The sequence below is a fragment of the Rhodococcus sp. FG69 genome, assembly GCF_057808915.1.
In genome coordinates, this window is the sequence record NZ_JBMDIX010000014.1 from 57,672 (window position 1) to 115,342 (window position 57,671).

General features: G+C 64.0%; 59 protein-coding genes (2 of these 59 cut by a window edge). 13 read left to right on the forward strand and 46 right to left on the reverse strand.

Annotated features, from left to right (window positions below; all coding sequences use genetic code 11):
* Window positions 1-1,033, forward strand: partial view of an LLM class F420-dependent oxidoreductase gene (locus ACODSO_RS13140; RefSeq protein ID WP_489037305.1) — the 3' portion only. It extends 8 nt beyond the left edge of the window; only the last 1,033 of its 1,041 coding nucleotides appear in the window; its start codon lies beyond the left edge, outside the window; the stop codon is at window positions 1,031-1,033.
* Window positions 1,034-1,037: 4 nt separating this feature from the next.
* On the opposite strand, the gene glmM is transcribed toward ACODSO_RS13140, so the two are convergent.
* From glmM to eccCa, 8 genes are all read right to left on the reverse strand, one after another.
* A complete protein-coding gene (glmM, locus tag ACODSO_RS13145) occupies window positions 1,038-2,375 on the reverse strand; it encodes a phosphoglucosamine mutase (protein WP_489037306.1) in 1,338 nt (445 codons plus the stop codon).
* A gap of 113 nt (window positions 2,376-2,488) precedes the next feature.
* Entirely contained in the window at window positions 2,489-3,025 is a 537-nt protein-coding gene (rpsI, locus tag ACODSO_RS13150; protein ID WP_082898136.1) for a 30S ribosomal protein S9, read from the reverse strand.
* Entirely contained in the window at window positions 3,022-3,465 is a 444-nt protein-coding gene (gene rplM / locus ACODSO_RS13155) for a 50S ribosomal protein L13 (RefSeq protein WP_068380939.1), read from the reverse strand. Before rplM ends, rpsI begins: the two co-directional genes overlap by 4 nt.
* A gap of 176 nt (window positions 3,466-3,641) precedes the next feature.
* A complete protein-coding gene (locus tag ACODSO_RS13160; RefSeq protein ID WP_489037307.1) occupies window positions 3,642-3,983 on the reverse strand; it encodes a TraR/DksA family transcriptional regulator in 342 nt (113 codons plus the stop codon).
* A 96-nt stretch (window positions 3,984-4,079) separates the two neighbouring features.
* Window positions 4,080-4,373 carry a WXG100 family type VII secretion target gene (locus ACODSO_RS13165; protein WP_068380933.1) on the reverse strand — a complete coding sequence of 98 codons (294 nt, stop codon included), beginning with the start codon at window positions 4,371-4,373 and terminating at the stop codon, window positions 4,080-4,082.
* Window positions 4,374-4,441: 68 nt separating this feature from the next.
* The gene (locus ACODSO_RS13170; protein WP_231912741.1) at window positions 4,442-4,750 is read right to left on the reverse strand and encodes a WXG100 family type VII secretion target; all 309 of its coding nucleotides are present in this window, start codon (window positions 4,748-4,750) and stop codon (window positions 4,442-4,444) included.
* 168 nt (window positions 4,751-4,918) lie between these two features.
* Window positions 4,919-6,559 (reverse strand): type VII secretion-associated protein, encoded by a 1,641-nt coding sequence (locus ACODSO_RS13175; protein ID WP_489037308.1) that lies wholly within the window; start codon window positions 6,557-6,559, stop codon window positions 4,919-4,921.
* Complete coding sequence (eccCa, locus tag ACODSO_RS13180; protein WP_489037309.1) at window positions 6,556-10,563, reverse strand: type VII secretion protein EccCa; 4,008 nt, start codon at window positions 10,561-10,563, stop codon at window positions 6,556-6,558. The genes ACODSO_RS13175 and eccCa overlap by 4 nt, the downstream gene beginning before the upstream one ends.
* A 250-nt stretch (window positions 10,564-10,813) precedes the next feature.
* Between eccCa and ACODSO_RS13185 the strand changes: the two genes are divergently transcribed.
* The 3 genes from ACODSO_RS13185 (at window position 10,814) to mycP (ending at window position 14,928) form a co-directional block, all read left to right on the forward strand.
* Window positions 10,814-11,824, forward strand: coding sequence for an LLM class flavin-dependent oxidoreductase (locus ACODSO_RS13185; RefSeq protein ID WP_489037310.1), 1,011 nt, complete (start codon window positions 10,814-10,816; stop codon window positions 11,822-11,824).
* Window positions 11,825-11,929: 105 nt separating this feature from the next.
* Window positions 11,930-13,471 carry a type VII secretion integral membrane protein EccD gene (gene eccD / locus ACODSO_RS13190; protein ID WP_489037311.1) on the forward strand — a complete coding sequence of 514 codons (1,542 nt, stop codon included), beginning with the start codon at window positions 11,930-11,932 and terminating at the stop codon, window positions 13,469-13,471.
* Complete coding sequence (gene mycP / locus ACODSO_RS13195; protein WP_489037327.1) at window positions 13,429-14,928, forward strand: type VII secretion-associated serine protease mycosin; 1,500 nt, start codon at window positions 13,429-13,431, stop codon at window positions 14,926-14,928. The genes eccD and mycP overlap by 43 nt, the downstream gene beginning before the upstream one ends.
* Here the strand turns inward: mycP and eccB are convergent.
* On the reverse strand, window positions 14,877-16,328 hold the full coding sequence (gene eccB / locus ACODSO_RS13200; protein ID WP_489037328.1) for a type VII secretion protein EccB: 1,452 nt from the start codon (window positions 16,326-16,328) through the stop codon (window positions 14,877-14,879). The genes mycP and eccB overlap by 52 nt on opposite strands.
* A gap of 152 nt (window positions 16,329-16,480) precedes the next feature.
* Here eccB and eccE point away from each other — a divergent pair, with 152 nt between their 5' ends.
* On the forward strand, window positions 16,481-18,148 hold the full coding sequence (gene eccE, locus ACODSO_RS13205; protein WP_489037312.1) for a type VII secretion protein EccE: 1,668 nt from the start codon (window positions 16,481-16,483) through the stop codon (window positions 18,146-18,148).
* Here the strand turns inward: eccE and ACODSO_RS13210 are convergent.
* The 34 genes from ACODSO_RS13210 to rpsJ all read right to left on the reverse strand — a co-directional run bounded on the left by ACODSO_RS13210 (window position 18,142) and on the right by rpsJ (window position 38,408).
* Window positions 18,142-18,702, reverse strand: a complete 561-nt coding sequence (locus tag ACODSO_RS13210) for an NADPH-dependent FMN reductase (RefSeq protein ID WP_489037329.1) — start codon at window positions 18,700-18,702, stop codon at window positions 18,142-18,144. The two genes, eccE and ACODSO_RS13210, sit on opposite strands and share 7 nt — an antisense overlap.
* A gap of 30 nt (window positions 18,703-18,732) precedes the next feature.
* On the reverse strand, window positions 18,733-19,620 hold the full coding sequence (truA, locus tag ACODSO_RS13215) for a tRNA pseudouridine(38-40) synthase TruA (protein WP_489037313.1): 888 nt from the start codon (window positions 19,618-19,620) through the stop codon (window positions 18,733-18,735).
* 5 nt (window positions 19,621-19,625) lie between these two features.
* Entirely contained in the window at window positions 19,626-20,192 is a 567-nt protein-coding gene (gene rplQ, locus ACODSO_RS13220; protein WP_068380896.1) for a 50S ribosomal protein L17, read from the reverse strand.
* 34 nt (window positions 20,193-20,226) lie between these two features.
* Window positions 20,227-21,291, reverse strand: a complete 1,065-nt coding sequence (locus ACODSO_RS13225) for a DNA-directed RNA polymerase subunit alpha (protein ID WP_068380893.1) — start codon at window positions 21,289-21,291, stop codon at window positions 20,227-20,229.
* A gap of 100 nt (window positions 21,292-21,391) precedes the next feature.
* Window positions 21,392-21,997 carry a 30S ribosomal protein S4 gene (rpsD, locus tag ACODSO_RS13230; RefSeq protein WP_068380891.1) on the reverse strand — a complete coding sequence of 202 codons (606 nt, stop codon included), beginning with the start codon at window positions 21,995-21,997 and terminating at the stop codon, window positions 21,392-21,394.
* A gap of 21 nt (window positions 21,998-22,018) precedes the next feature.
* Window positions 22,019-22,432 (reverse strand): 30S ribosomal protein S11, encoded by a 414-nt coding sequence (rpsK, locus tag ACODSO_RS13235; protein WP_008718225.1) that lies wholly within the window; start codon window positions 22,430-22,432, stop codon window positions 22,019-22,021.
* The gene (gene rpsM, locus ACODSO_RS13240) at window positions 22,432-22,806 is read right to left on the reverse strand and encodes a 30S ribosomal protein S13 (protein WP_068380888.1); all 375 of its coding nucleotides are present in this window, start codon (window positions 22,804-22,806) and stop codon (window positions 22,432-22,434) included. The genes rpsK and rpsM overlap by 1 nt, the downstream gene beginning before the upstream one ends.
* Before the next feature lie 203 nt (window positions 22,807-23,009).
* A complete protein-coding gene (gene rpmJ / locus ACODSO_RS13245; protein WP_025347279.1) occupies window positions 23,010-23,123 on the reverse strand; it encodes a 50S ribosomal protein L36 in 114 nt (37 codons plus the stop codon).
* A gap of 89 nt (window positions 23,124-23,212) precedes the next feature.
* On the reverse strand, window positions 23,213-23,434 hold the full coding sequence (gene infA, locus ACODSO_RS13250; RefSeq protein ID WP_005140011.1) for a translation initiation factor IF-1: 222 nt from the start codon (window positions 23,432-23,434) through the stop codon (window positions 23,213-23,215).
* 225 nt (window positions 23,435-23,659) lie between these two features.
* Window positions 23,660-24,457 (reverse strand): type I methionyl aminopeptidase, encoded by a 798-nt coding sequence (gene map, locus ACODSO_RS13255; protein WP_068380885.1) that lies wholly within the window; start codon window positions 24,455-24,457, stop codon window positions 23,660-23,662.
* Window positions 24,457-25,011, reverse strand: a complete 555-nt coding sequence (locus ACODSO_RS13260) for an adenylate kinase (protein ID WP_068380883.1) — start codon at window positions 25,009-25,011, stop codon at window positions 24,457-24,459. Before ACODSO_RS13260 ends, map begins: the two co-directional genes overlap by 1 nt.
* A complete protein-coding gene (gene secY / locus ACODSO_RS13265; RefSeq protein WP_068380880.1) occupies window positions 25,008-26,330 on the reverse strand; it encodes a preprotein translocase subunit SecY in 1,323 nt (440 codons plus the stop codon). Before secY ends, ACODSO_RS13260 begins: the two co-directional genes overlap by 4 nt.
* 333 nt (window positions 26,331-26,663) lie before the next feature.
* Window positions 26,664-27,107 carry a 50S ribosomal protein L15 gene (rplO, locus tag ACODSO_RS13270; protein WP_068380877.1) on the reverse strand — a complete coding sequence of 148 codons (444 nt, stop codon included), beginning with the start codon at window positions 27,105-27,107 and terminating at the stop codon, window positions 26,664-26,666.
* A gap of 2 nt (window positions 27,108-27,109) precedes the next feature.
* On the reverse strand, window positions 27,110-27,289 hold the full coding sequence (rpmD, locus tag ACODSO_RS13275; protein WP_068380873.1) for a 50S ribosomal protein L30: 180 nt from the start codon (window positions 27,287-27,289) through the stop codon (window positions 27,110-27,112).
* Entirely contained in the window at window positions 27,289-27,951 is a 663-nt protein-coding gene (gene rpsE, locus ACODSO_RS13280; RefSeq protein WP_068380871.1) for a 30S ribosomal protein S5, read from the reverse strand. Before rpsE ends, rpmD begins: the two co-directional genes overlap by 1 nt.
* 31 nt (window positions 27,952-27,982) lie before the next feature.
* Window positions 27,983-28,396, reverse strand: a complete 414-nt coding sequence (gene rplR, locus ACODSO_RS13285; RefSeq protein WP_068380861.1) for a 50S ribosomal protein L18 — start codon at window positions 28,394-28,396, stop codon at window positions 27,983-27,985.
* A 1-nt stretch (window position 28,397) separates the two neighbouring features.
* A complete protein-coding gene (rplF, locus tag ACODSO_RS13290; protein WP_338893197.1) occupies window positions 28,398-28,937 on the reverse strand; it encodes a 50S ribosomal protein L6 in 540 nt (179 codons plus the stop codon).
* Window positions 28,938-28,951: 14 nt separating this feature from the next.
* Window positions 28,952-29,350: a 30S ribosomal protein S8 gene (gene rpsH, locus ACODSO_RS13295; RefSeq protein WP_068380855.1), complete on the reverse strand. Its 399-nt coding sequence runs from the start codon at window positions 29,348-29,350 to the stop codon at window positions 28,952-28,954.
* Between the two features lie 391 nt (window positions 29,351-29,741).
* Complete coding sequence (locus tag ACODSO_RS13300; protein ID WP_489037314.1) at window positions 29,742-31,214, reverse strand: APC family permease; 1,473 nt, start codon at window positions 31,212-31,214, stop codon at window positions 29,742-29,744.
* A 210-nt stretch (window positions 31,215-31,424) separates the two neighbouring features.
* Window positions 31,425-31,610: a type Z 30S ribosomal protein S14 gene (locus tag ACODSO_RS13305; RefSeq protein WP_068380853.1), complete on the reverse strand. Its 186-nt coding sequence runs from the start codon at window positions 31,608-31,610 to the stop codon at window positions 31,425-31,427.
* A gap of 4 nt (window positions 31,611-31,614) precedes the next feature.
* Window positions 31,615-32,187, reverse strand: coding sequence for a 50S ribosomal protein L5 (rplE, locus tag ACODSO_RS13310; RefSeq protein WP_068380850.1), 573 nt, complete (start codon window positions 32,185-32,187; stop codon window positions 31,615-31,617).
* 1 nt (window position 32,188) lies between these two features.
* Window positions 32,189-32,506: a 50S ribosomal protein L24 gene (gene rplX, locus ACODSO_RS13315; protein WP_068380847.1), complete on the reverse strand. Its 318-nt coding sequence runs from the start codon at window positions 32,504-32,506 to the stop codon at window positions 32,189-32,191.
* Window positions 32,507-32,875, reverse strand: coding sequence for a 50S ribosomal protein L14 (rplN, locus tag ACODSO_RS13320; RefSeq protein ID WP_008718280.1), 369 nt, complete (start codon window positions 32,873-32,875; stop codon window positions 32,507-32,509). It abuts the gene before it with no gap.
* A gap of 239 nt (window positions 32,876-33,114) precedes the next feature.
* The gene (rpsQ, locus tag ACODSO_RS13325) at window positions 33,115-33,393 is read right to left on the reverse strand and encodes a 30S ribosomal protein S17 (RefSeq protein WP_068380845.1); all 279 of its coding nucleotides are present in this window, start codon (window positions 33,391-33,393) and stop codon (window positions 33,115-33,117) included.
* Window positions 33,390-33,635, reverse strand: a complete 246-nt coding sequence (gene rpmC, locus ACODSO_RS13330) for a 50S ribosomal protein L29 (RefSeq protein ID WP_019663551.1) — start codon at window positions 33,633-33,635, stop codon at window positions 33,390-33,392. Before rpmC ends, rpsQ begins: the two co-directional genes overlap by 4 nt.
* On the reverse strand, window positions 33,635-34,051 hold the full coding sequence (rplP, locus tag ACODSO_RS13335) for a 50S ribosomal protein L16 (protein ID WP_068380842.1): 417 nt from the start codon (window positions 34,049-34,051) through the stop codon (window positions 33,635-33,637). Before rplP ends, rpmC begins: the two co-directional genes overlap by 1 nt.
* 2 nt (window positions 34,052-34,053) lie before the next feature.
* On the reverse strand, window positions 34,054-34,857 hold the full coding sequence (rpsC, locus tag ACODSO_RS13340) for a 30S ribosomal protein S3 (RefSeq protein WP_068380839.1): 804 nt from the start codon (window positions 34,855-34,857) through the stop codon (window positions 34,054-34,056).
* A complete protein-coding gene (gene rplV, locus ACODSO_RS13345; RefSeq protein WP_068380836.1) occupies window positions 34,857-35,276 on the reverse strand; it encodes a 50S ribosomal protein L22 in 420 nt (139 codons plus the stop codon). The genes rpsC and rplV overlap by 1 nt, the downstream gene beginning before the upstream one ends.
* Window positions 35,273-35,554, reverse strand: coding sequence for a 30S ribosomal protein S19 (gene rpsS / locus ACODSO_RS13350; RefSeq protein WP_008718309.1), 282 nt, complete (start codon window positions 35,552-35,554; stop codon window positions 35,273-35,275). The genes rplV and rpsS overlap by 4 nt, the downstream gene beginning before the upstream one ends.
* A gap of 13 nt (window positions 35,555-35,567) precedes the next feature.
* Window positions 35,568-36,407, reverse strand: a complete 840-nt coding sequence (rplB, locus tag ACODSO_RS13355; protein ID WP_068380827.1) for a 50S ribosomal protein L2 — start codon at window positions 36,405-36,407, stop codon at window positions 35,568-35,570.
* 39 nt (window positions 36,408-36,446) lie between these two features.
* Complete coding sequence (rplW, locus tag ACODSO_RS13360) at window positions 36,447-36,752, reverse strand: 50S ribosomal protein L23 (protein WP_068380830.1); 306 nt, start codon at window positions 36,750-36,752, stop codon at window positions 36,447-36,449.
* Window positions 36,749-37,426 carry a 50S ribosomal protein L4 gene (gene rplD, locus ACODSO_RS13365; RefSeq protein WP_338893201.1) on the reverse strand — a complete coding sequence of 226 codons (678 nt, stop codon included), beginning with the start codon at window positions 37,424-37,426 and terminating at the stop codon, window positions 36,749-36,751. Before rplD ends, rplW begins: the two co-directional genes overlap by 4 nt.
* Window positions 37,423-38,088, reverse strand: coding sequence for a 50S ribosomal protein L3 (gene rplC, locus ACODSO_RS13370; protein WP_068380824.1), 666 nt, complete (start codon window positions 38,086-38,088; stop codon window positions 37,423-37,425). The genes rplD and rplC overlap by 4 nt, the downstream gene beginning before the upstream one ends.
* A 14-nt stretch (window positions 38,089-38,102) precedes the next feature.
* Window positions 38,103-38,408 (reverse strand): 30S ribosomal protein S10, encoded by a 306-nt coding sequence (rpsJ, locus tag ACODSO_RS13375; protein WP_003938093.1) that lies wholly within the window; start codon window positions 38,406-38,408, stop codon window positions 38,103-38,105.
* A gap of 474 nt (window positions 38,409-38,882) precedes the next feature.
* Between rpsJ and ACODSO_RS13380 the strand changes: the two genes are divergently transcribed.
* Window positions 38,883-39,374 (forward strand): hotdog fold domain-containing protein, encoded by a 492-nt coding sequence (locus ACODSO_RS13380; protein WP_489037315.1) that lies wholly within the window; start codon window positions 38,883-38,885, stop codon window positions 39,372-39,374.
* Here the strand turns inward: ACODSO_RS13380 and ACODSO_RS13385 are convergent.
* A complete protein-coding gene (locus tag ACODSO_RS13385) occupies window positions 39,346-40,266 on the reverse strand; it encodes an NADP-dependent oxidoreductase (protein WP_489037316.1) in 921 nt (306 codons plus the stop codon). The two genes, ACODSO_RS13380 and ACODSO_RS13385, sit on opposite strands and share 29 nt — an antisense overlap.
* A 112-nt stretch (window positions 40,267-40,378) precedes the next feature.
* Between ACODSO_RS13385 and ACODSO_RS13390 the strand changes: the two genes are divergently transcribed.
* The 7 genes from ACODSO_RS13390 to ACODSO_RS13420 all read left to right on the forward strand — a co-directional run bounded on the left by ACODSO_RS13390 (window position 40,379) and on the right by ACODSO_RS13420 (window position 46,661).
* Window positions 40,379-40,780: a winged helix-turn-helix transcriptional regulator gene (locus ACODSO_RS13390; RefSeq protein ID WP_068380802.1), complete on the forward strand. Its 402-nt coding sequence runs from the start codon at window positions 40,379-40,381 to the stop codon at window positions 40,778-40,780.
* On the forward strand, window positions 40,777-41,712 hold the full coding sequence (locus tag ACODSO_RS13395; RefSeq protein ID WP_489037317.1) for a prephenate dehydrogenase dimerization domain-containing protein: 936 nt from the start codon (window positions 40,777-40,779) through the stop codon (window positions 41,710-41,712). Before ACODSO_RS13390 ends, ACODSO_RS13395 begins: the two co-directional genes overlap by 4 nt.
* Before the next feature lie 5 nt (window positions 41,713-41,717).
* Complete coding sequence (locus ACODSO_RS13400) at window positions 41,718-42,662, forward strand: AurF N-oxygenase family protein (RefSeq protein WP_489037330.1); 945 nt, start codon at window positions 41,718-41,720, stop codon at window positions 42,660-42,662.
* Between the two features lie 126 nt (window positions 42,663-42,788).
* A complete protein-coding gene (locus ACODSO_RS13405; protein ID WP_489037318.1) occupies window positions 42,789-43,790 on the forward strand; it encodes an ATP-binding cassette domain-containing protein in 1,002 nt (333 codons plus the stop codon).
* Window positions 43,787-44,644, forward strand: a complete 858-nt coding sequence (locus ACODSO_RS13410) for an ABC transporter permease (protein ID WP_489037319.1) — start codon at window positions 43,787-43,789, stop codon at window positions 44,642-44,644. The genes ACODSO_RS13405 and ACODSO_RS13410 overlap by 4 nt, the downstream gene beginning before the upstream one ends.
* Window positions 44,641-45,492 (forward strand): ABC transporter permease, encoded by an 852-nt coding sequence (locus ACODSO_RS13415; RefSeq protein ID WP_489037320.1) that lies wholly within the window; start codon window positions 44,641-44,643, stop codon window positions 45,490-45,492. Before ACODSO_RS13410 ends, ACODSO_RS13415 begins: the two co-directional genes overlap by 4 nt.
* 200 nt (window positions 45,493-45,692) lie before the next feature.
* Window positions 45,693-46,661, forward strand: a complete 969-nt coding sequence (locus tag ACODSO_RS13420) for an esterase/lipase family protein (protein ID WP_489037321.1) — start codon at window positions 45,693-45,695, stop codon at window positions 46,659-46,661.
* A gap of 90 nt (window positions 46,662-46,751) precedes the next feature.
* On the opposite strand, the gene ACODSO_RS13425 is transcribed toward ACODSO_RS13420, so the two are convergent.
* Both ACODSO_RS13425 and ACODSO_RS13430 read right to left on the reverse strand, forming a co-directional pair.
* Window positions 46,752-47,747 carry an alpha/beta hydrolase gene (locus ACODSO_RS13425; protein ID WP_489037331.1) on the reverse strand — a complete coding sequence of 332 codons (996 nt, stop codon included), beginning with the start codon at window positions 47,745-47,747 and terminating at the stop codon, window positions 46,752-46,754.
* A 199-nt stretch (window positions 47,748-47,946) separates the two neighbouring features.
* Window positions 47,947-57,671, reverse strand: partial view of a non-ribosomal peptide synthetase gene (locus ACODSO_RS13430; protein WP_489037322.1) — the 3' portion only. The gene runs 4,069 nt beyond the window's last position; only the last 9,725 of its 13,794 coding nucleotides appear in the window; its start codon lies beyond the right edge, outside the window; its stop codon occupies window positions 47,947-47,949.

Genomic DNA, 57,671 nt, shown 5'->3' on the forward strand with positions numbered 1-57,671 from the left:
CGGAACCATGCTCAACTATTCAGGCGGATTCAACGAGACGGTTGCAGAAGTCGCGCAGCTCGAGCAGGCCGGCCTCGACATCATCTTCGTCCCCGAGGCGTATTCGTTCGACGCTGTCAGCCAGCTCGGCTTTCTCGCGGCCAAGACGTCGACGATCAAGATTGCGTCGGGAATCTTCCAGATCTACACCCGCACCCCGTCGCTGACGGCCATGACCGCGGCCGGCCTGGACTACGTGTCCGACGGCCGATTCGTTCTGGGCCTCGGAGCATCGGGACCGCAGGTGGTCGAGGGGTTCCATGGCGTCAAGTACGACGCTCCGATTGCACGCACTCGTGAGGTGATCGAGATCTGCCGCCAGGTGTGGCGTCGGGAGAAGGTCGAACACCAGGGCAAGTACTACCAGATTCCGCTACCGGCCGAGAAGGGCACCGGCCTCGGCAAGCCGCTCAAGCTCATCAACCATCCTGTACGCGAACGCATCCCGGTCGTCATCGCCGCACTCGGCCCCAAGAACGTCGAGCTCACCGCGGAGATCGCCGAGGGGTGGCAGCCGATCTTCTACTTCCCCGAGAAGGCCGAGCAGGTCTGGGGTGACGCACTCGCGGCGGGCAAGGCCAAGCGCGATCCATCGCTCGGCGACCTGCAGGTGTTCGCGAGCCCGACGCTCGCCATCGGAGACGACGCCGAGAAGTACCTGCCGTGGGTCAAGCCACATCTCGCGCTGTACATCGGCGGCATGGGCGCCAAGGGCAAGAATTTCTACAACGATCTCGCGCAACGCTACGGCTACGAAGCGGAGGCCGAGAAGATCCAGGACCTCTACCTGGCTGGCAAGAAGGACGAGGCAGCCGCTGCCGTTCCCGACGAGCTGGTGCGAGCCGTCAACCTGATCGGTCCGGAAAGCTACGTCAAGGAACGCGTCGCAGCGTTCGCCGAGGCCGGCGTCACCACGTTGAACGTTGCCCCACTGGCCGAGAACACAGCAGGTCGCGTTGCGCAGCTGACCGCGCTACGCAACCTGACCGCCTGAGAGATCAGACCTGCCCGACCCGGCTCGCCAGATCTTCGGCGAGCCGGCGGGCCAGGTCCGGCTCGGCTGCCTCGACCATCACCCGAACGAGTTGCTCGGTGCCGCTGGGACGCAACAGCACTCGGCCGGTATCACCCAGCACCCGTTCGACCTCGGCGACGCCGTCCAGCACCGACGGCGCGGCTGCGACCGCACCCTTGTCCGAGACCTTGACGTTGATCAAGACCTGCGGCAACGTCGTCATCACGGAGGCGAGCTCCGCGAGCGACCGCCCCGTCGAGGCCATCCGACCCATCACGAGCAGCGCCGTCAACACACCGTCGCCGGTTGTTCCGTACTTCGGCACCACCACGTGGCCACTCTGCTCACCGCCGAGGGCGTAGCCACCGCTACGCAGCTCTTCGAGAACGTACCTGTCTCCGACCGCTGCCGTGCGGATAGCAATACCCTCGGCGCGCATCGCAATGTGCAAGCCGAGATTGCTCATGACGGTTGCTACCAGCGTGTTGTCGGTCAGCGAACCGGATTCCTTCATCCCCACGGCGAGAACAGCCATGATGGCGTCACCGTCGACGATTGCGCCCGCAGCGTCGACCGCGAGACATCGGTCGGCATCACCGTCGTGGGCGATACCCAGATCCGCGCCGTGCTCGACCACAGCTTTCTGCAGGTCTCCCATATGGGTCGATCCGCAGCCGTCGTTGATGTTGAGCCCGTCGGGCTGCGCGTTGATCGCGACAACCGTCGCACCGGCCGCGGTGTAGATATCGGGGGCAACCGCCGAAGCCGCTCCGTGCGCGCAGTCGACGACAACGGTCAGTCCGTCCAGACGTGTGGAGAGCGCGCCGCTGACATGTGCGACGTACCGTTCGACTGCATCGACGGCCGCGCGAACTCGGCCGATCTCGGCACCGACCGGTGCGTCACCCGTCGTGCCGTCGGCGATGAACGATTCGATTCGTTCCTCGACGTCGTCATCGAGCTTGTGGCCCCCGGCAGCGAAAATCTTGATTCCGTTGTCCGGCATGGGGTTGTGCGACGCCGAGATCATGACTCCGAGGGCCGCGCCGTACTCGGAAGTGAGGAATGCGACTGCGGGCGTAGGTATCACGCCGACGTCGACGACATCGACACCGGACGCGGTAAGGCCTGCGGTGACTGCCGCGGCCAGCATCTCCCCGCTGGCCCGCGGATCCCGACCCACGACTGCCATCGGCCGCTCGCCCGCAGAACCAGGTGCCAGTACCGCAGCGGAAGCCTTGGCCACCTTCAGTGCCAGTTCGGGAGTCAACAGGCCATTGGCCAGCCCCCGTACGCCGTCGGTACCGAACAGTCGAGTCATGCGGACCCGTCCCCCTTCGCCGGAAAATAGTGGAGCAGCTGAAACAAACGCCGCGAGGGCAGGCATCCGGTACATCTGGACGCCTGCCCTCGCGGGTAGATCTGTATGAAGCGTCAGCGCTTGGAGTACTGCGACGCCTTACGGGCCTTCTTCAGGCCGTACTTCTTACGCTCGACCGCACGCGCGTCACGGGTGAGGAAGCCGGCAGCCTTGAGCGGCGGGCGATCCTCGGGGGTGACCTCGATGAGGGCGCGCGAGATGGCGAGACGCAGCGCGCCGGCCTGACCGGAAGGTCCGCCACCGTGCAGCAGCGCGACGATGTCGAAGGATTCTGCCCGATCGACGAGCACCATCGGAGCCTTGATCAGCTGCTGGTGCACCTTGTTCGGGAAGTAGTCCTCGAGGCTCCGGCCGTTGAGCTTGAAGCCGCCGGTGCCCGGGGTGAACCGAACACGAGCAACAGCTTCCTTACGACGACCGACGGTCTGGACCGGGCGATCGAACAGGATCGGAGCGGGCGCCGCAGCGGCTGCTTCGATCTCTTCTACGACCTCGGGGTCTTCGACTGCCACGAACTCGTCCGCGGCGATCTCCACGCCATCTTCCAGGTTTTCCTGCGACGTCACGTCATTTCCCTCCGGCGCCGTCACTGGGACACCTGCTTGATCTCGAACGGAACGGGCTGCTGAGCTGCGTGCGGGTGGTTGGGTCCCGCGTAGACCTTCAGCTTGCCCGCGATGGCATTGCCGAGCTTGTTCTTGGGGATCATGCCCTTGACGGCCTTCTCCACAAGACGATCGGGGTTGTTCTCCAACACCTGTCGGGTCGAGCGCGACTTCAGACCGCCCGGGTGGCCGGAGTGGTGGTGATGGAACTTGCCGTCGAGCTTGTTGCCACTGATGGCAACCTTCTCGGCGTTGATGATGACGACGAAGTCGCCACCGTCGACGTTGGGTGCGTAGGTCGGCTTGTGCTTTCCGCGCAGAAGCGTCGCGGCCTGGACGGCAAGGCGTCCGAGCACGACGTCCGTGGCGTCGATCACATGCCAAGTCCGGGTGGTGTCCCCGGCCTTCGGGCTGTATGTAGACACAGGTTTCCTGTCTTCATGATGTCGCTGCTGGCCAAGACGAGTGAATGACCTCGGCGGCCAGTTGAGACCCGAGATCAAGAGATCGACGCGCAGCATTGTGCGCGGCGAGCCCATACACGCCAAAGAGGGACGATACCGGGAACCGGTCCCCCAGGTCAAAACGCCAACCGAGGCGCTCACCGCATCCGCACACACGTTATGCAGCGACGCGCGGCAGGCAGGGCTTCCAGTCGCGCATCGGCAATCGGTGAGCCACACCGCTCGCACGTGCCGTATGTCCCCGCCGACACCCGCACCGCGGCGGCCTCGAGCTCTCTGAGCTCGTCTTCCGCATCACGTGCGAGCGACAGTACCGCTGCTCGCTCGAACGCGATAGTCGATCCCTCGGGGTCGTGTTCGTCGTCGTCGGTCGACCACCGCGAGCCTTCGACGATCGCCCGGAACTGCGCTCGCAGCGACTCGAGCCGCGCGGCCACCAAAGCCCTCGACTCGTCGATTCGCGCGCTGTCACGGTTCATGAAGTCCAGTGAACAACGAACGCCCCGGCACGCGCAGCATTCGGCCCCAATGTCGATGGACACCGGGGCCGTGATGCACGTCGTGGATCGAGGCTTCTACGAGAAACGCGACCTGTTGAGCGCTTCCTGCTCCTGCATCCGCTGGTTGCCGGAGGTGACGGAGCCGATCAGACTCTGCAGGACGCCGTTCAGCTCAGCCTGCGCCGCATTCCACTCGGCCTGCTTGACCTGGTAAGCATCGGAGTCAGCGCCCTGCCAGGTCGCGACCAGAGGCTGGATAGTGGACTTGACCTCGTCGAGCTTTTCGTTCAGCGACGACCACTTGGTCGTCATTCCACCGGCCAGATCGCCGATAGCACCGAAGTTGTACTTGATTTCGCCGTTCATCATCGATTCCTCACGTTCGTTAGGCCGACCAGTGTCGACTCAGGGACGTTCTGTGTCTTCGGGTGACGCGATCAGAGGTTGAGGCTGCTGCCGATGGTGTTGATCTGCGCGACGTTGTCCTGCTCGGACTGGTCGTATTGCACACCGCTCGTCTTGATCGACTCGCCGATGCCGGCGAGCGCGTTCTCCAACTTGAAAGCACTCGAATCCCAGCTGGTCATGACCTGGGCGAACGTCGTCGACGCAGTGCCCTTCCAGATCCCCGAGGCCGCGAGGTCGACGTCCGCGCGCAGCGCCCGCAGCAAGCCGCCGATCTGCTCGCGCAAGCCGTCGACCTTTGCAGACACTGCGAGCATGGTCTGAATATCTGTTTCTGCCATGTCGACTCCTTCATGTTCTTCGGTTTCGAGCACTCGGGTGAATGCTCGGTCGAGGCCGGTTCACCGCGGCGCACCTGCGGAACTCCCCCTACATCTGATTGGACGCATCCGCGTAGCGGTTCGGTTCCATCCAAAGCAAACATTCTCGAAATGCCTGCACCCTCTGACCTACGAACCGGCCACCGCGAGGCTCTCGACGGCGTGCGCACAATCGTCGTGGAGTACCTCTTCGGCTCCCATCGAGCTCTGACAGCCGATGCTGATCTGCAGACCGTCGTCGACGAAGACTCGCCAGTGGACCACCGATGCGTCGCCGGGTGACTCGACGTAGGAGATGCCGACTCTCCCGCCGAAGTCGGTTGCACGCGTGAAGCTTCCGATCGTGGAGCGTTCGCCCCGAGCCACCAGTTGCTCCTCGAGATCGTCGGCGACGTCGTCGAATGTGACCGCCGGCTGGAGATCCACAGTGGCGAGCACGATTCTGCGGTCTGGGTAGTCGGGTGGCACCAGCAGAAGTCGACCGACTTCGGGACGTTCGGACCACGACGCGGGAACCTCCACGCTCGCCCTACCGAACGACGAACGCGCCACCGGAGGCGGACGGGCGTCGGTTTCGGACTCGATCGTCTCCGACGCGGAGGGCGCACCGACACTCGTCGTCTCACGACGACTCGGCGACTCGGATGACGGCGCACGGGAATTCGATGTGACTGCCGATCCGACATCGGTCGACCGAGCAGGCATCGCGACGGGCGTCGAGGAATTCGTGACGGCATCGAAAACCACGAAACCTCCGACCACCACCGCCGCGACGGCCGCCACCATTCCTGCCAGAAGTATCGGGGCACGGCGCTCGGCGCTCGGGGGCGGCGGGGTCGGGGCGTCCACGAGCCAAGCCGCCGCGCGGACGGGTCTCGGCGCTCCATCCGGCAGCAACCCCTCACGAACAGTTGGAGGATCACCCCCGTCTGCCCCACCGGCCCAGTCGGCCCCGTCTGCGATCGACCGGACCACGTCGGGTCCTCGCAGGCGATGCAATCGATGTGACGACTCTCGTAGCAGTTCCGGAACGGTTGTGTGCCTCGTCGATTCGAGGATGAACACCTCTGCCGGGCCGTTCCCGAGGAAGGCCGCCGCGCATGTCGTCACCCGCTCGTCGATGGAGGCGACGGCGTCGGCGAACGAATCGGCGAACGCGAGGTCCCGGCTGCCCAGCGCAACCCACCGGCCGGAACGCTCGTAGGGTTCCCCGGACCCGAACGACGCTGTGCTCGCCGTCAGAGCGCTCACGGTCGAACTCAGCTCGTTCAACTCGACGACGACGGCGCACGCCGGCGCACGTTCACCCGCCGACCTGACCGCTGCAGTCGCAGCGTCGACCATCACCACTTCGCGCGCGAGGGCCGACATCGCGCGTCGGACCACGCTCTGGCGATGCTCACCCCAGAACGACGGGCACACGATCTCCAGCATGTCGACGGGTCCCTGTACGCCCGACCGTCCGAGCGCATCGGCGACCGTTCCGCCGAACACGTGCTGGGCCGGAACCGGAATGGAACCGACCAGCACCTCGTCGTCGTCGACGAACGACCACGGAAAACGTTCGACTTCCGCGCTGTCCTGATGCGACTCGCGGTCCGGCTTCGAGTCGTCCGGATCGAACTCGCACCCGAGAAAGACCAGGTTCCCGGCCTTCATCGACAACGCCGTCTCGAAGCACCGAAGCGACCGACCCGAACCCGATTCGACCAGGACCGACACCGAATCGTCACCGAGGTGTACCGCGGCGTAGGTACCGGCCGAACTCATGTGGGCGACCAGGCGAGCTGAACCAGCGACTGTCCTCGCCTGTCCACGAGTACACCTCGCCCAGGTGGCATCGGCGACGGCTTCACGGTACCGATCAGATTGCCTTCGTCACGGCTACCGCTCATCACCAACCCGGGAGACACCAAATCTCGCATGCGCGAGATGATCTGGTCGTACATGGTCCGCGACGCACCGCCCGAACGGCGCGCGAGAACGAGATGCAGTCCGATGTCTCGGGCGTGCGGGAGGTAGTCGGCCAAGACGGCCAACGGATTTCCCGACGCGGTCGCGACCAGGTCGTAGTCGTCGACGATCACGAAGATCTCAGGTCCACTCCACCACGACCGTTCGCGTAGTTGTTGCGCCGTGACGTCCGGGCCAGGCATGCGTTCTGCGAGCTTCGACGCCAGTTCGTTCATCATCGTCGACAGAACCGGCTGCGACGCCGCGTAGCCAGCCAGGTGATCCGATTCGACGACACCGAGCATCGTCCGTCGATAGTCGGCCAGAATCAGTTTCACCTGCGACGGTGTGTTGGCCGCCGTCAGCGAGGAGCAGATCGACGTGAGCAACGCGGTCTTGCCACATTCGGTGTCCCCGAACACGATGAAATGCGCCTGCTCCGCGAAATCGACTGCAATCGGCTTCAATTCCGCTTCGTCGATACCGACGGGCACCCACAGTTCGGGCGTGGTCCCCCGCTGTCGTGGCCAGCGTCCGGTCAACGTGCGACGCAGTTCTTCCAATGGCAAGCTGTCCGGGAGCATCCGAACCTTCGGTGCGGATCGGCCGGCATAGCGCGCCGCGATCAGCGACACAGCCGCCTGAATACCAGAGCCGAGATCAGGGGTGGATGGCGCATCGTCGAGCCTGGGCAGCCCGATCAGCAGGTGTAGTCCGTCCTTGGTGATTCCTCGGCCGGGCCGGTTCTCGGGCACTCGCGCGGCTTTCGCACGCCCGAATTCCGAATCCGAGGCGTCCCCGAGTTTCAGTTCGACTCGAGTCCCGATGAGATCCTTGGTGGCGGGACGTATTTCGGCCCATCTGGCGGCGGTGATCAAGAGATGAACCCCGTACGACAAACCTTGTGCAGCCAGCGCTGCGAGTTGGGGCTCGAGGGGTTCGAAATCGCTTCGGATGCTCCCCCATCCGTCCACGACGAGAAAGACGTCGCCGAAGTTGTCCTCGTCGTCGATCCGCGACTCGGCCTTCCGTCGACGAAACTCCGCCATCGAGTCGATGCCGCGCTGACGGAACAGTCGTTCCCGCCGTCCGATCACGGCGGACACTTCCGCGACTGTCCGACGGACCGTGTCGACGTCCAGACGGCTTGCGACCGACCCGACGTGTGGCAGGTCGGTGAGCCCGTTCAGTGTGCCTCCACCGAAGTCGAGACAGTAGAACTGAACCTGCTCGGGCGTATGCGTCGAGGCCAGCGACATGATCAGAGTCCGCAGCGCCGTGGACTTTCCGGATTGCGGTCCCCCGACGATCGCTAGATGCCCCTGCGCCGCGGACAAGTCGATCTGCAAGAGTTCACGTCGTTGATCGAACGGCCGGTCGACGACGCCGATCGGGACTCGCAATGTCGCCGCCCGCGGATCGCCTACGGATACGGTCCCGTCGGCGAGCAGACGATCGAGCGTCGGCGACCGATCGAGTGGTGGCAGCCACACGTCGTGCGCAGGTGTTCCCTGACCTCGGACGCGGGCAACGACGACATCGAGAACGGTCCGGCCGTCCTGCCCATCTTCCCGGTCGCGTGCGGCGGGCGGTTGCGACAATTCGTCCGTCGCACTACCTGCGCGGACGGGAATGTCCGGGGCTATCGGCACGGGGAAGGCGCCGAACACCCGTGGCCGGATGTCCACCACCGAGTGCCGAGTGCCGGCCACTCTCGTGCGTGGCCGAACGTAGGGACCCGACACGTACGAGGCCGCGAATCTCATGATCTCGGCCGAATCGCACTTGAGGTATCCCGCACCGGGCTGCGCAGGGAGGTGATAGGCGTCGGGAACTCCGAGGACTGTTCGAGACTCGTTGGCCGAGAATGTCTTCAGACCGATCCGGTACGACAGGTGACTGTCGAGACCGCGGAGCTTCCCCTCTTCGAGCCGCTGGCTCGCCAGAAGAAGATGCATGTGCAGCGAGCGTCCGAGACGCCCGATCGCCACGAACAGATCGGCGAAATCCGGTTGCTGGCTGAGCAATTCGGAGAACTCGTCGACGACGATGAACAGCGCAGGCATCGGCGCCAGCGCGGCCCCAGCCGACCGCGCTTTCTCGTAGTCGGTGACATTCGCGAAGTTGCCCGCGTCGCGGAGTACCTCCTGACGCCGATTCATCTCACCCGCGAGTGCATCTTTCATCCTGTCGACCAGGGCGAGATCGTCGGACAGATTCGTGATGACGGCGGCGACGTGCGGAGCGTCTTCCAGGCCGGCGAACGTCGCACCGCCCTTGAAGTCGACGAGAACCAGATTGAGCTGGTCCGGCCCGTGCGTCGCCACCAGCCCGAGTACGAGTGTTCGGAGGAACTCCGACTTTCCGGATCCGGTCGCGCCGATACAGAGCCCATGGGGCCCCATTCCGTTCTCCGCTGATTCCTTGAGATCGATCTCCACCGGACTTCCGTCCGGCGCGACACCGATCGGGACCCGCAAACGATCTCGTCCGCGCCGCGGTGTCCATACCTGCATTGGATCGAACTCTCCGACATCGGCGATGCCGAGGAGATGGTTCCAGCTCGAGATCGACTCCGCATCGCTCACCGAGGAGTCGACACCTGCGTGCGAGGTCGTTCGGAACGGAGAGAGGCGACGTGCCACGGTCTCGGCGTTCGCCATGCTCATCGCGTCGGCATTACCGAAGACCTCGACGTTGGGTCCGCTCACCGCGCCGATGGTCCCGTTGTCGGTGAACAGTCGTAGACCGCGAGTCGACGCGAGCGAGGTCGCGAAGTCGGACAGGTCCACGACGGTGACCGATTCGAGTCCGGTGCGGATCACGTCGGTGCCACTGTTGTCGAGCAGTCCTCCGTCCACGACTATGACCAGATGCGGCACTCCAGGGGCGGGCGGAGCACCGCGAGTAAATCTGTTTCGTAGCGAGAGATGCTCGCCGAGAGCGCTTTCCAGCTCCAGAAACGAACCGTAGATCATTCGAGCGCTGCCGACCCCGTCGGTGAGGAGATCGTGCTGGGTGTGCGGTAGCCACTTGGTCCAGTCCCAGTGCATCACCGTGTCCGGCCCGCAGACCACAGCGAGCCTGACCTGGTCCGGGTCGTGAAAAGTGCACAGGGACGCCAGCATGGCGCGCACCGTCGCGCGGGCCGCATCACGGTCCCCTGCGATCGAAATGGCCGCGAATCCACGCAACGACACGGCCGTCGGCAGGTCAGCCACCACCGAATGTGCACGCACGAATCGCCTCAGTGACACAGCCGATACCGGTTCCAGTTCTTCGACCGGGCCGGTCTCGGGTGGGACCAGCCGCGTCGCAAGGCGTTGCGATCCGCGAGCAATTCGAACGTGGCAGAAGTCGGGATCTGTGCCCCTGCGTTCCCACATCCGGTAGCTACCGGCGAAGGACCACAGAACGCCGGGATCCGGGTGTGACCATTCCAACGCTGCACGCTGACTCGCCGAGGTGACACCGACATCCTTGCGCAACTGATCCAGATATCGCAGGTAGTCCTTGCGATCCTCGTTGGCCTCCGCCGTCCGGGCTCCACCGCTCTTGCCGCCGCCGGACACCATTCCCAACATCGACACCAGCATCATCGCCGGGAACATCAGCATCATCGGGTTCGCAGCCATGCCCGAGGTGAACATCAACGCAACCATGCCGACCATCGCCGCCACCATGACGACGGGCATCAGCTTCATCATCAGGTTTCCGGGCACGATCCGCGGAATTTCCGGCGGAGCCTGGAGCGCCACCTCGCCGCCCGGTGTTCGAGGAACTCCTCGACGCGCACCGCGGACGAACCGCACGGTACTCACACTGCTCCTGCAATCACGCGATCCTCAGCCCCCGCCGATCGGTATCCCCCATTACCGTCGACACACCCGTTCCCAGGCGAGTGTGTCTTCGCCCGCGAAGGCTAACGCATCGACGCGAGCTCGGCCAGCGTTCGCCTCCAGCCGCGACGGAATAGCCCGGGATCCACATCGGTTGGAAATCGAGGAGCGCAATGTGCTCGTCGAGCAGTAGATCACGCTCGATTCTCGAACCGAAAGGCTGGCATCCACCGTGTCCGTACCACTCTCCATTCTCGATCTGGCGCACATCGGCGAAGGCGAGAGCGTCCGGGACAGCTTCGATGCGAGCGTGACGCTGGCCCAGCGGGCCGAGAAGTGGGGCTACCGGCGCATTTGGTACGCAGAGCATCACAACATGCGCACCATCGCGTCGTCGGCGACCAGCGTCCTCATCGGCCACGTCGCGGCGAACACCAGCACGATCACGCTCGGGTCCGGTGGGGTCATGCTGCCCAACCACGCTCCGTTGACCATTGCGGAGCAGTTCGGGACTCTTGCGACCCTGCACCCGGGGCGGATCGATCTCGGGCTCGGACGAGCACCGGGAAGCGACCAGCAAACGATGCGTGCCATGCGTCGTGACCCGTCGTCCGCCGATCGATTCCCGCAGGACGTTCAAGAACTACAGGGCTATCTGTCGGACGAGTCGCTGGTGCAGGGCGTGGTGGCGACACCTGGAGCCGGCACCCATGTTCCGCTGTACATTCTCGGATCGTCGCTGTTCGGTGCCCAGTTGGCAGCCGCGCTCGGACTACCGTTCGCATTCGCGTCGCACTTCGCACCTGACGCACTGGAGCAGGCAGTGGCGATCTATCGCGCCGACTTCCGTCCGTCCGCCCAACTGGACGCGCCCTATGTGATCGCCGGAGTCAACGTGATCGCAGCCGACACCGAAGCCGACGCACAACGGCAGTTCCTGGCGACGAAGCGAAGCCGCGTGAGTCTCCTGCTCGGTCGTGGTCGAAAATTCACCGACGATGAGGCCGACATGCTGCTCGATGCCCCGCAAGGCCACCACATACGGCAGATGACGAAGTACTCGGCGGTGGGCACACCCTCGACGGTGAAGGACTACCTGGACCGGTTCACCCGTCACGCAGACGCTGACGAACTTATCGTCGCATCGGGTTCGGTGGATCGCGAATCCTGGTTGCGGTCCTACGAATTGCTCGCCGACGTGAGCGAATTGGCTGGCCTGGAACCAGCGGGCACCACGGCCTGACACCGCTTCCCGGTCTCGACCCGCCGTCGCCGGGAGGCTAGGTATCGTAGAGTCGCCTGCAGCCAGGGGGGATGCTTCGGCGAACAATGATTCCGGGGGGAATGCATGACGGGGGACCTTTCGCAGGCCGTGGATCGGCACGGGCTGCATGCGCGCAACGACGGCGCGGCGATTCGTGGCGATGACGCAACGATTCGTAGTGGCGACGGGCGCGGAGGCGCTGCTCCGTTGGACCTGTGCAGGCTCACGATTCTCGGCGAGTCCGTGCAGGTCGACATGGCGTTGCCCACCGATGTCCCGATTTCCTTGCTGCTACCCGGCATCGTGGACGTACTCGATTCGCGTGGCACGTCTGGGGCCACCGATCGGCAAGGCCGATCCTGGGTGCTGTCGAAGGTGGGTATGCCGCCGATCGCCGACACGTTGACGTTGAACGAGGCGTCCATTCGCGACGGTGAACTACTCGTTCTCGGGGCGGCCGACGCGCCGGCGCCGCCCCCGCTGTTCGACGACCTGATGTACGCGGTCGCCGCGACCGGCAGCGAGGCCGCCGGACTCTGGACAGCACGAACCGCCCAGCGAGTCGGCTTCGCAGTAGGCGCAATCACGATCGCGCTCGCGTGCCTCTCGCTGCTCCGACCGCTCCTCGACGACGGAGCCGGCAACGCCTCGGCCCCGGCTGAGGTCGCCGGTGTTGACGCAGGCATCGGCGCCGCGGTGGCAGCTGTGCTCTTCGTCGTGGCCGGTGCGATCGTCGGACGGTTCTACCGGGACGACCGCACCGGTGTCTTTCTTTCGGGGTGCGCTCTCCCGCTGATGTTCACCTCCGGGGTTCGTTTCGTACCAGGCAATTTCGGCGCACCCCATCTTCTTCTGGGTGGCGCGCTCGTCGGTGCGTCGGCAATCCTTGCACTGCGCTTGGGAAACCACGGCACGGCGTTGTTCACTGCAGCGGCGTCCGCCGCGGGACTTGCCTGCGGCGCATCCACACTCATGCTGTTCGTCGAGCTGCCGCTCACCACGGTAGGCGCCGGAACTGCGGTGATCGGGTTGGCGGGCCTCGCGATCGCGCCACGTATCTCGATGATGCAGGCGAGACTCCCGCTGCCTCCGGTACCGACAGCAGGCGCGCCGCTCGACGAAAACGACGAGGAGAACCAACCGTCTACCGCCGATCTGGCGCATCTCGCGCGCCGCGCGCGTAGCTACCTCACCGGCCTCGTGTGCGCAGCGTGTGCCGCCGCGGCCACGGGCGCCCTTCTCGCCGCACTGGGATCGGATTCTGTCGACCGGATCTATTGGCCGGGAATTGCACTGGCGCTCGCGACTGCTCTGATACTCGTGCTCCGCGGGCGTACGTTCGCCGAGGTTCATCACGCCGTTCCCCTCGTCGCCGGAGGTTCGACCATTGTCCTCGTCCTGACCTCCTCCGTGGTGTTCGCAGAACGTGACCAACCACTCGCGATCTTCACAGCATGCGTCCTTCTCACTCTGGTCGCATTGTTCTTCGGATCGTTCATCCCGGCCAGGGAGTACTCGCCGGTGTTGCGACGGGCAGCGGAACTCGTCGAGTACGCGGCGATCGCGGTCGTGATTCCGGTGGCCTGCTGGGTATGTGGCCTGTACTCGGCGATGCGGGCCCTGTGATCGGCCGAAGGCCGATCTGGTTCCCGCTGCGCGCACTGTTCGTCGTCGGTACCGCAGCACTTCTCGGTACGTCGACGCTCGGTGCGGGATTCGCCGCTGCGGAACGGCCCGTCGTCGACCCTGCTTTGCTGCCCGCGCCCGCCCCTGCCGCTCCGCCGGAACCGACCGAGCAACGAAACGCCTGCGTAGCCGTGTCGGCGGTACCCGACGGCACGGGGGTCCCCGACGAGATCGGAACCTTGGACTTCGGCGCGGTCTGGCCTGTCACCCGAGGCGCAGGCCAGCTCGTCGCCGTAGTCGACACCGGTGTGTCCCCGCACCCCCGGTTGCCTGGCCTGCGCCCGGGAGGCGACTACGTCCATACCGGAGACGGCCTGTCGGACTGCGACGCGCACGGGACACTGGTGGCAGGCCTCATCGCGGCGACGCGAGAGCCGGGCAGCGGCTTCTCCGGTGGCGCCCCCGAAGCCCAGATCATCTCGATCAGACAGTCCAGCAACGCTTTTCAGCGCGAGCGACAGGCAGGTGAAGAGGAAGGCGACTCGTCGGTCGAGAATGCAACCGGTTACGGCAATGTGATGACGATGGCCATGGCCGTCAGAACGGCAGCCGACCTCGGCGCAACGGTCATCAACATTTCCGAGGTGGCGTGCGTTCCTGGTGGCACCCGCGTCGCGGACGGACCGCTCGGCGCTGCGATCGACTACGCGGCCCGAGTAAAGGATGTCGTGGTCGTCGCCGCTGCCGGAAACACCGGCGGCGCCGGCGGATCTGCCTGCTCGAGCCAGAACCCGTCACCGGACCCGGCCGACCCCTTTGCGGACCAGTGGAATCGCATCGCGACCGTAGCCACACCCGCCTGGTTCGACGACCAGGTACTCACGGTCGGTTCGGTCGATTCCAGCGGCGCCCCAGCGGCTTTCACGTTGGCCGGTCCATGGGTCGACGTTGCGGCCCCGGGCACGTCGATGACGTCTCTGTCACCGACCGGCACGGGACTCGTCAACGGCACCGTGGACAACCAGGGGAACATCGCACCCATCCAGGGCACCAGCTTTTCGGCACCTCTTGTCGCCGCGGTCGCAGCGCTCGTTCGTGCTCACCGGCCCGAACTCGATGCAGCCCAGGTCATCGAACGCATCGAAGCGACGGCGCACGCACCCGCAGAGGGATGGAACCCGCTCGTCGGTCATGGCGTCGTCGATCCGCTGGCCGCAGTCACCGGTCAAGTCGACGGCCTCCGAGGCACGGCTCCCGCAGACGCAGTCGCAATCCCCATGCCGACCGTACCGCTCCCGCCCGACACGAGACCGCGCTCCGTCGCCCTTGCCGGTGCCGCCGCCGTCGGTGTAGTTCTCGTCCTCGGTCTCGGTATATCGATTCCCCTTCGAAAAAGGGTACGACCTCATTCGGCCGGAAGTGCGGTCGCGTCCGGGTCCGGCCCGAGACCGTCGTGAGCAGTCAACGCTGCTGCGCGACTCAGCGTCGGTCCGACACCCAGCAGTTCGACGATCGGCCAAGGCGCCGGGGCGGCAGCTCCGAATCCCAGGGCCTTCGCCGCGTCCCCGTCCGCGACACCGAACCGAACACCGGTATCCGCCACATAGAAATATGCGTCGCGTCGCAGACTCGTCGGTGAAATGCCCGTGGTCTGCACGAAACCGCCACTGCCGGGCGCGAGGTAGACCTCGTCTGCTTCTGGACCGCCCCCGTCGGCCTGCGCCAGTCCGACCGGGTGCGCCGACTCCTCCAACGGCAAGGTGCGACCCGCAGACGTGACCACACGCGCGGTCGGTCCACCATCGGGAGCAGCCTGCGGAAGCCAGGACACACATGCAACCGGCTCGGCGCCACTGTCGACGATCGTCGGCCGAGCCGACGGAAAGGTATCGACGGCAAGCACATCGGCCGTCGGTGCCCGACGCAGAACATCCGGGTTGAGTGAATCGATCTCCGGACTCCCCTGCGAATCGGCGAACTTGATCAGTTGCGCGGTGGCCTCGGTGATCGACTGGATTCCCTCTGCCAGCACCACGTAGTACCGGACGTCCACCCCCGACACCTTCACCACGGACCCGATCGTCTTGCCCGCGATTTCGTAAGACGGTAGCTGTCCCGCCAGTGGAACAACGGGTGGGACGATCGCCGGAACCACTGGAACCGCGTTCACCAGTGCCGAACTCACGTCCGAGGGCGTTTCACCCTCGAGCCCGAGAGCCCGGACCACCGAACGATCCGCCAGATCGATCCGCGCTCGAACTCCCCCGTAGACCAGGAAGACCCCGTCTGGAGTTCGCCACAGAAACGCGTCGGTATCGCCGAGCGGCGCGTTCCCGTCGTCGTAGTGCGGCTCACCGGCCATCACCGACGTACCCGCCACCGCCCCCGTGCTGCCGAGAGTGTCACACACGCTCCAACCGACCGCCGCTCCGTCGACATCGTAGGGCAAAGACGAAGGCGCACCGGGTATTCCGACCAACGACCCACGTTGTTTCCCTGCCAGTTCCGATTCCTTGACTATCGTCGGATTCTCAGCCTGGCCCACGATCAACCGCGCCGATGCCAGATTGAGAACCGGATGCACGACGTCGTCCAATCGCACGAACATCGCTCCTGAATCCTTGCCGACGATGATCGACGCATCTCCGATCTTGTCCTGTGGACGAAGAAGCGCCAGGGCAGCACACCCGGCAAGCCCCAGGCACGCGACCACCAAACCCACAGCCAGCGCCCGGAATTGAGAGCGCATGGGGTCGTGCAACATCCGCACATCACGACGGACCAGCGCATGTTCCATCCGTCGGACAAGAAATCTGTACCCGCCGACCTGCCACTTGGTTGTCGGCGTCGCCGCCACGGTCCCCCCTACCGATAGTCGACCGACGTTCCCCCCGCCGGCCCCGGCCGTCACAGTACCTACTCCCGGGTCGGTGTGCGATAGAGTCCTCCCGACGAGTCGCGTGGGGACCCGGCTCGTCGATCGACATTCTCGGGGGGAGGAATCGCGCCATGGCTGAGCTGCTCGGCCGCCGCAGCCGTCACAGTGTCGGGCTTCGTGTGCCGACATTGAGGCGTGCGCTCGGCGTCGAGGTCGTCGCCGTTCTGGTGTGCTCCCTCGCGCTGGCCGCACGCATCCCTGCGCAGACCGCTCTGATGGTCGGCGTTCCACTCGCCGTTCTCCCGTTCTTCGTGTTCTCGGGCCGCACGCTGCTGGACTGGGCGATCACCGCCTTCGAGTACGCCACCGGATCGGTTCCGACAACCGGTGTCACCTCCGACTACACCGATCCCGACGGCACGACGATGGGTGTGCACCGACTCGACAGCCGCGCCTCGTGCGTCCTGGAACTCCGACCGGCCCCTGGAGCGACCACTCGGCTCGGACGCTCCGGTGCCACCTCGGATTTTTCGCTCGACCTGTCGACATGGGCGCACTGCCTTGTCCAGCACGACATCTCACTGAGCGGTATCACGGTTGTCTCGCACGGTGTGCGTACGGCATCGGGATCACCGGCGACCGATGTTTACGAGCATCTGATCGGCCCCCTACCTGCGGTGGCCTCGCGGACAGTATGGGTGACCGTAACCCTCGACGTTCGCACCAACCGTGACGCGGTGGAGGCACGCGGCGGCGGGCACCTCGGCGTGCATCGAACGGTGTCGATAGCTACGCAACGCGTCGCGCGGGCACTGCAGGCACGGGGGGTTGATTCACGGCTACTCACCCGCCACGACATACGATCTGCAGCGACGCACATGTGCCGAGGTGTCCCGCTCGATGCACTCACCGAGAACTGGCGCTCGGCGCCACTGCCCGGCGTCATCAGTACCGGGTTCGGACTCGAGTGCCGCGCGTTGGACGACAGTGCGCTCGCCGATATCTGGGCTGTGCCTGCACTGTCCACCTCCGTCGTACTGCGACTGTCGCCCAGTGCCACAACCGATCACATCGCACTGAGCGGATCCTGCGGCTTCGTCACTCGGACAGCCGCGCCGACACCTCCACTTGCCGGCTCGGTCTCGATGAGGGGTAGGCAGCGTGAAGCGCTGCTGACATCGCTGCCGCTGGCGATCACTGTTCCAGGCCGCGGCGAACCGGTTCGTGACATACCCGCCGCCAGGGTCGCCGCACTACGAATTCCCACGTCCGGCTGCGGACAGCTTGTCGGCTCCGATTCCTCGGGTCACGGTGTCGCCGTGCGAATCCACGGCTCGGATCTCGCGTCCGTTCACGTCGCAGGCGAGCTGTACCTCGCCCAGCAGCTCGTGTTCAGAGCGATCGCCACGGGCGCACGAATACTGGTTCGCACCGATCGACCGCACGCGTGGGGACCTCTCGTCGACTCGGTGGCTACGCCTGACCGACTGCTGCTCGACGGCGGTCCACACCGCACTGGGACGAGAATCGACCTCGTCGTTCACGACTTCTCCAGTGAAGTCGACACACCAGCACCGTTTCGACACGACGGCATCACCGTGCTCACGCTGACCGAGCACAGCCCCCGCACACCGATGTCGGATCCCGACGTGTCCATTGTTCAACCAGGAGCTGCGGGAGACCGAATTCGGCTCCGCACCCAGCGTTCGGAGACGGAATTGGTGCTCGTCACCATTCCACAGGAAACAGCGTTCATCGGTCGACCCCGAAGCCTTCGACAGGCGAGCAATTCCTACTGACCCGGGTACGGCCGGGATGCCCGCAACGTCTTTGCTGCTGTTGCCCACCACTGCACTTGGTCGAGCATTCGAGCGGCCGAATCCACGGCCGGCCCGTCGACCACCACTGGGTCGGCCCCGAACGTCTTTCGGGCTCGTGGGAATCCGACGCTGTCGCGTACCGAGACCATGTGCAACTCCGCAGCGACCTGTCGCAGTTGTTCGACTGCTCGTGCACCGCCGTAAAGGCCACCGTACGAGACGAATCCGACCGGTTTGCCGCGCCACTCGTACTTGACGGTGTCGAGCGCGATCTTCAACGAACCTGGGTAGCCGTGGTTGTACTCCGGCGTCACCAGCACAACCGCGTCGGCGGAGGAGACCGCAGCTGCCAACATATCCGCGCCCGGCGAGGGAGACAGATCCGCGGGCAGGTCCAAGTCCATGAGATCGATCGTGTTCGCCACGAACCCGGACCGTTCAGCGACGGTGCGCACGAACCACTCCGCAACCGTCGGCCCGAGCCTGCCCGGCCTGACGCTTCCGACGACGACAGCGAGTTCGATGGGCGTAATGGTCACCGAGTCAGCTTATTCCCCGGCGTTTCAGCAACATTCCTCGGACGCCGGTACCGCCGACCGTACCTCGCGCGTCGCACTGTTGCGCGCTGCAAGATCGTGTGCCGCCGGGTAGTCCACCGCAACCAGCGACAATCCATGTGCGGGTGCGACTGTCACCGAACTCGAGCGTGAACGTGTGTCGAGTAGCGCTGCAGTCCACTCCGGGGTTCGCCTTCCCTCCCCTACTGCCTGCATCGCCCCGACGAGGCTCCGGACCATCGACCAGCAGAACGCGTCGGCGCTGACGTATGAGGTGATGCGGTCGCCCTCCTGCTCCCAATCGAAGCGTTGCAACTGACGCACCGTCGTCGCACCGTCTCGTCGTTTGCAGAACGCCGCGAAGTCGTGCAGTCCGATCAGCCGCGAGGACGCGTCACGGACCGAGGCGAGGTCGATCTCGCGCGGCCACGAGACGACACTGCGGACCTCCAGAGGGTCGACACCGTATCGCGCAGTACTGAACCGGTATTCGTAATGGCGTCGCAACGCCGAGAATCGCGCATCGAAGTCCGCGGTGACTTCGGAAATGGCTTTCACCCGCACGTCGGTCGGCAGGAACCGAGCAAGCCTACGTACGAGCCTCTGGGGTTCGTCGATTCCGCCGACGATATCGACGTGAGCAACCTGTCCGTTCGCATGCACACCGGCGTCGGTGCGTCCTGCCACGGTCAGCTCGATCGACTGGCGCAACACCGTCGACAGCGCGTCTTCCAGCACCCCGCACACGGTTCGAATTCCTGGCTGGCGCGCCCAACCGGAGAACTCGGTGCCGTCGTAGGCGATGTCCAATCGAAATCTGGTGGGGACCGAAAAAGCGGACCCGCCATTCCCGGTAGGAATGGCGGGCCCGCTTCGGTCGTACTCCGAAACCAAGAGGACTAGTCCTTCTTGGCTTCTTCTGCGTCGGACGCGTCCGACGCGTGTGCGTCCTTGTCTTCGATGCCGTCGACGACTGCTTCGGCGTTCTCGACCTCGGCGTCGGTCGCGTCGGCTTCGACAGCCTCGACGACGTTCTCCGCAGCCGGTGCAGCGGCAGGCGCCTGCGAAGCCTTCACGCGACGAGCGCGATCTGCTTCGTTGGACACCGTCTGCTCGTTGACGAGCTCGATGATGGCCATCGGCGAGTTGTCACCCTTGCGGGGGACGGTCTTGATGATGCGTGTGTAACCACCGTCGCGATCGGCGAAGAATGGCCCGATCTCGGCGAAGAGCTTGTGCACGACATCTTTGTTGTTGATCGTCTTGAGTACCTCACGACGATGAGCCAGATCACCCTTTTTGGCATGGGTGACGAGCTTCTCGGCGTGGGGACGAAGGCGCTTGGCCTTCGACTCGGTCGTGGTGATGCGGCCGTGCTCGAAGAGTGCCGTCGCCAGGTTGGCCAGGATGGCCTTCTGGTGCGACGCCGACCCGCCGAGACGGCGGCCCTTGGTGGGCTTGGGCATGATGAATCTCCTAGTAAGAGCTCCAGCGAGCTGATTACAGCTGTTCTGTCTCGGCGTAGTCCTGCTCGGCGCCTTCGCTGTCTGCGAAGGAACTAGCGTCTGTGTCGCTCCACGTTCCCGTGGTGGCGTCGTATCCGGGCACGGTGGTCGGATCGAAGGACGCGGGGCTGTCCTTGAGCGAAAGGCCGAGCGAATGCAGCTTGACCTTCACCTCGTCGATGGACTTCTGTCCGAAGTTACGAATGTCCAGCAGATCGGACTCGGTACGACCAACCAGCTCGCCGACGGTGTGAACACCCTCGCGCTTGAGGCAGTTGTAGGAACGAACCGTCAGGTCCAGATCCTCGATGGGGAGTCCGAAGGAAGCGATGTGATCGGCCTCGGCGGGCGAGGGTCCGATCTCGATTCCTTCTGCTTCGACGTTCAGCTCACGGGCGAGACCGAAGAGCTCAACCAGGGTCTTGCCCGCCGAAGCGAGCGCGTCCCGCGCGGTGATGGAGTTCTTGGTCTCCACGTCGAGAACGAGCCGATCGAAGTCGGTGCGCTGTTCGACGCGAGTGGCCTCCACCTTGTAGGTGACCTTGAGCACCGGCGAGTAGATCGAGTCGACCGGGATACGGCCGATCTCTGCGCCGGACGCCTTGTTCTGGACGGCAGGGACGTAACCGCGGCCGCGCTCGACTACGAGCTCGACCTCCAGCTTGCCCTTGTCGTTCAGGGTCGCGATGTGCAGATCCGGATTGTTCACCGTGACGCCTGCCGGGGGAACGATGTCGCCTGCAGTGACAGCGCCTGGGCCCTGTTTGCGGACGTACATGGTGACCGGCTCGTCCTCTTCGGAACTCACGACGAGGCCCTTGAGGTTCAGGATGATGTCGGTGACGTCTTCCTTGACTCCGGGGACCGTGGTGAATTCGTGGAGGACGCCGTCGATACGGATGCTGGTGACAGCAGCGCCGGGGATCGACGACAGAAGGGTACGGCGGAGCGAGTTGCCGAGGGTGTAACCGAAGCCAGGCTCGAGCGGCTCGATGACGAATTTCGAGCGGTTGTCGGCGATGACCTCTTCGGTCAACGTCGGGCGCTGTGAAATGAGCATTGTGTGTTCCTCCTGTACGGACGTCCGCTATTTGACGTCCACGTGTGGAGGCGAGAACGCCTGCGAGTGTCGGGTGTGACACTCGCAGGCGCGCTTCGCCTTACTTCGAGTAGTACTCGACGATGAGCTGCTCCTGGAGCGGCACATCGATCTGTGCGCGCTCCGGTACCCGGTGAACCAGGATACGAAGACGGTTCGGAACGACCTGCAGCCACGGAGCCACGGGACGATCGCCGTAGCTCTCGCGTGCGATCTGGATCGGCAGAGTCTGTGCCGACTTCTCGCGGACATCGATGATGTCGTACTGCGAGACGCGGTAGCTGGGGATGTCCACTCGCTTGTTGTTGACGAGGAAGTGGCCGTGCGTGACCAGCTGGCGCGCCTGACGACGGGTACGTGCCAGTCCGGCACGGTAGACCACGTTGTCGAGACGAGTCTCGAGGATCGTCAGCAGGTTCTCACCGGTCTTGCCGGGGCGCCTGTTGGCTTCCTTGTAGTACAGACGGAACTGCTTCTCCATGACGCCGTAGGTGAAGCGAGCCTTCTGCTTCTCCTGCAGCTGGAGCAGGTACTCGCTCTCCTTGATCCGCGCGCGGCCGTGCTGGCCGGGCGGGTAAGGACGGCGCTCGAACGCCTGGTCGCCTCCGACGAGGTCGACGCGCAGACGACGCGACTTGCGGGTGATAGGACCGGTATAACGTGCCATTTTCTAAACCTTTCCTTCCCGCTAGACCCGACGCCGCTTGGGCGGACGGCAGCCGTTGTGCGGCTGAGGGGTGACATCGGAGATGGTGCCGACCTCGAGGCCAGCGGCCTGAAGCGAGCGGATCGCGGTCTCACGGCCGGAGCCGGGACCCTTGACGAACACGTCGACCTTCTTGACGCCGTGTTCTTGCGCCTTGCGGGCAGCGCTTTCGGCTGCGAGCTGGGCGGCGAACGGCGTCGACTTGCGCGAGCCCTTGAAGCCCACGTGGCCCGACGACGCCCACGAGATGACATTGCCGGCCGGGTCGGTGATCGACACGATCGTGTTGTTGAACGTGCTCTTGATGTGCGCAGATCCGTGCGGGACGTTCTTCTTGTCCCTGCGACGCGTCTTCTGCGCCTTCTTCGGACCGGTACCGCGTGCTTTAGGGGGCATTACTTCGCCTTCTTCTTGCCGGCAATGGTGCGCTTGGGGCCCTTACGGGTGCGCGCATTGGTCTTGGTGCGCTGTCCACGGACGGGCAGACCACGACGGTGGCGAAGGCCCTGGTAGCAGCCGATTTCGATCTTGCGACGGATGTCGGCCTGAACCTCGCGGCGCAGGTCGCCCTCGACCTTGAGGGACTCCTCGATGTACTCGCGGAGCTTGGTCAGATCTTCGTCGGCCAAATCCTTGCTGCGCAGATCCGGGTTGACCCCGGTTGCGTCGAGGATTTCCTTGGAGCGGGTACGGCCTACGCCGTAGATGTAAGTCAGTGCGATCTCCATGCGCTTTTCGCGCGGCAGATCCACACCTGCGAGACGTGCCATGTGGCAATCCTTTTCTTGTCCGGAGGTCTGCTCCCAGTCCGTCCCCTGTGTTCTTCTCACCGCTGGGGTGTGAAGCGTCTTTCAACTAACTCAGTGGGGCCCCGGCCTCCGTGCCGGGGGTATGCCGCAACGCGTATGTCGCGGTTGGTGCTGGGAGGTCATCTTCTAGCTATGTGCCAAGCAGAAATGCGAATGCTCGGTGGTTATCCCTGACGCTGCTTGTGACGCAGGTTGTCGCAGATCACCATGACTCGCCCATTACGACGAATCACCTTGCACTTCTCGCAGATCTTCTTGACGCTCGGCTGAACCTTCACGTCGTTTGATCTCCTGTGTGTAGCTCGCGCGTCGGTGACCCGAAGCAGCGAGCATGGTTCTCTCCGACCGGACATGGCCGGAGAAGCTCTTACTTGTAGCGGTAAACGATGCGTCCACGCGTGAGGTCGTACGGAGAAAGCTCCACTACGACGCGATCCTCCGGGAGGATACGAATGTAGTGCTGGCGCATCTTTCCGCTGATGTGTGCGAGTACCTTGTGGCCGTTCTCGAGCTCAATGCGAAACATCGCATTGGGCAAGGGTTCGACTACCCGGCCCTCGACCTCGATGGCACCGTCTTTCTTAGCCATATCCTCCGCGTCCCTGGCGTTATACCTGGTTGATTGCATCTGTTTTCCGTCAACGTGATGCACACTGGCCGTCGACACGAAATCGAAGGTTTCACCGGATGAACGAGGGCCAGGCTTGCGCAGGCATGCGAACAACCGGCGCGCAGAGCGCACCGTCGACCTATGTTACCGGTAAACGACCACCAGGCCAAATGCGCTCGAACCGGCCCGTGCCAGTCGGGCGGACTACTCCGGGCGGAGGGTCAGGATTCGAGGACCGTCGTCGGTGACCGCAACGGTGTGTTCCCAGTGTGCGGCGCGAGATCCATCGGTGGTGACGACAGTCCAGTCGTCGTCCAGGATTTCCGTCTCGTACGTACCGAGCGTCAGCATCGGTTCGATGGCGAGCGTCGAACCCACTACGAGTTCGGGTCCCTTACCGGGCGCGCCCTCGTTCGCGAGGAACGGTTCCATGTGCATCTCACGGCCGATGCCGTGGCCGCCGTAACCGTCGACGATGCCGTACTTGCGGCCGTGCAGCTTTTCCGCTGCGTACGTTCCGTTCTCGATGGCGTGCGAGACGTCTGTGAGTCGGTTGCCGGGCAACATCGCGGCGATGCCGGCTTCCATCGACAGTCGCGTCGCTTCACTGAGAAGCGCGTCGGCCTCGATGATGTGCCCGATGCCGAAGGTCCACGCCGAATCCCCGTGCCAGCCGTCGAGAACTGCGCCACAGTCGATCGAGATCAGATCGCCTTCGACCAGGATGTCGTCGGCCGACGGTATTCCATGTACGACACGGTCGTTCACCGATGAGCAGATGCTGCCGGTGAAGCCGTGGTATCCGAGAAACGAGGGGACCGCCCCGGCTTCTCGGATCACCGATTCTGCAACGCGATCCAGATCGAGAGTCGATACGCCGGGCTTGGCCGCGTCACGCACGGCAACCAGAGCAGCGCCGACCACGGCACCCGCAGCAGCCATGGCGTCGAGCTCCCCTGGGCTGCGAAACGGTACTACCTTGCGCTTGCGACCGAACGCCATTACTTGTCGAGATCCTCGATCGCCTTCAATGCCCGAGCGCTGACTTCCTCCACGTCGCCCATCGCGTCGACCGCGAGGATCTGGTCGCGGTAGTGGTCGAGAAGTGGAGCCGTCTCGTCCCGGTACACCTTGAGCCGGTTCCGGATGACGTCTTCCGTGTCGTCTGCGCGACCGCGGGAGAGCATGCGCGTGACGACGATGTCCTCGTCGACGACGAACGACAGGACAGCGTCGAGCTTCGCTCCCAGGTCCGCCAGAATGTCCACCAGCGACTCGGCCTGGCCGACGGACCTCGGAAAGCCATCGAGAAGGAATCCGTTGACTGCGTCGGGTTCGGCGAGGCGGCTGCGAACCATGTCCACGGTCAGCTCGCTCGGCACGAGGTCGCCCGCATCGAGGTACTTCTTCGCTTCGATTCCCAGTGGTGTCTGCTCACCGATGTTCGCGCGGAACAGGTCACCGGTCGAGATGTGGGGTACGCCCAACTTCTGCGAGAGAACTTCAGCCTGGGTGCCTTTGCCTGCACCGGGAGGACCAAGTAGAACGAGTCTCACTTGAGGAACCCTTCGTAGTTACGCTGCATCAACTGACTTTCGATCTGCTTCACGGTATCGAGACCGACGCTGACCATGATCAGCACTGCGGTGCCACCGAACGGCAGGTTCTGCCCGCCACCGGAGCTTCCGATATCGAGGAACAGGTTGGGCAGCACGGCGATGGTGCCCAGGTAGATCGCGCCCGGCAGGGTTATCCGACTGAGCACGTAATTCAGGTAGTCGGCGGTCGGCCTGCCCGGACGAATTCCGGGGATGAACCCACCGAACTTCTTCATCTCGTCGGCCCGTTCCTCCGGATTGAAGGTGATGGCGACGTAGAAGTAAGTGAAGAAGACGATGAGTCCGAAGTAGGTAGCGATGTACACCGGGTTGGCCGGGTTCACCAGATACTCGTTGATGATTCGCTGCCACCAGGACGGATCCGTCGCGGTACTCGCAGATGTGAGCTGAGCGATGAGGTTCGGCAGGTACAGCAGCGAGGACGCGAAGATCACCGGGATGACGCCGGCCTGGTTGACCTTCAGCGGCAGGTACGTCGACGATCCGCCGTACATCTTGCGTCCGACCATGCGCTTGGCGTACTGGACCGGGATACGACGCTGACCCTGCTCGACGAACACGACGCCGGCGATGATCAGGAACGCGGCGACGCAGACCATCGCGAAGACGAGGCCTCCGCGGCTGTCGAGAATGGACTTGCCTTCCGACGGAATACGCGAGGCGATTCCGGCGAAGATGAGAAGCGACATGCCGTTGCCCACGCCGCGTTCGGTGATGACCTCACCGAACCACATGACCACCGCTGCACCCGCCGTCATGACGAGAACGATGATCACCAGGCCGAAGATGCTTTGGTCGGCAATGATGTCCTGCTGGCATCCCTGGAGGAGCTGTCCACGCGAGGCGAGAGCGACGAGACCGGTGGCCTGCAGAATCGCGAGCGCGATCGAGAGATAACGCGTGTACTGCGTCATCTTGGCCTGGCCGGACTGGCCTTCCTTGCGGAGTTCCTCGAACTTCGGGATGACCACTGTCAGAAGCTGAACGATGATGCTCGCGGTGATGTACGGCATGATGCCGATCGCGAAGACCGACAGCTGCAGTAGCGCGCCACCGGAGAACAAGTTGATGAGCGAGTAGATACCCGCTTGGTCGCCACCGGAGACCTGGTCGATGCAGGCTCGGACGTTGGCGTAATCCACACCGGGGGACGGAAGAGTAGCGCCGAAGCGATACAGGGCCACCAGACCGAGTGTGAAAAGGATCTTCCGTCTCAGGTCAGGAGTCCTGAGGGCCGACACGAAGGCGGAAAGCAAAGATCCTCCTGGCACGACTGCGTTGGTGTCGAAACATCCCTCGAACCCGAATGGGCACTCGGGGCGTTCGACCTTGGACTGCGGACGATATGGATCGCCCGCATGAAAGGCATTGTCACTGAACTCTAGAACTCTAACAGTGCGCGGCGGACCGCCCGTCGGTCAGTCTGCACCCGGCCCGATGGGCTCGGTACATACCTACCCGCAGCGGGACCGACCCTGCACCGTTGTAGACCCGCAATGGCACCGATGGCCGCAGCGTGGGCCTCTTTCGAGGCTTGCCGCTGCGGCCATCGACACACTATTGCTCACTTCGACGACAAGTCGACGTGGCTATACCTCGGTTGCGCTACCGCCTGCAGCAGCGATCTTTTCCTTGGCAGAGCCTGTGAACTTGTTGACGGAGATGTCGACCTTGACGGTCAGCTTTCCGTCGCCGAGCACCTTGACGGGCTCGTTCTTGCGAACCGCACCCTTGGCGATCAGCTCGGCGATGCCGACCTGGCCACCCTCGGGGAACAGCCGCTCGATGTCGCGAAGGTTCACGACCTGGAACTCGACACGGTTCGGGTTGGTGAAGCCCTTGAGCTTCGGGAGACGCATGTGAAGGGGCATCTGGCCACCCTCGAAGCGTGCCGGCACGTTCTTGCGTGCGCCGGTTCCCTTGGTACCGCGACCTGCGGTCTTGCCGCGCTTGCCACCTTCACCACGGCCGACGCGAATCTTCGTCGACTTGGATCCGGGAGCAGGACGGAGGTGATGCAGTTTGATGGTCATGGCTAGACCTCCTCAACAGTTACGAGGTGGCGGACAACATTGACCAGACCTCGGGTCTGCGGGGTGTCGTCACGGACGACGGACTGGCGAATGCCTTTGAGTCCGAGGGTCCGCAGGCTGTCCCGCTGGTTCGACTTCTGGCCGATGGTGCTCTTGATCTGAGTGACCTTCAGCTGTGCCATTACTTCACCGCTCCTGCCTGTGCACGCGCACGAAGCATTCCGGCGGGAGCAACCTCTTCGAGGGTCAGACCGCGACGAGCTGCGACCTCCTCGGGACGCTGCAAGCCCTTGAGCGCTGCCACGGTGGCGTGCACGACGTTGATCGCGTTGTCGCTACCGAGCGACTTCGAGAGCACGTCGTGGATGCCTGCGCACTCCAGCACGGCGCGAACAGCACCACCGGCGATGACTCCGGTACCGGCACTGGCCGGACGGAGCATGACGATGCCTGCTGCTGCTTCACCCTGGATGGGGTGCGTGATGGTTCCGCCGATCATCGGGACACGGAAGAAGCTCTTGCGAGCCTCCTCGACGCCCTTCTGGATCGCCGCGGGAACTTCCTTGGCCTTGCCGTAGCCGACGCCGACCAAGCCGTTGCCGTCTCCGACGATGACGAGGGCGGTGAAGCTGAAGCGTCGACCACCCTTGACCACCTTGGACACGCGGTTGATCGCGACTACGCGCTCGATGAAGTTCGACTTCTCGGCAGCGTTTCCGCCACGCGAGTTGTCGCGACGGTCGCGTCCACCACGGTTGTCACCGCGGTTGTCGCCACCACTGTTCGGTCCACTGTTCTGTCCGGCGGGGCCGCTTCCACCGTCACGCCGTTGACGTCCCGGCATCAGGCTGTCCTTCCGTTGTCAGTAAGAGTCATCAGAATGCCAACCCACTCTCGCGGGCAGCATCTGCCAGAGCCGCGATACGGCCGCTGTAGTTGTTGCCGCCACGGTCGAACACGACCGCGTCGATTCCGGCAGCCTTCGCGCGGCTGGCGATGAGCTCGCCGACCTTTGCGCTCTGGGCCTTCTTGTCTCCGTCGAGTGCGCGCACGTCGGCCTCGATCGTCGATGCGCTGGCCAGCGTGTGGCCCGCGAGATCGTCGACCAACTGGACGTGGATGTGCCGTGCGGAGCGGTTGACGACCAAGCGCGGACGCTCGGGCGTTCCGGAGATCTTCTTGCGAAGGCGGAAGTGACGACGCGCCTTCGACAAGCGACGCTTCGTCGACACGTCGGTTCCGCGAGGTGTGCGGTCGACCTTCGCCTTGTCTGCTGTTTGCTGGCTCATATCACTTACCCGTCTTTCCGACCTTGCGGCGGATAACTTCACCCTCGTAGCGGATGCCCTTGCCCTTGTACGGGTCGGGGCGCCGCAGACGACGAATGTTGGCCGCGATCTGGCCGACCTTCTGCTTGTCGATACCGATGATGGTGAATCGCGTGGGCGACTCGACCGTGAACGTGATGCCCTCCGGTGCTTCGATCAGCACGGGGTGGCTGTACCCGAGAGCGAACTCGAGGTCCTTGCCCTTGAGCACAACGCGGTAACCGACGCCGTGGATCTCCATCTTGGTGGTGTAACCGTTGGTGACACCGGTGATGAGATTGGCAACGAGGGTGCGCGAAAGGCCATGCAGCGAGCGACTACGGCGCTCGTCGTCCGGACGGGTGACGGCGATGGTGCCGTCGTCCGCGCGTGCGATCTGGATGGGCTCGGCGATTGTCAGGTTCAAGGCACCCTTGGGTCCCTTGACTGCAACATTCTGGCCGTCGATCGTGATGTCGACGCCCGCGGGGACCGTGACCGGCAATTTTCCAATACGTGACATGGTGGTGGCCTCCCCTACCAGACGTAGGCGAGGACTTCTCCGCCCACACCCTGCTTGGCCGCCTGACGCTCTGTGAGCAAACCGGTGGACGTGGAGATGATCGCCACGCCCAGGCCGCCGAGAACCTTGGGCAGATTGGTGGATTTTGCGTACACGCGAAGGCCAGGCTTCGAGATGCGGCGCACGCCTGCGAGGCTGCGCTCGCGGCTGGGTCCGTACTTGAGATCGACGATGAGGGTCTTGCCCACCTCGGCGTCCTCGGTACGGAAATCGGAGATGTAGCCCTCACGCTTGAGGATCTCGGCGATGTTCGCCTTCAGCTTCGAGTGGGGAAGCTTCACCTCATCGTGGTACGCCGAGTTGGCGTTGCGCAGACGGGTCAAGAAGTCTGCAATTGGATCGGTCATCGTCATGGTGTGACCTGTGCACCTTTCTCGCAGCGGTTCCCATGCAGCACGCGCGAACTGGTGCCCCTGGGGTCTCGAAAACCCCGGCGGGCCTGGTTCGTCACATCGTGGGCCTACAGCGAAGTGAACATGTCCTGACCGACTGTTGCCGGTCAGGGGTTGCGCTCCAAGCAGTGCATCGCTGCACTGCCAGGTGTTACGAGCTTCCGCGTGTTCGACATGCTGACGTGCGGAGAACTCGAGGTTGCGTCAATATTGCAAGGACTCGCGTGCAGGCACGACGAAGCCCGGGCAACCGCACAAGTGTAGGCAACCGGTGGTCAAACTCCAAATCGTCCGTGCTAAAGGGCGGCCTGAGCCCCAGACGAACGCGGCGCCCGGTTCCTCGCTCCCCGGTTCACTCCGTCTCGTGGCGTTCCGCGTCATTCCGGAGCGAACGTCGACTGCCGGACTTGTTGACGATGTAGGTGACGCCCCACAGCACGACGCCGATCAAGAGCATGGCGCCGGCAATCTTGTATTGGATCATCTGTGACTCGGTTCGGGCCCATGGACCGACGAGGAACAGACACAGTGCTGCGCCTGCAACCGATACCCACACCGGCGCACGGAAAAAGGTCTTGTCCGCGCGTTGTTTGAGGACCAGGCACGCGACGTTCACCACCGAGAACACTCCGAGAAGCAGCAGCCCGGTTGTCCCCGACAGCGCGCTTACCACCGAGTTACCGGACAAGCGGTTGACGACGACTATGAGGCCGACTGCCATCGCCGTGGTGAAGAGAATGGCAGCCCACGGCGACCGACGACCAGGGAGAACGGCACCGAGCGACACCGGAAGCACGTTCTGTCGTGCCAACCCGTAGATGCACCTGCTCGCCATCAGCATGTTGATGAGTGCAGTGTTCGCCACCGCGAAGACCGTCAGATACGGGAAAATCTCGTCGATCGGAAGACCCGGTGCACCGGTGCGAACCACGTGCAGCAAGATCCCTTCGCTTCCCGAGTCGTAGTTCAGCGGCAGGACTGCGATCACCGCGACGACCACAAGTACATAGAGAAGGCATGCGATGCCGAGTCCGGAAAGCATCGTTTTCGGGAAGATCTTCTGTGGCTCCTTGGTCTCTTCGACCATGTTGACGGAATCCTCGAAACCGACCATGGCAAAGAATGCGATCGTGGTCGCGATCGTGACGGCAATGAAGATTCCCTTGTCGTTCTGGTCCTCGAATACGACGAGATTCGCGATGTCGCCTTCTGCACTCCCCTGCCCGACCGCAACGAACCCGATGACGATCACAATCGCCAGGGCCGTCATTTCGACGGCCGTCAGTACGACGTTGAACTTCACCGATTCGCCGACACCTCGTAGGTTGATCACGGCGAGAAGACCCATGAAGAGCACGGCGACGACGAGTTGAGAGGTGGAGCCAGTCGGGACGTCGAACCATCCGAGACCGTCTGCGTCACTGAATGTTTCGTGAAGTCCAGCGAGTAGATTCCCGGCGACGACGTTGGAGGACGTCGCCGCACTGGTAATACCCGAACAGATCACGGCGAACGCGACGATGAACGTCGCGAAGTGGATGCCGAACGCCTTCTGGGTGTACAGCGCCGCCCCTGCCGCTTGCGGATACTTCGTCACGAGTTCGAGGTACGAGAACGCCGTTAGCGTGGCCACGACGAACGCAAGAACGAACGGTACCCACGCGATCCCGCCGACGTTCTCGATCATGTCCCCGGTGACTGCGTACACGCCTGCGCCCAGGATGTCGCCGACGATGAACAACAGCAGAAGACCTGGCCCGAGGACGCGTTTGAGCTCGTGCGAGTCCGGCGCAGTGTCGGGTTGGTCGTGCGCCACGTCTGCCATCGGTGGACCTCCGCGCTCGTACGTCCGTGTCGAATTGCCACTGTCCGAGAAGCGTAAACCGGTAGTTCGTATTCGGCGCGGGTACGACGGCGTGGACGACAGACCGTGTTCCACAGACCGGGGACGCGGCCCCAACGACAAGACGGGCGTGGGTTCCGTGAAGGAACCCACGCCCGTCAGCGTGGTGCGGTGAAGCCCGGAGGCCTCAGATCACCAGGAGCTCTTGCGAACCCCGGGAAGCTCTCCGGCGTGCGCCATCTCGCGAACGCAGATACGGCACAGGCCGAATTTGCGGAACACCGAGTGTGGACGGCCGCAGCGGTTGCAACGCGTGTAACCACGCACTGCGAACTTCGGCTTCTTGTTGGCCTTGTTGACCAATGCCTTCTTCGCCATGGACTCAGTTCTCCTTGAACGGGAAGCCGAGGTGCTTGAGCAGCGCGCGGCCTTCTTCGTTGTTGGTTGCGGTGGTCACCACAGTGATGTCCATGCCGCGAGGACGATCGATCTTGTCCACGTCGATCTCGTGGAACATCGACTGCTCGTTGAGGCCGAACGTGTAGTTGCCGTTACCGTCGAACTGCGTGCCCGAGAGGCCACGGAAGTCCCTGATTCGGGGAAGGGCAATCGAGGTCAGCCGGTCCAGGAACTCCCACATGCGGTCGCCACGAAGCGTGACGCGTGCGCCGATGGGCATTCCTTCACGGAGCTTGAACTGCGCGATGGACTTGCGGGCCTTGCGGATCTCCGGCTTCTGACCGGTGATAGCGGCGAGGTCGGCAACTGCACCGTTGATCAGCTTCGCGTCACGGGCGGCGTCGCCGACACCCATGTTGACGACGACCTTGACGACGCCGGGGATCTGCATGACGTTGTCGTATGCAAATTCGGTGTTGAGGGCGTCCTTGATCTCGGCGCGGTAGCGCGCCTTGAGGCGAGGCTGCGTGCCTGCCGTGTTCTCAGTGGTAGTCATCTCAGATGTCCTTCCCGTTCTTCCGGGAAACACGAACGCGCTTGCCGGACTCTTCGTCGGTGCGGTAGCCCACGCGAGTGGGGTTTCCGTCCGAGTCGATGACCGCGACGTTCGATACGTGGATCGGGGCTTCCTGCGTGACGATTCCGCCCGAAGACGCGCCACGCTGGTTCGCGGAGACCGCGGTGTGCTTCTTGATGCGGTTCACGCCCTCGACGAGGATCTTGGAGTCAGCGGGGTAGGCCTGAATGACCTTGCCCTTGGCACCCTTGTCCTTGCCGGCGATCACGAGAACGGTGTCGCCCTTGTGCACCTTCATTTACAGCACCTCCGGGGCGAGCGAGACGATCTTCATGAACTTCTTCTCACGCAGCTCGCGGCCGACCGGGCCGAAGATGCGGGTTCCGCGAGGATCGTTGTCCGGCTTGATCAGCACGGCAGCGTTCTCGTCGAAACGAATGTAGGAACCGTCGGGACGACGACGCTCCTTGACGGTACGGACGATGACCGCCTTGACGACCTCGCCCTTCTTGATGTTTCCACCGGGGATAGCGTCTTTCACCGTAGCTACGATGATGTCGCCGATCCCGGCGTAGCGACGTGACGAGCCACCGAGAACGCGGATGCAAAGGATTTCCTTCGCGCCCGTGTTGTCAGCGACGCGTACTCGCGACTCCTGCTGAATCACAAACTTCTCCTAGACCTGGATGTGCATACGTGCCGGATTTCCGTCCCGACACGCGCGGTCGGCTGTCGCGGCGCGGGCGCACGAAGGCACACCGCTGCCACAGGCAACCGGTCAAGTGTAGGGGACGTGGGGTGCGGAATCCAAATCGCCCCTGCTCGAGGCCGGGAACACCCGGCAACCAGAACGCACGAAAAAGCCCGCCCCCGTGAGGGAGCGGGCTCATTCGCAGCAGTAAATGCTTACTTGGCCTTTTCGAGAACCTCGACCAGTCGCCAGTGCTTCGTGGCGGACAGTGGACGGGTCTCCATGAGCTGAACGCGATCGCCTACGCCGGCGTCGCCCTTCTCGTCATGTGCCTTGACCTTGGTGGTCCGACGGATGACCTTGCTGTAGAGAGGGTGCTTGACCCTGTCTTCCAGCTCGACCACGATCGTCTTCTCCATTTTGTCGGATACGACGTAGCCGATCCGAACCTTGCGGTTGTTGCGCTCTTCAGTCACAGTCTTTTCCTCGCTCATGCCGCGTCACCTGCAGTGTCGTCGGCAGGACCGGTGGCCAAACCGAGCTCACGCTCACGCAGGACGGTGTAGATGCGCGCGATCTCGTGACGAACGGTGCGCAGTCGACGGTTGTTGTCCAACTGGCCGGTAGCCATCTGGAAACGAAGGTTGAACAGCTCTTCCTTCGACTCACGCAGCTTGGTGACCAGCTCTTCACCGGTGAGCTCGCGGAGCTCTGCGGCTGGGGTTCCGGTAGCCATCAGAACTGCTCCTCCCTGGTGATGATGCGTGCCTTCATCGGCAGCTTGTGGATAGCGCGTGTCAGTGCCTGACGCGCGACGGTCTCGTCGGGGAACGAGAGCTCGAAGAGCACGCGTCCCGGCTTGACGTTCGCGATCCACCACTCGGGCGAACCCTTACCGGAACCCATGCGGGTCTCGGCAGGCTTCTTGGTGAGCGGGCGGTCCGGGAAGATGTTGATCCAGACCTTGCCGCCACGCTTGATGTGGCGGGTGATCGCGATACGAGCGGCCTCGATCTGACGGTTGGTGATGTAGGCAGGCTCGAGAGCCTGGATGCCGTAGTCACCGAAAGTCACAGCGGTTCCGCCCTTGGCAGCACCCGATCGCTTCGGGTGGTGCTGCTTGCGGTGCTTGACCCGGCGTGGGATCAACATCGTCAGCCCTCCTGATTCGGCTCGGTCGAGGCCGGAGCCTCTGCGGATGCCGCGCGGCCGGCCTCGGTGCTCGTCGCAGTGGTGCCCGAGGCACCGGAACGACGCGGACGCGAGGGACGCTCGCGGCGCGGGCGGTCGTTGCCTGCAGCAGGTGCAGCAGCGGCGAGCTCACGCTTGCCACCGACGATGTCGCCCTTGTAGATCCAGACCTTCACGCCGATACGGCCGAAGGTGGTCTTGGCCTCGTACAGCCCGTAGTCGATGTCCGCACGAAGCGTGTGCAGCGGCACACGTCCTTCGCGGTAGAACTCCGAGCGGGACATCTCGGCGCCGCCGAGTCGACCGGAGCACTGGACACGGATGCCCTTGACGTTCGGCTGACGCATGGCCGACTGGATGGCCTTACGCATTGCGCGACGGAAAGCGACGCGGTTGCTGAGCTGCTCGGCAACACCCTGGGCCACGAGCTGAGCCTCGGACTCGGCGTTCTTGACCTCGAGGATGTTGAGCTGAACCTGCTTGCCGGTCAGCTTCTCGAGAGCTCCGCGAATGCGGTCGGCCTCGGCGCCACGACGACCGATGACGATGCCCGGACGTGCCGTGTGGATGTCCACGCGAACACGGTCACGAGTGCGCTCGATCTCGACCTTCGCGATTCCCGCGCGCTCCATGCCGGTGGCGAGGAGCTTACGGATCGCGACGTCTTCCTTGACGTACTCCGAGTACTGCTTGTCTGCGTACCAGCGCGACTTCCAGTCAGTGGTGATACCCAAGCGGAAGCCGTGCGGGTTGATTTTCTGACCCACTACTGAGCCCCTTCCTTGGACGCCTGGCCCTTACGACGGTTACGAGACGTTCCGCCGGTCTTGGGCAGGCTTTCGACGATCACCGTGATGTGGCTGGTGCGCTTGCGAATCCGGAATGCACGACCCTGAGCTCGCGGCTGAAAACGCTTGCCGGTCTTGCCCTCGTCGACGAACGCAGTCGCCACGATCAGCGTGCTGGGATCGAGATCCAGGTTGTTCTCGGCGTTGGCTGCTGCGGAGGCGATCACCTTGGCGACCGGCTCGCTCGCTGCCTGCGGCGCGAACTTCAGGATGTTGAGCGCGTCCTCGACGGAGCGCCCACGAACCAGATCGACGACGCGACGTGCCTTCATCGGCGTGACGCTGACGTGCTTGGCGACGGCCTTGGCAGTCGGATTGGCGGTTTCGGTCTTGCTCATCGCCTCTTCGCCTTCCGGTCGTCCTTGATGTGACCCTTGAACGTACGGGTCGGTGCGAACTCTCCGAGCTTGTGGCCGACCATCGAGTCGGACACGAACACCGGCACGTGCTTGCGACCGTCGTGGACGGCGAAGGTGTGACCGATGAAGTCGGGGAGAATTGTCGATCGACGGGACCAGGTCTTGATGACCTGCTTGGTTCCCTTGTCGTTCTGGACGTCAACCTTCGCGAGGAGGTGATCGTCTACGAACGGGCCTTTCTTCAGGCTGCGTGGCATTCTGAACTCCCTCCTAGCGCTTGTTCTTGCCGGTACGACGACGACGGACAATGAGCTTGTCGCTCGCCTTCTTCTTACTGCGGGTACGGCCCTCGGCCTGTCCCCACGGGCTGACCGGGTGGCGTCCACCCGAGGTCTTGCCCTCGCCGCCACCGTGCGGGTGGTCGACCGGGTTCATCACGACACCACGAACGGTCGGGCGCTTGCCCTTCCAACGCATACGGCCGGCCTTGCCCCAGTTGATGTTCGACTGCTCGGCGTTGCCGACCTCGCCGACCGTTGCGCGGCAGCGCACGTCGACGCGACGGATTTCACCGGAAGGCATACGCAGCGTGGCGTAGGGGCCTTCCTTGCCGAGGAGCTGGATGCTCGCACCGGCAGAGCGTGCCATCTTGGCGCCGCCGCCCGGACGAAGCTCGACCGCGTGAATGGTCGTACCCGTCGGGATGTTGCGCAGGGGCAGGTTGTTACCCGGCTTGATGTCGGCGCTTGCGCCCTGCTCGATCGGTGAGCCCTGAGCGATGCCCTTGGGTGCCACGATGTAGCGCTTCTCACCGTCTGCGTAATGCAGCAGGGCAATGTTGGCGGTGCGGTTGGGGTCGTACTCGATGTGAGCGACCTTGGCCGGCACGCCGTCCTTGTCGTTGCGACGGAAATCGATCAGACGGTACGCGCGCTTGTGTCCGCCACCCTTGTGCCGGGTGGTGATACGACCGTGTGCGTTACGTCCACCGCGACCGTGCAGGGGGCGAACCAGCGACTTCTCGGGCGTGCTGCGGGTGATCTCCGCGAAATCGGAGACACTGGAGCCGCGGCGGCCCGGAGTGGTCGGCTTGTACTTACGGATTGCCATGAGTCTTCTCGTCCTCTATATCCGAAGAGTCCCAGTCGCTTACGCGACCGGACCTCCGAAGATCTCGATGGGCTTGCTGTCGGCGGAGAGCGTTACGAGCGCGCGCTTGGTGTCCTTGCGCTTGCCGTAACCGGCACGGGTCCGCTTACGCTTGCCCTGACGGTTCTGCGTGTTGACGCTGGTCACGGTGACGTCGAAGATCTTCTCGACGGCGATCTTGATCTGCGTCTTGTTCGAATCCGGGCGCACCAGGAAGGTGTACGTGCCTTCTTCGATCAGTCCGTAGGACTTCTCGGAGATGACCGGTGCCAGCAGGATGTCGCGGGGATCGGCGATGGTGGTCACTTGCTTGCCTCCTCGTTCTTCGCAGGCCCTGCGATGAACGTGTTCAGCGCTTCCACGCTGAAGATGACGTCATCGGCTTCGAGCACGTCGTACGTGTTGAGCTGGTCGGGTGCGATGGGATGCACGCCTTCCAGGTTCTGAACGCTCTTCCACGCTGCAACGTCTTCGCGGCCGACGACCAGAAGGACCTTCTTGCGATCGGAGATCTCGGCGAGGAAGGACTTTGCGACCTTCGTCGACGGGGTCTGTCCCGCAACCAGTTCGGTGATCACGTGCAGACGCTCGCTACGGGTCCGGTCCGAGAGGGCTCCGCGCAGAGCGGCGGCCTTCATCTTCTTCGGGGTCCGCTGGCTGTAGTCACGCGGCTGCGGTCCGTGAACGGTGCCACCGCCGACGAACTGCGGCGCACGAGTCGAGCCCTGACGAGCGCGGCCGGTGCCCTTCTGCCGGTACGGCTTCTTGCCGCCACCGCGAACCTCGCCACGAGTCTTAGTGGAGTGGGTTCCCTGTCGCGCAGCGGCGAGCTGTGCCACGACGACCTGGTGCAGGAGTGCGATGTTGGCCGGCGCGTCGAAGATCTCGGCGGGGAGATCGACGGTGCCGTTGGTCTTGCCACCGGCAACCTTGACGTCAAGCGTCAACTTGGTATCAGTCTTCTTCTCGAGGCTGGTCATGCCCGTGCACCACCCTTCAATGCAGACTTGACGATCACGACGTTGCCGCGACGGCCCGGGATTGCTCCCTTGATCAAGAGCAGACCGTTCTCGCTGTCCACCTTGTGGACCGAGAGGTTCTGCGTGGTGACGCGATCGCCACCCATACGGCCGGACATGCGCATTCCCTTGAAGACGCGGCCCGGAGTGGCACAGCCACCGATGGATCCCGGACGACGGTGCACGGCCTGGGCACCGTGGCTTGCGCCCTGGCCCTTGAATCCGTGACGCTTCATCGTTCCGGCGAAGCCCTTGCCCTTGCTGGTGCCGGTGACGTCGACGTAGGCGCCGTCCTCGAACACAGCTGCGGTGAGCTCCTGGCCGACCTCGAACTGCGAGGCGTCGGCGACGCGGATCTCCACGACGTGGCGGCGAGGCGTGACGCCTGCCTTCTCGAACTGGCCGGTGGCCGGCTTGTTCACCTTGCGGGGATCGATCGCGCCGAAGGCGACCTGGACGGCGCTGTAGCCGTCGCGCTCCTGCGTGCGGATCTGGGTGACCACGTTGGGTCCAGCCTTGATCACGGTCACGGGAACGACGCGGTTGTTCTCGTCGAAGACCTGAGTCATTCCGAGCTTCGTGCCCAGAATGCCTGTGGCAGGCCGATTCTTGTTATCAGTCATCGTTGTCTCCGCGCTCACTGGATGTTGACGTCGACACTGGCAGGCAGGTCGATGCGCATGAGCGCGTCGACCGTCTTCGGCGTCGGGTCGAGGATGTCAATGAGCCGCTTGTGAGTACGCATCTCGAAGTGTTCGCGCGAATCCTTGTACTTATGGGGCGAACGGATGACGCAGTACACGTTCTTTTCGGTCGGCAACGGCACCGGTCCGACGACGCGGGCACCCGTACGGGTGACCGTTTCGACGATCTTGCGCGCTGACGCATCGATCGCCTCATGGTCGTAGGCCTTGAGCCTGATGCGGATCTTTTGTCCCGCCACGCTTAGTGTCCTTTTCTTGCCGCTTGTCGTGAAGCCTGCCGTTCGGCCTGCTCCACCTCGTCTGCACAGTCCCCGAGTCGCTCGGCCAAGGCCGAAAGGACTCGAACTGCCCTCGTGCACACACGACGAAACGAACGTTGGCGATCAGGCGTGACCCGATCCGTTGCCGCTGTTCATCTGTCATGGTTCTCCGGTCCACGCGGTCGGGCGTGTCGCATTTCTGCTCATACTCCGACCGCTTGCTCTTCTTCGATGACCGTGAGCGCGAGGCTTCCGGTCCATCTCCGAGCTGGCGAACCGAACGCACTCACGTGGAGTGCTGGTTCTGTTCTGCTCTTACCTGTCGCAGGCCGCACGAATGCGCGTCCCGTGTCCAGGCAACCCGACCAGTATGCCGTAGACGGGCGCCGAGCACAAATCTCGGTCGACGGGCATTTCGAGACGCTCTATCTTACCGAGCGGTAAGATAGAGCGATGTCCACCACCGTCAAGTCATACGGCCCCACCTACGGTATCTGGCGCCGCCTGCCGGACAACGCAATCGGCTCTGCCGTCTTCTCCTTGGGAATGTGCCTGCGCGTCCCGTACTTCGGTTCGGTGCTGCCGTACGTACGGTCGCTCGAGCCGGGTCGATGCGAGGTGACTGCCCCGAAATGGTGGGGTATACGCAACCACCTCGGCACATTTCACGCTATCGCCGCGTGCAATCTCGCAGAGGTCGCCATGGGAATGCTGGCCGAGGCCACCGTTCCGACGACGCACCGATGGATTCCCAAGGAGATGACGGTTCGCTACCGCGCGAAGGCGACCACCTCGCTGACCGCAGTTGCGCAGTTGGCGGACCTTCCGGACTTCGACGCGATCACCGACGGCGCCGATCTGATCGTCCCTGTCTCGATCACGGATCGAGACGGAACAGAGGTAGTCCACGCCGACATCACGGTGTGGATCTCGCGCTCTCACTGACGGTCAGCACCCACCGACCACGCGTGCCACCTCGCTCGAGCGCCGCGTGCGCGTCGAACGCCTTCTCCAGCGGGAACGTTCCGGCTGTCCGAACAGCCAGTACGCCCTCGTCGACGAGTCGCACCAGTTCGCCGAGCTGTGTGCCGTCGTGATGAACGGCAACCGCCGTCACCTCGACACCTCGGACCGCCGGTGGCCCGGCGGAGGGGATAACGCCGACGTAGTGCCCACCGTCACGAACCGTCTCCAAGGCGACTTCCCCGAGGACTGCGGTGTCGAGGACCGCATCGAACGACCCTGCGGATGGGGTGGCCGACGTGAAGCGCGCGCCGCTCGCGAGGACGAACTCCTCGTCCTCGGCACGCGCCAAGCCGGACACGGCCCATCCACGGCGAACGGCGAGGGGAAGAGCGAAACCTCCCACTCCCCCTGCCGCACCGGTAACCAGCAGTGCTCGCCCGTCCGGTTCGCCGAGCATGTCGAGACCTTGCAGCGCTGTGAGGGCATTGAGCGGCAAGGTGGCTGCGCCGACGGCATCGGTCGAGGTCGGCGAAGCGGCTATCGCACTCTCCGGCACCACGACGTAGCCGGCGTAAGCAGCAGTCGGGCTGTCGAGCCCGTCGTGGAGTGCCACCACTGAGATTCCGGGTGCCCACGTTCGCACCTCGTCGCCGACTACATCGATTCGGCCCGCGATGTCCCACCCGAGGCCGACGACCTGGGAACGATCGATCCACCCGAGTTGGTGATAGATGCCCTTTCGCGTCTGGACATCGACGGGATTCACCGCCGCCGCATCCACTGCGATTCTCACCTGCCGGGGACCGGGGATCGGCACATCGACTTCCTCCAGCGTGAGGTGGCTGTCTCCGGTTGTGACGATTGCCTGCATGTACGTGCTCTTTCGTCGTACTGGGTAGTTGCTTTTCCACTGTGTCGATGTCACTCTCCAACGGGAAGTAGGCACCTTGAAGTGCGTAGGAAACCGAGGAGGAAGCCCACAGATGCCGACCATGACTGCGGCGGCGGCCCGTGCCGCCGCGAAAAGTGAATACGACGCCTATCTGGCGGCCTGTCCCAGTCGTCGACTGCTGGATCGCGTCAGCGACAAATGGGTCTCGCTCGTCCTCGTCGCACTCGGCGACGGTTCGCATCGGTACTCCGAACTGGCTCGACGGTTGGCCGGAGTCAGTCAGAAGATGCTGACTCAGACACTCCGAACCCTCGAACGCGATGGACTCGTCGATCGAACGGTCACCGCCGCGGTTCCGGTTCGGGTCGACTACTCGCTCACTCCACTCGGAAGCTCGCTTCTTCCGGTGATTCGCGAGGTCAAGATCTGGGCCGAGCAACACATGGACAGCGTCGAGGCCGCGCGGGCGCGATACGACAGCGAACAATCGTGACCGAGCAGCCACCCGAGGCGGCTCCGCCGCAGGCCCAGAGCAACACGACACCGTACGACGCCGTCGTCATCGGCGGCTGCGGCGCCGTCGGGTCGTTGCTCGTCGACCTTCTCGTCGGTGACGGACTTTCGGTGCTCACCATCGATCCATCCTCGAAGTACGACTCCATCGATCACATCTCCGGCGACATCCGCGCATTGAACGCCGACCTTGCCCCCACAGTGAAGAACGCACCCGTCGTCGTATTGGCCGTTCCCGAGTCGGTGGCGTTGTCGACGGACCTGTCTCTGTTCGGTGAGGATGCGCTCGTCGTCGAGACGCTGTCGGTCAAGTCGGGCTTCGCTGCGGTGGCGTCCACAGCTCCTGCAGGTCTACAGATCTTGGGAATCAACCCGATGTTCGCACCGTCATTGGGAATGGACGGTCGACCGGTCGCCGCAGTCGCACACCGCTCCGGTGCCCGAGTCGACGACTTCCTGCACCGCATCGGCACCTGGGGCGGACGGATCGTGACCGTCGGCGCCGACCAGCACGACCGTGTGGCCGCAGCAACCCAGGCCTTGACGCACGCCGCGGTTCTGGCCTTCGGATCGGCGCTTGCATCGCTCGACGTCGACCCAGCACTCGTGGAAGCCGTTGCGCCGCCGCCTGCTCGTACCGCGCTCGCTCTGCTGGCTCGAATCGCGGGTGGCGAACCGGAGGTGTACTGGGACGTGCAGGCAGGCAATCCCTACGCCGGTCCCGCGCGACACGCATTAACGACGGCACTGACGGATCTCGACACCGCAGTCGCCTCCGGTGAGGAGTCGGACTTCACCCGCTATCTGCTCGACGCTGGAAGATCTGTTCCGGACGGCAACGAGTACCGAGCATTGTGTGCTCGACTTTTCGGTATCGTGCGAGAACCAGCACGGGAGGAGGATCGACGGTGATCGACATGCCATCGCTGCCCGCACACGACCCGGACGATCTCGTCGAGAGCGCGGTCGTGTCACGCCTGGCCGGCAATTGGAGCAACCGGGCGACGGTGAAGAAGCCGGAGCCCGACCTGGACGATCTTTTCGATCATTCCAAGCACGACTACCCCGAGGACTTGATCCCGTTCGCCGAACACGACGTCTACGTCGGCCTGCCCGAGACCACGAAGGACAGGATCAGGGCGTGGGGGTGGATCGCCTTCAACAAGAACGTGATGGACGTCGAACAGCACGTCGTCAACCCAGGCTTCTCGCTTCTCGCGCAGGACGCCTTCGACACCGGCATGGGCGACGTTCTAGCAGTTGCCGTGACGCAGGCGATGGTCGACGAGCAGTACCACACCCTCATGCACCTCAACGCGAGCGCTCTCACCCGACGCCAACGAGGATGGGCCATGCCCGAGCGCGCGCTCCCCTTCAGCGCAACGGTTCGGCGCCGGGCCGCAGCTCAACTCGAGGCCGACAACCCGACCGAAGCCGCTCTGAGCGCTCTGGCATACATGACGGTCGCGGAGATCTCGATCACGTCGTACCTCGATCTGATCGAGGACAACGAGAGCATTCAACCGGTCAATCGAGCGACGGTGAAACTGCACAACCGAGACGAGTACTGCCACGCGTCGATTGCCGACGAAATGGCAGTGATCGTGTTCGAAAAGCTGAAATCGACCGAAAGAAGATTTTTCCTCGACGGGTTGGCAGCGGGAATGAATGCATTCTCGGCCACTGATTTCTCCACCTGGGAGGCCATTCTCGAGTGTGAAGGCGTGGCGGGGAAAGACCGAATGCTCGACGACACACGGAACGACCACACGCGTCGGCAATTGGTCCAGGATTACACCGGAATCCGGTCTTTGTGCCGGAAACTCGATGTCGAGGACGAAATAGGAATCACCTGGGCATAAGCACTCGGGAGGGCGCGCCCATTACTGCAGGTAACATTTCCGGCGGGTGCATGGATTGACTACGGGTACGAAAACCCGTCGAGACCGTCCACCACACTTTTTCTACACCGACCGCACGGAGAATCGATGCCACTGTCCGAGGACGCAGCAGTTCTGGTGGAGGACGTCCACAAGTCGTTCGACGACGTCCACGCCCTTCGTGGCATCAGTTTCGCAGCGCCGCGAGGTACCGTTCTCGGCATTCTCGGCCCCAACGGAGCCGGCAAGACCACCATGGTCAAGGTGCTGGCGACGCTGCTGAAGCCGGATTCCGGGCGTGCCATGGTCGCCGGTCACGATGTCGCGACCAATGCCCCTGCCGTACGGCGATCGATCATGATGACGGGCCAGTACGCGGCGTTGGACGACACGCTGTCCGGCCGCGAGAACATCGAACTGTTCGGACGTCTGATGGGGCTGGACAAGAAGGCATCGAAAGCCCGCGCACACGCTTTGCTCGAGGAATTCGACCTCGCCGACACAGGCAAGAGGCCGGTCCGCGGGTACTCGGGCGGAATGCGCCGCCGCATCGACATCGCGTGCGGTCTTGTGGTTCGACCCCAGGTCGTGTTCCTCGACGAACCGACGACCGGGCTCGATCCGCGCAGCCGCCAGGGTGTGTGGTCGCTCGTACAGGCGTTGAAGGCTCAAGGCATCACGGTGCTACTGACCACCCAGTACCTCGAAGAAGCCGATGTGCTCAGCGACAACATCATCGTGATCGACAAGGGCACGGTCATCGCCGAGGGGACATCCGACGAGCTCAAGGCACGCACCGGTGGCAGTTACTGCGAGGTGGTCCCTCTCGATCCGTCTCAGCTTCGACGTGTGGCCGACGCGCTCGGCGAACTGCTACCTCCCGCGAATCGCGCCGAGATCGCGTCCGACGCGGTGCGTCTGTCCGTCCCGGCGCCGGGAGGTGCTGCAACGCTCTCGGAGATCTTGCGCCGCATCGACGCCGCGGGAATCGACCTCGCCGACATCGCACTACGTCGCCCATCTCTCGACGATGTCTTCCTCACCTTGACCGGACACTCGCACTCGACCGACAGCGCCGCGCCTGCCGACACAGGTGTCGATGCCCGATGACGGCCACCAGTCCGAGAGTGCGTGCCGAGTCCAACTCCGTCGGTAGCCATTCGGCGTCGAATACAAGGTCCGCCACCCGACCTGTCCACCGCAAGCCCAGCCCATCGGGGTTCGTGCAATGGCAGGTTCTGACGGCGCGCTCGGTGTGGACCATGGTGCGGCACGGCGAGTTGGTGGTTGCGGTCATCGCGCCGCTCATCTTCACTGTCGGCTTCTATCTGCCGCTCAAGTTCGTCATGCAGCTGCAGGGGATCGACTACGCGCAGTTCCTGATGCCGATCATCGTGCTTCAGGCGATGGCGTTCACCGCTATCTCGGCGTCGCAGCGCGCGTCGGCCGAGTCACTGAGTGGGTTCAACACACGACTGCAGACCATGCCCGTCGTCGGTGCGGTGCCCCTGGTGTCGCGCATCTCGGCCGGTGTCGTCCGATCCGTGGTGTCGCTGACTGCGGCGCTCGGATTCGGGTACGTCATCGGTTTCCGATTCAGCGCGGGTCTAGGCCAGGCGGTACTGTTCTGCGCCTTCGCGCTCGCGATCAGCACGATGCTCTCCGTCGGCGCAGACGCGATCGGAACGCTCTCGAAGAGTCCGGAATCGACCAGCCAGATGCTCACCCTTCCCCAGCTGATCCTGGGTATGGCGTCGTGCGGTTTCGTTCCCGAGTCGGGGTTTCCGGAGTGGATCAGGCCGTGGGTCCGCAACCAGCCCATCTCCCAGTTCTCGTTCTCCATGCGTGACATGGCCGAGGGCGGCGTCAGCTTTCACGTGCTGTGGCCGTCGCTCGCGTGGATAGTCGGTCTGCTGGTGCTGTTCGTGCCGTTGGCCCTGTGGGCGAATTCGAGGCGATCATGAGCACCCCGACAGTGGAAACCGGTGGACAGGTGAGCCGGCTGGACTTCCCGGAACCGAACCTCCACTTCGCCGAGAACTCCGTACGGGCGCTGTGGACCCACAGCCTGATCCAATGCACTCGGCTACTCAAGCGATGGGCCCGCGATCCGTCGACCATGATCCAGGCTCTCCTGTACCCGGCCTTGACGCTTCTGATGTTCAGGATCGTGCTCGGCAATTCCATCTCGGCGGCGACGGGCTCACCGAGCGTGTACGGAACTGTGCCGATGATCGCGCTGGTCGGCGCGATGTTCGGCTCGATCGTCAGTGCAGTGGGGTTGAAGGGCGAGAAGAAGAGCGGTCTGCTCAGCCGGTTCGCGACGACGCCGACGCACCGCGCATCAGGCCTGCTCGGCCGCATGATGGCCGAAGCGATCCGCGTCTTCGCGACGACGATCGTCATCGTGGCGGTGGGCATGGCCATCGGGTTCCGGTTCAACCAGGGAATCCCCTCGGCCATCGCGCTGCTGCTGCTACCGATCGCGTTCGGGATCGGATTCGCAGTCATGGTGACCTTCCTCGCTACGATTGCCGGTGAGTCTCCCCTCGTCGAGGTCGTATCCATCGGCTGCACCCTGCTGATGTTCTTCAATTCCGGATTCGTCCCGGTCGCGGCGTACCCACCATGGCTCCAACCCGTCGTGGCCGCGCAGCCCATGTCGTGTGCGGTCGATGCGATGCGCGGCCTGTCGCTGGGTGGGCCCGTACTGGTTCCGGTGCTGCAGACTCTGGCCTGGGCACTCGGCATGGTCGCCGTCTTCCTCTATCCCGCGATTCGTGGCTACAAGCGCGCTGCGGAGACCGGATAGACCCGCCTCGCCGTCCGACAATCCGAGGAAATCGAGACCGAACAGTAGGCAAAAGTTCACCGGTTCGAGCTTCGGAATTGCTTTACCACACTCGAGCGCTGTTATCGTTGTAGGCAGACCGGAGACGATCCTCGCCCCCGGTTTTTTGCTGCCGGTCCGCCAGTCGGAACGGTCGAGTCGAAACGAAGGGTCGTTCGTACGTGCCGAAACCCAGAGGCAGGGTCGCCATCGCTCTGGCATCCGCGGCGTTGATCGCGCTCGGCAGTTCAGTGGTGTCCACTCCGTCCGCAGGCGCGGACACCGTGGACTCGCCGCTGCCATCCGAGTTCTCCGATATGGGAGCGGCCCCGGCCGGTGCAAACGACTGGTCGTGCGTACCGTCCGAGGCCCATCCGCGACCGGTGGTGCTCGTGCACGGAACTGGCTCGGACATGGCCACCACGTGGACGACGATGGCTCCGGCTCTCGCCGAGCAGGGATACTGCGTCTACGCCCTGGACTACGGCGCCGTACGCACGTTGCTCGACCCGAACAAGGTCATCTGGGGTCTCGGTGACATCCCGGTGTCGGCAGCACGGTTGGGCGCCTTCATCGACGTCGTCCTTGCCCAGACAGGCGCCGCGAAGGTTGATATCGTCGGTCACTCTCAAGGCGGAACGGTTGCGCGCCAGTACCTGAAGTTCAACGGTGGAGTGAACGACGCCGATCCATCGGCCAGCAAGGTCGAGAACCTCGTGACGCTGGGCGGGACCAATCATGGGACCAACTTCGGCGGTATCCAACAGATGTACCTCGTCCTCGCCGCCGCAGGACTCGACCAGACCATCATCTCCGAACTGCTGTTCGGTCTGACCGGACTCGGCACCGCGGGTCGTCAGCAACTCATCGGCTCCCCCACTCTGCAGCGCCTGAACGCAGGCGGCGAGGTCGAGCCAGGAGTCCGCTACACCGTGGTCGGCACCAAGTTCGACAAGGTGGTCACACCTCCCGAGCGCACATTCCTCGACGGGACCGGCTCAGCCGAGGTACGCAACATGTGGGTACAAGATGGTTGTGAGTCGAACACGGTGCCCCACCAGGGACTGACGTTCGACGACCGAGTGACCTACATTGTCCAGACGGCGCTCGATCCGTCCTATGCGGACACCCATACCGCTCCGTGCAATTAGCCGGCTACAGAAGCGACAGCACCCCCTGACCGCACAAGGCCCCATCTGCATTCACTCGCAGATGGGGCCTTTGTCGTAAGTCGGGAACGCTCAGATTCCCAGCGATCGTGCCAGCACCGGCCACGAGTTCTTCAAATCGTCCTGCCAGTAACCCCACGAGTGGCTACCGGAGTCACGGAAGTCGACCGTGGCGGGTATACCGAGCTCCCCCAGCTTGTTCGCCAAGTTGTGGGCACAGTAGTTCGTTGCGGCCTCGATGACTCCGCCGACGACGACCTGGTTGGCCAACGCAGAAGGATCGCCGTCGATTCCAGGACCGTTCAGGGTGTCGTTCTGTCCCGGCAGCCCATTGCCGTTGGAGATGTACAGCTCGAGGCCTCGAAGGCGTTCGGCGTGCACGTACGGATCGTTCTCCACCCACAGCGGGTCGGTGGGCGGGCCCCACATGTTGAGTGTGTCGCCGCCACCCCAGGTTTCGGTGGTGAGCTTGACGAACTGCTGTCCGATCGGGTCACTGGTCTGCGCACAGCCGCTGTAGGCGGCGACTCCCTTGTACAGCCCTGGTGAGTTGATCGCCAGCTGCAGCACCGAGGTTCCCGACGAGGACAGACCGGCGATCGAATTGACCCCGTTGGTACCGAGACCGGCATCGATCAGCGGCGGTAGCTCCTCGGTGAGGAACGTCGACCACTTGTTCACGCCGAGAACGGGATCCTCCTGCTTCCAGTCGGTGTAGAAGCTCCACTTGCCGCCGACAGGTGACACCACGTTGACGTTCTTGTCGGCGAAGAAGTCGATCGCGTCGGTTCGGAAGCGCCAGGTTGCACTGTCTTCGCCACCGCCCGCGCCGTTGAGGAGGTACAGGGTGGGCCGAGGAACGCTCGTGTCCGCCGGACGCCACACGTCGAGCGGAACTTCCTTGTCCATCGCTGCGGAATAGACGTAGACGATCAGATGCTGATCGTCCATGACCTTCGTGTGGGTGATCTTGGACCCGTTGGACGTGGTCGGGTACGCGTAGAGGTCGCCACTGTCGGTGACGGGATCAGCGGAGGCCGCGAAACCACTTGCGGCCATGGGCAGCATCGCCAATGCAGCCGCTGCCACGGCATACTTGCCCGCGAATCGGACCCCCCGGACCGAAGGACGTGGACGGACTCTGCGCATAGATCGGTTCACCTTTTCTCATCGAAACACTTGAAACGTGCCACAGTTGGGCTGCGTCACTTGTCGGTTGGCACGTGCTCGCCGACGCCGAGCAGTTTATCGCGTCCGTTCGGCCCGGTTATCCGTTGCGTTCGTCGTTCGCGTTCAGATACTCGTCGAGAACGGGTCCGACTACTGCGAGGGCGCTCGGGCCGGTCATATCTTCGTGTGCCGCATCGACGACGACCTCTCGAATCTCGGTGACATGCTCGCTCCACTGGCGGGCCGCCTCGACGTTGTCTGGGTGCGTACTGCCCGCCGTGAAGTACAACAGCGGCCGATCGAACTCGGCAGGTGCATAGTCGTTGATCTGTCCAGGCGCAGCCACCGCACCCGAATAGATCGAATGCAACTGTCCTGCAGTGAGTTCGACCGGACCGTCGACGAGAGCAGCGGCAGCTCGGTCCGCCTGCTCGGCGGTCAGAACGGCCGGGACCGGCGCACCCTCGGCGAGGACACCTGCCGGAACCAACAGCGACGTCAACTCCTCCTCGAACTCGTCACGGCCGATGTGCAGGACCGAGTCCAACATCGTCAACGTGACCTGCTCGCCTGCGGCGCGCAACATCACTGCCATCGCGTGCGCGATGACACCGCCGAGTGACCATCCGAGCAGATGGTATGGGCCCGAGGGACGCACACGGCGAACCTCGTCGACGTAGCGGCTCGCGTAGTCCTCGATCGACGTCGGAACGGACTTCGGCGTTGTCAGCCCCGGAGATTGAAGCCCGAAAACCGGACGGCTCTCGTCGAGGTACGCCAGGAGACCGGCGTACGGCCACGCGAATCCCAGCATCGGATGTACACAGAACACCGGCGCTGCGTCCCCGCCGCGACGAAGCGGAAGAAGCACGGCGAGACTGTCGTCGACCGACCCTGCTGCGGCCGAACCGGATTCGTCGATCCTCCTGGCCAGATCGTGGACTGTCCGGTCCGTGAAGAACCACTGCACCCGAATATCGGGCGCGACCTCTCGGCGTAGTTGAGCCACGGCTCGGGTTGCGACGAGCGAGTTGCCACCCAATTCGAAGAAGTCGTCGTCGAGGCCCACCCGGTCGACACCCAGCACGTCGGCGAAGACACCGGCTACCGCGACCTCCGACTCCGATTCGGGAGCGCGGAATTCACGTATTACCGACACCGGCGCCGGCAACGCACTCCGGTCCAACTTCCCCACCGGGGTCAACGGCAACTCGTCGAGCACCATGACCTGAGCCGGCACCATGTGACGCGGTAACCGCTCCTGCACCCAGCTCCGAACCTTCACCATGTCCAGGTCCGCATCATCCGCAGGCATCACGTAGGACACCAGCACCGTCGTACCGGCCACGCCCTCGTCGCCCGAACGTGCCACAGTCACCGCGAACTCCACGTCCGGATACGACGTCAGGACCGAGTCGATCTCACCCAACTCGATGCGGAAGCCTCGCACCTTCACCTGAAAATCGCTGCGTCCCAGGTACTCGATCGACACGGGCGCACCCGTATCGTCGCCGATCCACCTGACCATGTCACCGGTTCGGTACATGCGGGCGCCCCCGACGCCGAACGGATTCGCAACGAACCGTTCCGCGGTAAGCCCGTACCGTCGGTGATAGCCACGCGCCAATTGCACACCGGCCAAGTACAATTCACCGGTCACACCGACAGGCACAGGCGAAAGTCCGGCGTCCAACACCAGCGAGGTCATACCTCGGACCGGACCGCCGATCGTCACGTCTGCACCGGGCACCAATGCGTCGGAAATGTTGGTCATGATCGTGGTCTCGGTCGGACCGTATCCGTTGAAGAACTCTCGAACGCCCCTGCCCTCGCCACGCTCGACGGCCCACCGGGCAACCAGCTCCGGCGAACACGCCTCGCCGCCCACCACCACCATCTGTAGGTCCACCAAGCCCACCGGGTCCACCGACGCCAACGCCGCGGGTGTCACGAACGCATGCGAGACACGTTGGGCAACCAGCAGATCCCCCAAATCGGATCCGCCGAACACGGACGCTTCGGCGACGACCATCGTCGAGGACGCACCCACCGCCAACAACAACTCGAGCATCGACGCATCGAAACTCGGTGACGCGAAATGCAGCGTCCGTGACTGCGCCGTCAAGCCGTAACGATCCACTTGCTCCGCACAGAAATTCGCCAACCCGGCCTGAGTGACCACGACACCCTTCGGCACACCGGTCGAGCCCGAGGTGAAGACGACGTAGGCCGCCGAGTCCGGCGCGAGGTGTCCGACCCGTTCGGTGGCCGACACCGACTCGGCCGACAGCGACGCCAAGGACTCCTGCACAGCCGGGTCGTCCAACACGATCCACCGCACACCGGTCGGCAACTCCGCAACGAACTCGGTCGAGGTCACACCGATTCGCACACCCGAATCGACGACCATTCGTTCCACCCTGTCGGCCGGATAGCCCGGATCGAGGGGCACCACGGCGCCACCCGACTTCGCGACACCCCACACCGACATGACCGAATCGACCGACCGCGGCAACGCCACACCGATCAGACTGTCGGCCTCGGCACCGAGGGAGGTCAACATGCGAGCCAACCGCGAAGAGCGCCTGTCCAACTGTCGGTACGAGATCGTCTCGGACCCACTCACCACCGCCGTCGCATCCGGGTCACGCTCGACCGCCGTTGCCAGCAGATCCGGCAACAGAACCGGCGGCACGGCGGGCCCACTGGACGTCGTGGTCAGCTCGATGCGTTCGGACGCGTCCAGGATGTCGATCGAACCGATCTTCATCTCGGGCTCGGACATGTGCTCCATGACGCGCGAAAGTCGTTGCGCCAGAGTCGTCACAGATCCATCATCGATGGTGTCACGACGGTATTTGAGGCGGATCTGGATCCGCGCGTCCACCGTCGTCACCAAGGTCAACGGATAATGGCTTCCGTCAGCAGTGTCGACGCCCAGCAGCCGAAGACCGTCGATGGAACCGCCCTCGGCAATCGCTGATCGATCGACCGGATAGGACTCGAACACCACGAGCGTGTCGAAGTTCGCTCCATCACCCGCAGCCTCGACTATGTCGGTCAGCCCGGTGTAGTGATGGTCGAGTAGGTCCGCCTGCTGCGCTTGCAGAGACGACAAGTGTTGCGACACCGTCGATTGCGGATCCACCGACACGCGAACCGGTACGGTGTTGATGAACAGCCCGACCATCGATTCGACGCCGGGAAGTTCGGCCGGACGGCCGGAAACGGTGGCGCCGAATGCGACGTCACGTCGAGCAAGCAACCTGCTCAACACGATTCCCCAGGATGCCTGGACCATCGTGTTCAGCGTGACACCGATGCGGGAGGCAGCGGACGACAGTCGCGTCGTGGTCTCCTCGGAGAGCGTCAGTGCATACTCCCCCATTCCGGCTCCGGCCTGCGCGGAATGTCCGGCGAACAACATCGTCGGTTCCGACACCGGCGCGAGGGCGAGCTTCCACGCCTCGGCGGACGCATGGCGGTCACGTTGCCCGAGCCATGCGAGGTAGTTGCGAAACGGACGGACCCTCGGTAGATGCGCGGGGTCGCCGCTCGTGGCGTAGAGGAAGATCAGTTCCTGCATGAGCAATGGCATCGACCAACCATCCAACAGCACATGATGATTGGTCACTACCAGCGTCGCCGTGACACCCTCGGGGTCGTTGCTGCGACGAATGAGAGTGAACCGAAGCAGCGGCGGCGCAGCGAGATCGAAACCGCGAAGCTTGTCCTCGGCGATGATGACGTCCGCATGCGAGTCCATCGAGTCGGGCTGTTCCGCGGTGAGGTCGATCTCCGTCCACTGCGGCGTCACCCCGTCGACGACGATCTGAACCGGCGTGCCTGTCTCGTCCTGGACGAACGCGGTTCGTAGGTTCGCGTGCCTGGTCACCAACGCCCGCGCCGCGCGGTGCAGCCGCTCCGAGTCGACACTGCCGCCAAGGTCGAGCGAGATCTGAACGGTGTACGCGTCCGAACTCGTCACGTCGTCGAGACCGCCGTGGAAGTACAACCCGGCTTGCAACGGAGTCAACGGCCAGACGTCGGTCACCGCGCTGTACTCGGCCTCCCACCGCTCGATATCGGACGACGAGGTCTGCACCAATTCGAAATCCGAAGCGGTGTGTCCGCCGACGCCCTCCTTCCGGCAGTACTCGTCGAGAAGCTCGAGCGTGCCGACCCATAGATCGGCGAGTTCGCGTACGTCCTCGGTGGCCAACAGCCCGGACGGAAATGCCAGTGACCCGCTGAGTCGGTCGCCGATGACGACGGAGTTGATGTCGAGCGTTGCCATCGCGGACATGCCCGGCTCCGCCGCCCCGGCAAGGTCCCCGAGATCGCCTGCAGGCAACCATCCGATCCCGCTGAACTCGTTCGGGACCGTTTCCTGACCGACCCGTCCGAGGTAATTGAACAAGATCTGTCCGGCACTCCCGGATGCGAGCCGAGCACCCGATTCCGGGTCCAGATAACGAAGTTGACCGAAGCCGATGCCGCGGTCGGGCACGCCTCGCAGCGCCTCCTTGACGATCTTGACGGTTCGTCCCAGATGCGGGCCACCGGTCAGAGCGTCGTCGAGGTCGATGTCAGCGAGGTCGAATCGCACCGGGAAGATGCTCGTGAACCATCCGACGGTGCGCGACAGATCGGCGCCTGGCACCGCGTCTTCTTCGCGCCCGTGCCCTTCGAACCGAATCAGTGCGGCACGGTCGTCCACCACACCGCGCGCCTGACGCCATCGACTCAACGCCAGCGTGAACGCGGCGAGCAATCCATCGCTGACGCTGCCGTGGAACAGTCTGGGGACGGTGGTCAACATCGTGTCGGTGACGCCGGCGGGTAGCTCGAACTCGACTCGCTCCACCGTGGACGCGACATCCACCGCGGCATCGAACGGCCGCGATCCGAGCGGCGTGTCCGGTCCGCCGAGCACCCCTTCCCAGTAGGGAAGCTCGCTGCGGCGCTGATCGGACAGAGCCCCGTCCGCCAACCCGTGAGCCCACCGCCGGAAGGACGTACCGACGGGCTCGAGTACGGGGACTTGGCCAGCCGACACCGAGATCCACGCCTTCACCAGATCCGGGACGATGATGCGCCACGACACCCCATCGACGACGAGGTGGTGCGCCACGATCACGAGCCGTCCGGTCCTGGCCTGTTCACCGTCGACGGATTCGGGATCGAGCCAGACGAACTGCAACACGACCCCATCGAACGGGTCGAGCCTGTCCATCGCCAGATCTGTCTCCCGCAACGCCAAGGCCCGCAGTTCGTCCGCGTCGACCGACGCAGCGACGCCGACCCGGTGCAGTAGAGCCGACGCGTCGACCGAACCACGTTCGGCGACATACTGAGTCGACACCCCATCGATCCTGACCAGCTTCGACCGCAGGACGTCGTGATGATCGATCACGGCTTGAATCGTGGCGACGACGCCATGCTCGTCGATTTCCGCGGGCAACTCGAGCGCCAGGTTCTGCGTGTACCGCCCGAGTCGTGGGCCACGCCCCAGCATCTGCGCCACTATCGGGGTCACCGGCATCGAGCCGACACCGCCGCCTGGCATCTCGGCGAGCGCGGACGAGCTGTCTGCGTCGAGCGCGGTGGCGACCTCGGCGATAGCTGCGACTGTCTTGTGCTCGAATACGTTTCGAGCGGTGATGGACAGTCCCCTGGCTTTCACCCGGGACACGACCTGAATCGACATGATGCTGTCGCCGCCGAGAGCGAAGAACGAGTCGTGAATTCCCACCCGGTCCACGCCCAGTACGTCGGCAAACACGTCGCCGACAATGCGCTCGGCGTCGGTCGTCGGCGCCTGGAATTCGGTCGACTGAACCGTCGGTGCGGGCAGCGCACGGCGATCGAGCTTGCCGTTGACGGTCAACGGAATCGAATCCAGAACCACGAACGCGGCGGGCACCATGTACTCGGGTACCGCAGCCGAGATCTGTTCACGCAGATCGTCGGTGTCGAGAGACGAGCCGGCACCGGGGACCACGTAAGCCACCAGGCGAGCCGATCCCGGGGTGTCCTCGCGCGAGATCACTGCGACCTGCGCTACCCGCTCGAGTTCGAGAATCACCGCTTCGATTTCGCCGAGTTCGATGCGGAATCCACGGATCTTCACCTGGTCATCGGCACGGCCGACGAATTCCAGTTCCCCGGTGGTGTTCCAGCGTGCGACGTCTCCGGACCTGTACAGACGTGAACCGCCGCCGTGGAACGGGTCCGCGACGAATCGCGTCGCGGTCAGCGCGTGCTTCCCGAGATAGCCGCGCGCCAACTGCTCGCCCCCGATGTACAACTCACCCGCTACACCGCGAGGGACCGGCGCGAGTCGCGAGTCGAGTACGTGAATCCGGAGACCGGGAATCGGCCGTCCGACAACGGAGCCCGACGCCGATGCGACGAGCGCAGAATCGAGTTCTCGATGCGAGACGTGCACGGTGGTCTCGGTGATTCCGTACATGTTCACCAAGCGTGGTGACTGATCGCCGTAGCGGTCGATCCACGACGACAGTCGACGTAGTTCGAGAGCCTCACCTCCGAAGACGATGTAGCGCAGGCCCGCCAGATCCGATCCACCTTCGATACGGTCGATCTCGGCCAGCTGATAGAACGCCGACGGCGTCTGGTTGAGCACCGTGACCTTCTCGCGGATCAGCAGTTGCCGGAACAGATCGGGCGATCGCGACGTGAAGTAGTCGACCACGACGAGAGTGCCGCCATGCAGCAGGGGTCCCCACAGTTCCCATACCGAGAAGTCGAATGCGTACGAGTGGAACAGCGTCCAGACGTCGTCGGGACCGAACGCGAACAACAGATCGGTGCCGTCGAGCAGTCGGCCGACTGCGCTGTGCGGCACCGCAACGCCTTTCGGCAAACCGGTCGACCCCGACGTGTAGATCACGTAGGCCACATCCGAGGGCCGCAGCGGCGCGGTCCGCTCGTGGTCGCCGACGGGTCCGGCGGAGTACGCATCGAGTTCGAGAGTGTCCAGGTCGAGAAAAGCGACGCTCGACCCGACAACTCGGTCTCGACCCGACCAGGTCAGCACGACGGTCGGTGCCGAGTCGCCGAGCACGTAATCGATTCGCTCCTGCGGATACGACGGGTCGATGGGCACGTACCCTGCGCCCGATGCGACGACGGCGAGAACAGCGACCACGAGATCGACGGACCGTGGCAGCATGACCGCGACGACGGCTTCCGGTCCCACGCCGTGAGCGATCAATGCCCGCGCGAGCCTGTTGGCCCGCTGCGCCAGTTCTTCGTAGTTCAACCGCACGTCTTCGAACACGAGCGCCTGCGCCGCAGGCGACGCCGCTACCGTGTCGTCGAATCGGGCGGCCAGGGTCCGATCGACAGGTGGAGCGACCGGCATCTGATCTGCGCCGGACCACCGCTGCAGTACCAACTCTCGCTCGCCCGGGCCGAACACGTTCACGTCGGCCACAGCAGCATCCGGGTTCGCGAGAACCCCGTGCAGCACGCGGACGAATCGATCGGCGAATACCACGACCGTCTCGCGGTCGAACAGGTCCTGGGCGAAAGCGATCTGCACCGAGAGTTCTCGATCGGAGTCGGTCCCGCCTGCCTCGAACAGGGTCACTTGCAGGTCGAACTTGGCGACCTCGAAGTCGATGTCGACCGGCGAGACCTTCAGTTCCGGGAGTTCGACAGCACGCCGCTCCATGTTCTGGAAGGCCAACATCACCTGGAAGAGTGGGTGCCGGGCCTGCGACCGCTCGGGATCCACTGCGTCGACGACGCGCTCGAACGGAATGTCCGCGTGGGCGAACGCTTCGAGATCGACCTCGCGCGTCGCGGCGAGGAGTGTGGCGAAGTTCGCACCGAGATCGAGTTCGGTCCGAAGCACCAAGGTGTTGACGAACATCCCGATGACGTCGTCGAGAGAGGCTTCACCCCGGCCCGCGACGGGCGTACCGATCGCGATGTCGTCCGTTCCGGACAGTCGGGCGAGCACAACCGCAAGAACGGTGTGGACCGCCATGAACAGGGACGAATTATTTTCGCGGGCAAGGACATCGAGAGCCTCGACGCTCGCGCCGTCGATGACGGTGGTCACGGTGCCACCGATGTTGGTCGACACCGCCGGACGGGGACGATCCTGCGGTAGCGAAATTTCGGGCGCGAGACCGGAGAGCTTGTCGGTCCAGTAGGACAGCTGCGCCGCGGCGAGTGACTCGGGATCGGACTCGAGGCCCAGTGAAGCACGTTGCCACAGAGCGTAATCGGCGTATTGCACCGGGAGCGGCGACCAGTTCGGGGACTGACCCGACGCCCGCGCGACGTAGGCCGACACGATATCGCGGGCAAGTGGTCCCATCGAATAGCCGTCGGAACCGATGTGGTGAACGACCATGGCGAGCACGTGGTCGTTCTCGCCCAGAACGTACAGCTCCGCGCGCACAGGAATTTCGTTCGCTACGTCGAATCCACGCCCGAAGAGATCACGGAGACGCATCTCGATGTCCGACTCGGATGCCGCCGCGGGCCTCAGGTGCAGTCCGGTCGAAGGCCTGATGTCCTGCCTGGCATGTCCATCGACCGCCGGATAGACGGTGCGCAGTGATTCGTGCCGGTCGATCACGTCGTCGACTGCAGCACTCAGGGCCAGGACGTCGAGTTCGCCCTGTAGCCGAATCGCGACCGGGAGGTTGTAGGCGGCCGAATTCGTATCGAGCTGATTGAGGAACCACATGCGCTGCTGCGCGAGCGACAACGGAATCTGTTCCGGTCGAACCTGTTTCGTGAGCTGCGCGCGCCTGCCGCTGCCGACCGAACTTTCGATCCGCTCGGCGAGAGCCGCAACTCCGGCCGCTTCGAACAACAGGCGAACCGGCACACGAGAGTCGAGGGCGTCACCGAGTCTGGCGACCACCCGGGTGGCGATGAGTGAATTGCCGCCGAGGGTGAAGAAGTCGTCGTCGAGACCGACCCGGTCGACCCCGAGGACGTCCGCGAACGTCGCGGCAACGATCTCTTCGACGGGGGTCGTCGGTGCTCTGAATTCGGTGGCCGCGAATGTCGGCTGTGGGAGCGCTTTTCGGTCCAGTTTTCCGCTCGAGTTCAACGGGAACTCGTCCAGCACGACGATGGCCGTCGGGATCATGTAACTGGGGAGCACACCACCGAGATCGGACCGCGCGTCGACGTCGTCGACCGAGCGCCCCGGAGCCGGTACGACATACGCGACGAGGTGATCACCGGTTGCCAAAGCGACTACGAGCACGACCGCCTGGTTGACACTCGGATTCGCGAGAAGTGCCGCTTCGATCTCGCCGAGTTCGATCCGCTGGCCGCGGAACTTCACCTGGAAGTCCGTGCGGCCGATGTACTCGAGCACACCCGGTTCGCCAGGGCCGCCCGCGCGCCACCGAGCGAGATCTCCTGTTCGATACATCCGGGATCCGGGTGCGCCGAAGGGGTCCGCGACGAAGCGGTCGGAAGAAAGATCGGGTCGGCCCAGATACCCGCGGGCAAGCTGTACTCCGGAGAGGTACAGCTCCCCCGCCGTGCCTGCCGGGACCACCTGCAACCGGGAGTCGAGGACTACTGCCGTCGTATTCCATTCAGGTCTGCCGATGGGTACCGAGCCACGATCTGCCTCGGTCGACTCCCAGAACGTCACCGACACGGCTGCCTCCGTGGGGCCGTACAGGTTGTGCAGCCCAGCAGAGGACACCGATCGGAATGCGTCGGCAGTTTCGATCGGGAACGCTTCGCCGATGACGAACACGTGGCGCAGGCTTCGGCATCGATCCGCAGAAGCATGTGCGGTGAACACCGCCA

Bases quoted from the DNA above. Each gene is read 5' to 3' on its own strand.
- glmM (WP_489037306.1), bottom strand. From the start codon at position 2,375: ATGACTCGACTGTTCGGTACCGACGGCGTACGGGGGCTGGCCAATGGC.
- ACODSO_RS13160 (WP_489037307.1), bottom strand. From the start codon at position 3,983: ATGAACCGTGACAGCGCGCGAATCGACGAGTCGAGGGCTTTGGTGGCC.
- ACODSO_RS13165 (WP_068380933.1), bottom strand. From the start codon at position 4,373: ATGATGAACGGCGAAATCAAGTACAACTTCGGTGCTATCGGCGATCTG.
- ACODSO_RS13170 (WP_231912741.1), bottom strand. From the start codon at position 4,750: ATGGCAGAAACAGATATTCAGACCATGCTCGCAGTGTCTGCAAAGGTC.
- ACODSO_RS13175 (WP_489037308.1), bottom strand. From the start codon at position 6,559: ATGAGTTCGGCCGGTACCTACGCCGCGGTACACCTCGGTGACGATTCG.
- eccD (WP_489037311.1), top strand. From the start codon at position 11,930: ATGACGGGGGACCTTTCGCAGGCCGTGGATCGGCACGGGCTGCATGCG.
- eccE (WP_489037312.1), top strand. From the start codon at position 16,481: ATGGCTGAGCTGCTCGGCCGCCGCAGCCGTCACAGTGTCGGGCTTCGT.
- rplQ (WP_068380896.1), bottom strand. From the start codon at position 20,192: ATGCCCAAGCCCACCAAGGGCCGCCGTCTCGGCGGGTCGGCGTCGCAC.
- ACODSO_RS13225 (WP_068380893.1), bottom strand. From the start codon at position 21,291: ATGCTCATTTCACAGCGCCCGACGTTGACCGAAGAGGTCATCGCCGAC.
- rpsD (WP_068380891.1), bottom strand. From the start codon at position 21,997: ATGGCACGTTATACCGGTCCTATCACCCGCAAGTCGCGTCGTCTGCGC.
- rpsK (WP_008718225.1), bottom strand. From the start codon at position 22,432: ATGCCCCCTAAAGCACGCGGTACCGGTCCGAAGAAGGCGCAGAAGACG.
- rpsM (WP_068380888.1), bottom strand. From the start codon at position 22,806: ATGGCACGTCTCGCAGGTGTGGATCTGCCGCGCGAAAAGCGCATGGAG.
- infA (WP_005140011.1), bottom strand. From the start codon at position 23,434: ATGGCTAAGAAAGACGGTGCCATCGAGGTCGAGGGCCGGGTAGTCGAA.
- map (WP_068380885.1), bottom strand. From the start codon at position 24,457: ATGGCGTTCGGTCGCAAGCGCAAGGTAGTACCGTTTCGCAGCCCAGGG.
- rplO (WP_068380877.1), bottom strand. From the start codon at position 27,107: ATGACCATCAAACTGCATCACCTCCGTCCTGCTCCCGGATCCAAGTCG.
- rpmD (WP_068380873.1), bottom strand. From the start codon at position 27,289: ATGGCACAGCTGAAGGTCACTCAGATCAAGAGCACCATCGGCCAGAAG.
- rpsE (WP_068380871.1), bottom strand. From the start codon at position 27,951: ATGCCGGGACGTCAACGGCGTGACGGTGGAAGCGGCCCCGCCGGACAG.
- rplR (WP_068380861.1), bottom strand. From the start codon at position 28,396: ATGAGCCAGCAAACAGCAGACAAGGCGAAGGTCGACCGCACACCTCGC.
- rplF (WP_338893197.1), bottom strand. From the start codon at position 28,937: ATGTCACGTATTGGAAAATTGCCGGTCACGGTCCCCGCGGGCGTCGAC.
- rpsH (WP_068380855.1), bottom strand. From the start codon at position 29,350: ATGACGATGACCGATCCAATTGCAGACTTCTTGACCCGTCTGCGCAAC.
- ACODSO_RS13300 (WP_489037314.1), bottom strand. From the start codon at position 31,214: ATGGCAGACGTGGCGCACGACCAACCCGACACTGCGCCGGACTCGCAC.
- ACODSO_RS13305 (WP_068380853.1), bottom strand. From the start codon at position 31,610: ATGGCGAAGAAGGCATTGGTCAACAAGGCCAACAAGAAGCCGAAGTTC.
- rplE (WP_068380850.1), bottom strand. From the start codon at position 32,187: ATGACTACCACTGAGAACACGGCAGGCACGCAGCCTCGCCTCAAGGCG.
- rplX (WP_068380847.1), bottom strand. From the start codon at position 32,506: ATGAAGGTGCACAAGGGCGACACCGTTCTCGTGATCGCCGGCAAGGAC.
- rpsQ (WP_068380845.1), bottom strand. From the start codon at position 33,393: ATGAGCGAGGAAAAGACTGTGACTGAAGAGCGCAACAACCGCAAGGTT.
- rpmC (WP_019663551.1), bottom strand. From the start codon at position 33,635: ATGGCTACCGGAACCCCAGCCGCAGAGCTCCGCGAGCTCACCGGTGAA.
- rplP (WP_068380842.1), bottom strand. From the start codon at position 34,051: ATGTTGATCCCACGCCGGGTCAAGCACCGCAAGCAGCACCACCCGAAG.
- rplV (WP_068380836.1), bottom strand. From the start codon at position 35,276: ATGAGCAAGACCGAAACCGCCAATCCGACTGCCAAGGCCGTCGCCAAG.
- rpsS (WP_008718309.1), bottom strand. From the start codon at position 35,554: ATGCCACGCAGCCTGAAGAAAGGCCCGTTCGTAGACGATCACCTCCTC.
- rplB (WP_068380827.1), bottom strand. From the start codon at position 36,407: ATGGCAATCCGTAAGTACAAGCCGACCACTCCGGGCCGCCGCGGCTCC.
- rplD (WP_338893201.1), bottom strand. From the start codon at position 37,426: ATGACCAGCCTCGAGAAGAAGACTGATACCAAGTTGACGCTTGACGTC.
- rplC (WP_068380824.1), bottom strand. From the start codon at position 38,088: ATGACTGATAACAAGAATCGGCCTGCCACAGGCATTCTGGGCACGAAG.
- ACODSO_RS13380 (WP_489037315.1), top strand. From the start codon at position 38,883: ATGTCCACCACCGTCAAGTCATACGGCCCCACCTACGGTATCTGGCGC.
- ACODSO_RS13385 (WP_489037316.1), bottom strand. From the start codon at position 40,266: ATGCAGGCAATCGTCACAACCGGAGACAGCCACCTCACGCTGGAGGAA.
- ACODSO_RS13390 (WP_068380802.1), top strand. From the start codon at position 40,379: ATGCCGACCATGACTGCGGCGGCGGCCCGTGCCGCCGCGAAAAGTGAA.
- ACODSO_RS13400 (WP_489037330.1), top strand. From the start codon at position 41,718: ATGCCATCGCTGCCCGCACACGACCCGGACGATCTCGTCGAGAGCGCG.
- ACODSO_RS13405 (WP_489037318.1), top strand. From the start codon at position 42,789: ATGCCACTGTCCGAGGACGCAGCAGTTCTGGTGGAGGACGTCCACAAG.
- ACODSO_RS13410 (WP_489037319.1), top strand. From the start codon at position 43,787: ATGACGGCCACCAGTCCGAGAGTGCGTGCCGAGTCCAACTCCGTCGGT.
- ACODSO_RS13415 (WP_489037320.1), top strand. From the start codon at position 44,641: ATGAGCACCCCGACAGTGGAAACCGGTGGACAGGTGAGCCGGCTGGAC.
- ACODSO_RS13425 (WP_489037331.1), bottom strand. From the start codon at position 47,747: ATGCTGCCCATGGCCGCAAGTGGTTTCGCGGCCTCCGCTGATCCCGTC.